This is a genomic window from Nocardia sp. NPDC059177, assembly GCF_042755165.1.
Classification (GTDB): Bacteria; Actinomycetota; Actinomycetes; order Mycobacteriales; family Mycobacteriaceae; genus Nocardia.
The window spans coordinates 1-57,388 of sequence record NZ_JBHZBX010000011.1; the positions used below are offsets into that span (position 1 = coordinate 1).

At 68.3% G+C, this 57,388-nt stretch carries 53 protein-coding genes and 4 tRNA genes (1 of these 57 cut by a window edge); 41 read left to right on the top strand and 16 right to left on the bottom strand.

The genetic code is table 11. The features are described from left to right. The 5 genes from ACFXK0_RS15740 to ACFXK0_RS15760 all read left to right on the top strand — a co-directional run. A partial coding sequence (locus ACFXK0_RS15740; RefSeq protein WP_379410972.1) for a hypothetical protein occupies positions 1-312 on the top strand: 312 nt, incomplete at its 5' end. Between the two features lie 31 nt (positions 313-343). Then, on the top strand, positions 344-838 hold the full coding sequence (locus tag ACFXK0_RS15745) for a hypothetical protein (protein WP_379410973.1): 495 nt from the start codon (positions 344-346) through the stop codon (positions 836-838). A 629-nt stretch (positions 839-1,467) separates the two neighbouring features. After that, a complete protein-coding gene (locus ACFXK0_RS15750) occupies positions 1,468-2,187 on the top strand; it encodes a hypothetical protein (protein ID WP_379410974.1) in 720 nt (239 codons plus the stop codon). A 298-nt stretch (positions 2,188-2,485) separates the two neighbouring features. Further along, on the top strand, positions 2,486-3,148 hold the full coding sequence (locus ACFXK0_RS15755) for a hypothetical protein (RefSeq protein ID WP_379410976.1): 663 nt from the start codon (positions 2,486-2,488) through the stop codon (positions 3,146-3,148). 142 nt (positions 3,149-3,290) lie between these two features. Next, positions 3,291-3,578 carry a hypothetical protein gene (locus tag ACFXK0_RS15760; RefSeq protein ID WP_379410977.1) on the top strand — a complete coding sequence of 96 codons (288 nt, stop codon included), beginning with the start codon at positions 3,291-3,293 and terminating at the stop codon, positions 3,576-3,578. 28 nt (positions 3,579-3,606) lie between these two features. Here the strand turns inward: ACFXK0_RS15760 and ACFXK0_RS15765 are convergent, their stop codons facing one another. Continuing rightward, the gene (locus tag ACFXK0_RS15765; protein ID WP_379410978.1) at positions 3,607-4,080 is read right to left on the bottom strand and encodes a hypothetical protein; all 474 of its coding nucleotides are present in this window, start codon (positions 4,078-4,080) and stop codon (positions 3,607-3,609) included. 117 nt (positions 4,081-4,197) lie between these two features. Between ACFXK0_RS15765 and ACFXK0_RS15770 the strand changes: the two genes are divergently transcribed. The 3 genes from ACFXK0_RS15770 (at position 4,198) to ACFXK0_RS15780 (ending at position 6,680) form a co-directional block, all read left to right on the top strand. Then, complete coding sequence (locus tag ACFXK0_RS15770) at positions 4,198-4,425, top strand: hypothetical protein (protein WP_379410979.1); 228 nt, start codon at positions 4,198-4,200, stop codon at positions 4,423-4,425. Positions 4,426-4,645: 220 nt separating this feature from the next. Beyond that, positions 4,646-4,870, top strand: coding sequence for a hypothetical protein (locus tag ACFXK0_RS15775; RefSeq protein ID WP_379410980.1), 225 nt, complete (start codon positions 4,646-4,648; stop codon positions 4,868-4,870). 1,006 nt (positions 4,871-5,876) lie between these two features. Continuing rightward, positions 5,877-6,680: a colicin immunity domain-containing protein gene (locus ACFXK0_RS15780; RefSeq protein ID WP_379410981.1), complete on the top strand. Its 804-nt coding sequence runs from the start codon at positions 5,877-5,879 to the stop codon at positions 6,678-6,680. Positions 6,681-6,685: 5 nt separating this feature from the next. On the opposite strand, the gene ACFXK0_RS15785 is transcribed toward ACFXK0_RS15780, so the two are convergent. Both ACFXK0_RS15785 and ACFXK0_RS15790 read right to left on the bottom strand, forming a co-directional pair. Next, positions 6,686-7,936, bottom strand: coding sequence for an HRDC domain-containing protein (locus ACFXK0_RS15785; protein WP_379410982.1), 1,251 nt, complete (start codon positions 7,934-7,936; stop codon positions 6,686-6,688). A gap of 22 nt (positions 7,937-7,958) precedes the next feature. After that, a complete protein-coding gene (locus ACFXK0_RS15790) occupies positions 7,959-8,510 on the bottom strand; it encodes a DUF3000 domain-containing protein (RefSeq protein WP_379411180.1) in 552 nt (183 codons plus the stop codon). 295 nt (positions 8,511-8,805) lie between these two features. Between ACFXK0_RS15790 and hemE the strand changes: the two genes are divergently transcribed. The 6 genes from hemE to hemQ all read left to right on the top strand — a co-directional run bounded on the left by hemE (position 8,806) and on the right by hemQ (position 14,316). Then, positions 8,806-9,861, top strand: a complete 1,056-nt coding sequence (gene hemE, locus ACFXK0_RS15795; RefSeq protein WP_379410984.1) for a uroporphyrinogen decarboxylase — start codon at positions 8,806-8,808, stop codon at positions 9,859-9,861. Between the two features lie 288 nt (positions 9,862-10,149). Continuing rightward, the gene (locus ACFXK0_RS15800; RefSeq protein WP_379410986.1) at positions 10,150-11,508 is read left to right on the top strand and encodes a protoporphyrinogen oxidase; all 1,359 of its coding nucleotides are present in this window, start codon (positions 10,150-10,152) and stop codon (positions 11,506-11,508) included. A gap of 169 nt (positions 11,509-11,677) precedes the next feature. Next, on the top strand, positions 11,678-12,142 hold the full coding sequence (locus ACFXK0_RS15805) for an RrF2 family transcriptional regulator (protein WP_379410987.1): 465 nt from the start codon (positions 11,678-11,680) through the stop codon (positions 12,140-12,142). Positions 12,143-12,145: 3 nt separating this feature from the next. Next, complete coding sequence (locus tag ACFXK0_RS15810; RefSeq protein WP_379410988.1) at positions 12,146-13,384, top strand: globin domain-containing protein; 1,239 nt, start codon at positions 12,146-12,148, stop codon at positions 13,382-13,384. A 52-nt stretch (positions 13,385-13,436) separates the two neighbouring features. Beyond that, positions 13,437-13,592 carry a hypothetical protein gene (locus ACFXK0_RS15815; protein ID WP_379410990.1) on the top strand — a complete coding sequence of 52 codons (156 nt, stop codon included), beginning with the start codon at positions 13,437-13,439 and terminating at the stop codon, positions 13,590-13,592. A gap of 28 nt (positions 13,593-13,620) precedes the next feature. Further along, on the top strand, positions 13,621-14,316 hold the full coding sequence (gene hemQ, locus ACFXK0_RS15820) for a hydrogen peroxide-dependent heme synthase (protein ID WP_379410991.1): 696 nt from the start codon (positions 13,621-13,623) through the stop codon (positions 14,314-14,316). Between the two features lie 71 nt (positions 14,317-14,387). On the opposite strand, the gene msrB is transcribed toward hemQ, so the two are convergent. From msrB to ACFXK0_RS15840, 4 genes are all read right to left on the bottom strand, one after another. Then, positions 14,388-14,816, bottom strand: coding sequence for a peptide-methionine (R)-S-oxide reductase MsrB (msrB, locus tag ACFXK0_RS15825; protein ID WP_379410993.1), 429 nt, complete (start codon positions 14,814-14,816; stop codon positions 14,388-14,390). A 61-nt stretch (positions 14,817-14,877) separates the two neighbouring features. After that, positions 14,878-16,206 (bottom strand): glycosyltransferase family 87 protein, encoded by a 1,329-nt coding sequence (locus tag ACFXK0_RS15830; protein ID WP_379410994.1) that lies wholly within the window; start codon positions 16,204-16,206, stop codon positions 14,878-14,880. Positions 16,207-16,289: 83 nt separating this feature from the next. Next, positions 16,290-17,846 carry an alpha/beta hydrolase gene (locus ACFXK0_RS15835; RefSeq protein ID WP_379410995.1) on the bottom strand — a complete coding sequence of 519 codons (1,557 nt, stop codon included), beginning with the start codon at positions 17,844-17,846 and terminating at the stop codon, positions 16,290-16,292. A 32-nt stretch (positions 17,847-17,878) separates the two neighbouring features. Then, entirely contained in the window at positions 17,879-18,640 is a 762-nt protein-coding gene (locus ACFXK0_RS15840) for a pyrimidine reductase family protein (protein WP_379410996.1), read from the bottom strand. A gap of 35 nt (positions 18,641-18,675) precedes the next feature. Between ACFXK0_RS15840 and zapE the strand changes: the two genes are divergently transcribed. Both zapE and ACFXK0_RS15850 read left to right on the top strand, forming a co-directional pair. After that, a complete protein-coding gene (zapE, locus tag ACFXK0_RS15845) occupies positions 18,676-19,695 on the top strand; it encodes a cell division protein ZapE (protein WP_379410998.1) in 1,020 nt (339 codons plus the stop codon). Between the two features lie 30 nt (positions 19,696-19,725). Beyond that, entirely contained in the window at positions 19,726-20,532 is an 807-nt protein-coding gene (locus tag ACFXK0_RS15850; RefSeq protein WP_379410999.1) for a tyrosine-protein phosphatase, read from the top strand. 10 nt (positions 20,533-20,542) lie between these two features. Here the strand turns inward: ACFXK0_RS15850 and ACFXK0_RS15855 are convergent, their stop codons facing one another. Further along, positions 20,543-21,082: a GNAT family N-acetyltransferase gene (locus tag ACFXK0_RS15855; RefSeq protein ID WP_379411000.1), complete on the bottom strand. Its 540-nt coding sequence runs from the start codon at positions 21,080-21,082 to the stop codon at positions 20,543-20,545. A 37-nt stretch (positions 21,083-21,119) separates the two neighbouring features. On the opposite strand from ACFXK0_RS15855, the gene ACFXK0_RS15860 reads away from it, so the two are divergent. Together ACFXK0_RS15860 and ACFXK0_RS15865 are read left to right on the top strand one after the other, a co-directional pair. After that, complete coding sequence (locus tag ACFXK0_RS15860) at positions 21,120-22,628, top strand: flavin-containing monooxygenase (RefSeq protein ID WP_379411002.1); 1,509 nt, start codon at positions 21,120-21,122, stop codon at positions 22,626-22,628. Between the two features lie 64 nt (positions 22,629-22,692). Then, positions 22,693-23,640: a LysR family transcriptional regulator gene (locus tag ACFXK0_RS15865; RefSeq protein ID WP_379411003.1), complete on the top strand. Its 948-nt coding sequence runs from the start codon at positions 22,693-22,695 to the stop codon at positions 23,638-23,640. 379 nt (positions 23,641-24,019) lie between these two features. Here ACFXK0_RS15865 and ACFXK0_RS15870 read toward each other — a convergent pair whose 3' ends face one another. After that, positions 24,020-27,193 carry a hypothetical protein gene (locus ACFXK0_RS15870; RefSeq protein ID WP_379411004.1) on the bottom strand — a complete coding sequence of 1,058 codons (3,174 nt, stop codon included), beginning with the start codon at positions 27,191-27,193 and terminating at the stop codon, positions 24,020-24,022. Between the two features lie 373 nt (positions 27,194-27,566). On the opposite strand from ACFXK0_RS15870, the gene ACFXK0_RS15875 reads away from it, so the two are divergent. Next, complete coding sequence (locus ACFXK0_RS15875) at positions 27,567-28,520, top strand: hypothetical protein (protein ID WP_379411005.1); 954 nt, start codon at positions 27,567-27,569, stop codon at positions 28,518-28,520. On the opposite strand, the gene ACFXK0_RS15880 is transcribed toward ACFXK0_RS15875, so the two are convergent. The 3 genes from ACFXK0_RS15880 to ACFXK0_RS15890 all read right to left on the bottom strand — a co-directional run bounded on the left by ACFXK0_RS15880 (position 28,486) and on the right by ACFXK0_RS15890 (position 31,118). Then, entirely contained in the window at positions 28,486-29,673 is a 1,188-nt protein-coding gene (locus ACFXK0_RS15880; protein ID WP_379411006.1) for a hypothetical protein, read from the bottom strand. The two genes, ACFXK0_RS15875 and ACFXK0_RS15880, sit on opposite strands and share 35 nt — an antisense overlap. 60 nt (positions 29,674-29,733) lie before the next feature. Next, positions 29,734-30,807 (bottom strand): phospho-N-acetylmuramoyl-pentapeptide-transferase, encoded by a 1,074-nt coding sequence (mraY, locus tag ACFXK0_RS15885; RefSeq protein ID WP_379411008.1) that lies wholly within the window; start codon positions 30,805-30,807, stop codon positions 29,734-29,736. Between the two features lie 128 nt (positions 30,808-30,935). Next, a complete protein-coding gene (locus tag ACFXK0_RS15890) occupies positions 30,936-31,118 on the bottom strand; it encodes a hypothetical protein (RefSeq protein ID WP_379411009.1) in 183 nt (60 codons plus the stop codon). 7 nt (positions 31,119-31,125) lie between these two features. On the opposite strand from ACFXK0_RS15890, the gene ACFXK0_RS15895 reads away from it, so the two are divergent. Beyond that, positions 31,126-31,719 (top strand): GntR family transcriptional regulator, encoded by a 594-nt coding sequence (locus ACFXK0_RS15895; RefSeq protein WP_379411010.1) that lies wholly within the window; start codon positions 31,126-31,128, stop codon positions 31,717-31,719. A 34-nt stretch (positions 31,720-31,753) separates the two neighbouring features. Here the strand turns inward: ACFXK0_RS15895 and ACFXK0_RS15900 are convergent, their stop codons facing one another. The 4 genes from ACFXK0_RS15900 to ACFXK0_RS15915 all read right to left on the bottom strand — a co-directional run bounded on the left by ACFXK0_RS15900 (position 31,754) and on the right by ACFXK0_RS15915 (position 32,457). Beyond that, a complete protein-coding gene (locus ACFXK0_RS15900) occupies positions 31,754-32,050 on the bottom strand; it encodes a hypothetical protein (RefSeq protein WP_379411012.1) in 297 nt (98 codons plus the stop codon). A 147-nt stretch (positions 32,051-32,197) separates the two neighbouring features. Then, positions 32,198-32,272 (bottom strand) — tRNA-Val (locus tag ACFXK0_RS15905). Position 32,273: 1 nt separating this feature from the next. Next, positions 32,274-32,344, bottom strand: a tRNA-Cys gene (locus tag ACFXK0_RS15910). Between the two features lie 40 nt (positions 32,345-32,384). Continuing rightward, positions 32,385-32,457: transfer RNA gene (locus ACFXK0_RS15915), tRNA-Gly, on the bottom strand. Positions 32,458-32,854: 397 nt separating this feature from the next. Between ACFXK0_RS15915 and ACFXK0_RS15920 the strand changes: the two genes are divergently transcribed. The 21 genes from ACFXK0_RS15920 to pdxS form a co-directional block, all read left to right on the top strand. Then, positions 32,855-32,926: transfer RNA gene (locus ACFXK0_RS15920), tRNA-Val, on the top strand. Between the two features lie 314 nt (positions 32,927-33,240). Beyond that, the gene (locus ACFXK0_RS15925) at positions 33,241-34,419 is read left to right on the top strand and encodes a ThiF family adenylyltransferase (protein WP_379411014.1); all 1,179 of its coding nucleotides are present in this window, start codon (positions 33,241-33,243) and stop codon (positions 34,417-34,419) included. Further along, positions 34,416-35,048 (top strand): GNAT family N-acetyltransferase, encoded by a 633-nt coding sequence (locus ACFXK0_RS15930; protein ID WP_379411015.1) that lies wholly within the window; start codon positions 34,416-34,418, stop codon positions 35,046-35,048. Before ACFXK0_RS15925 ends, ACFXK0_RS15930 begins: the two co-directional genes overlap by 4 nt. Positions 35,049-35,221: 173 nt before the next feature. Next, on the top strand, positions 35,222-36,193 hold the full coding sequence (locus ACFXK0_RS15935) for a helix-turn-helix domain-containing protein (protein ID WP_379411017.1): 972 nt from the start codon (positions 35,222-35,224) through the stop codon (positions 36,191-36,193). A 119-nt stretch (positions 36,194-36,312) separates the two neighbouring features. Further along, on the top strand, positions 36,313-36,528 hold the full coding sequence (locus ACFXK0_RS15940) for a helix-turn-helix transcriptional regulator (RefSeq protein ID WP_379411018.1): 216 nt from the start codon (positions 36,313-36,315) through the stop codon (positions 36,526-36,528). 175 nt (positions 36,529-36,703) lie between these two features. Beyond that, positions 36,704-38,182, top strand: coding sequence for a glyceraldehyde-3-phosphate dehydrogenase (locus tag ACFXK0_RS15945; RefSeq protein WP_379411020.1), 1,479 nt, complete (start codon positions 36,704-36,706; stop codon positions 38,180-38,182). A 119-nt stretch (positions 38,183-38,301) separates the two neighbouring features. Continuing rightward, positions 38,302-39,702, top strand: a complete 1,401-nt coding sequence (locus ACFXK0_RS15950; protein ID WP_379411022.1) for a hypothetical protein — start codon at positions 38,302-38,304, stop codon at positions 39,700-39,702. Positions 39,703-39,913: 211 nt separating this feature from the next. After that, positions 39,914-41,146 carry an AAA family ATPase gene (locus ACFXK0_RS15955; protein ID WP_379411023.1) on the top strand — a complete coding sequence of 411 codons (1,233 nt, stop codon included), beginning with the start codon at positions 39,914-39,916 and terminating at the stop codon, positions 41,144-41,146. Next, positions 41,143-42,360: a VWA-like domain-containing protein gene (locus tag ACFXK0_RS15960; RefSeq protein WP_379411025.1), complete on the top strand. Its 1,218-nt coding sequence runs from the start codon at positions 41,143-41,145 to the stop codon at positions 42,358-42,360. Before ACFXK0_RS15955 ends, ACFXK0_RS15960 begins: the two co-directional genes overlap by 4 nt. Before the next feature lie 193 nt (positions 42,361-42,553). Beyond that, entirely contained in the window at positions 42,554-44,776 is a 2,223-nt protein-coding gene (locus ACFXK0_RS15965) for a SulP family inorganic anion transporter (protein ID WP_379411026.1), read from the top strand. A gap of 232 nt (positions 44,777-45,008) precedes the next feature. Beyond that, on the top strand, positions 45,009-47,237 hold the full coding sequence (locus ACFXK0_RS15970) for a solute carrier family 23 protein (protein WP_379411027.1): 2,229 nt from the start codon (positions 45,009-45,011) through the stop codon (positions 47,235-47,237). Positions 47,238-47,282: 45 nt separating this feature from the next. After that, positions 47,283-47,777: a TIGR02611 family protein gene (locus ACFXK0_RS15975; RefSeq protein WP_379411028.1), complete on the top strand. Its 495-nt coding sequence runs from the start codon at positions 47,283-47,285 to the stop codon at positions 47,775-47,777. Next, on the top strand, positions 47,774-48,421 hold the full coding sequence (locus ACFXK0_RS15980) for a (2Fe-2S)-binding protein (RefSeq protein WP_379411029.1): 648 nt from the start codon (positions 47,774-47,776) through the stop codon (positions 48,419-48,421). The genes ACFXK0_RS15975 and ACFXK0_RS15980 overlap by 4 nt, the downstream gene beginning before the upstream one ends. A gap of 135 nt (positions 48,422-48,556) precedes the next feature. After that, positions 48,557-50,623: a threonine--tRNA ligase gene (gene thrS / locus ACFXK0_RS15985; protein ID WP_379411030.1), complete on the top strand. Its 2,067-nt coding sequence runs from the start codon at positions 48,557-48,559 to the stop codon at positions 50,621-50,623. After that, positions 50,620-51,177 (top strand): HIT family protein, encoded by a 558-nt coding sequence (locus ACFXK0_RS15990; RefSeq protein WP_379411031.1) that lies wholly within the window; start codon positions 50,620-50,622, stop codon positions 51,175-51,177. The genes thrS and ACFXK0_RS15990 overlap by 4 nt, the downstream gene beginning before the upstream one ends. A 5-nt stretch (positions 51,178-51,182) precedes the next feature. Continuing rightward, a complete protein-coding gene (gene pgsA / locus ACFXK0_RS15995) occupies positions 51,183-51,860 on the top strand; it encodes a phosphatidylinositol phosphate synthase (protein WP_379411182.1) in 678 nt (225 codons plus the stop codon). Beyond that, positions 51,857-52,780 (top strand): phosphatidylinositol mannoside acyltransferase, encoded by a 924-nt coding sequence (locus ACFXK0_RS16000; protein ID WP_379411032.1) that lies wholly within the window; start codon positions 51,857-51,859, stop codon positions 52,778-52,780. Before pgsA ends, ACFXK0_RS16000 begins: the two co-directional genes overlap by 4 nt. Next, positions 52,777-53,901: a glycosyltransferase family 4 protein gene (locus ACFXK0_RS16005; RefSeq protein WP_379411033.1), complete on the top strand. Its 1,125-nt coding sequence runs from the start codon at positions 52,777-52,779 to the stop codon at positions 53,899-53,901. Before ACFXK0_RS16000 ends, ACFXK0_RS16005 begins: the two co-directional genes overlap by 4 nt. Next, positions 53,901-54,947 carry an NUDIX domain-containing protein gene (locus ACFXK0_RS16010; protein ID WP_379411183.1) on the top strand — a complete coding sequence of 349 codons (1,047 nt, stop codon included), beginning with the start codon at positions 53,901-53,903 and terminating at the stop codon, positions 54,945-54,947. The genes ACFXK0_RS16005 and ACFXK0_RS16010 overlap by 1 nt, the downstream gene beginning before the upstream one ends. Positions 54,948-55,335: 388 nt before the next feature. Then, positions 55,336-56,514 carry a Cmx/CmrA family chloramphenicol efflux MFS transporter gene (locus ACFXK0_RS16015; protein WP_379411034.1) on the top strand — a complete coding sequence of 393 codons (1,179 nt, stop codon included), beginning with the start codon at positions 55,336-55,338 and terminating at the stop codon, positions 56,512-56,514. Between the two features lie 168 nt (positions 56,515-56,682). Then, positions 56,683-57,388: the 5' portion of a pyridoxal 5'-phosphate synthase lyase subunit PdxS gene (pdxS, locus tag ACFXK0_RS16020; protein ID WP_379411035.1), read on the top strand. It continues 197 nt past the right edge of the window; only the first 706 of its 903 coding nucleotides appear in the window; its start codon is at positions 56,683-56,685; its stop codon lies beyond the right edge, outside the window.

Sequence of the window (57,388 nt, forward strand, 5' to 3'; positions counted from 1 at the left end):
GGACACTCACTTCTGCGCCTTCCTCACACTGGCCGGCGCGCTGACCGGATACAAGAAGCTCGCGAAGGCCCGATCAACCACATGAGACATGGTCTTAGGATTGACGTTGAAAACCCCGACCCGGGAGGTAGGCCTGGTCAGATGCACCTGCAAGAGCAGATAAATGGCGTAAAATCTTCCGATGCGCCAAAATATCAATATAACTTCGACACCGGAAAATTTGAAGGAATGCCAAAAAGTCTGCAAAAAGAGCTTGCTAGGACCGACTACATGAAGGGGGCTGCAAAAGGTCTCAGATTCCTTTCTGAATGATGTGCTTGTCCCTCTGATCTATGGAGTGTAAATGGAATTAAACGAATCTCTTCTCCGTCTGCTACCAGCGGGGGTCGATCTGCAAGCGAACGACGATGACCTCGTTGAGCCCTTCAAGTCGGCGGCACTTTCTGGCTGGATTCAGCACTCTACTGGTGCATGGTTTATACAGTCCTTCATGGACAGCTATCGTGGCAGAATCGACGCCTTCTCGGACCTGACAAGTGCGGAGGCGGCGATTAACGGGCGTGCAATTCCTGATCAAGATCTTGAAGTATCCAATCCGTGCCGCGCGGAGGCAATCGCCCGACGGGGTATCGCCTTCGGGTGTGCTGCCATATCTCGGCTACGGGACTATTCGAATGCGCCGATGGCGGTTTCGTATGTGTCGGTAGGTCCTGCACTTTACGACGAACGTGTCATTACCGGCGCTGTTACCGTGACCACATGTCACCCGAATGAGTCGCCGTATATTTCTGACATAAATGGCTTCGGAGGGACTGGGATCATTATCATTCGGTCATGATGGATAATGCTCGATTAGTGCACTATCCTGCCTGCCGGCGACCTTCCAATTTCCATGCTTATTGGGCACGGAAATTGATCGGAATATTTAAGCAAAACCTTGAATAGTCAAAGTAAGGTCCAATGGTGATATAGTTCGGTTCGACCCAAATTCGAACGAATTTGGCACCGCTTCGAAGCGATGGAGTTCCCCCGTGCCTATTTCATCCCCACTGCAAGCGGTCCAGATGCCCACAAGTTACCGACGAATATAAATTACTTCAATGCGCAGTAAACAGCACAATGAGATGCTGCGGTGTCGCATCTGCGGACTATTACAGGAGGAAGCCCCCTTGGGGCAATGGCGGAAGAACGCCAACTTTTGATATCTGCGACTGCTGCGGCGTTGAGTTCGGGCTCGAAGACTCGTTGCCGTTCGGAGTAGCCGAATACCGCCAAAATTGGATCAGCAGAGGCTCGCCGTGGTTCGACCCGAAGATGAAACCTGCAGACTGGAACCTCGCCGAACAGTTGAGTCTCATTCCCGAAAGATTGCGATAGCTCGCGACCGAACGCTCATTGATAGATCCACTACTTCAAAGCCCCCTCATTTTCCGGACTCCGGGTGGTCGTAGAATGAACAGATATCCGATGTTTCGGCTGATCGATGACGAAGACGAGCGCACATTGGTATTGTCGGATGATATATCCGGATTCTTCTGTGACGAAGCGGATTGGCCGTCGGTGGTGACGTTTCGGCATGCTCGCGAGATCGACTTGGGCAAGGATGTTCGCGAATTCTCGGTGTTGGAGGTACTTGATCGAAATGGTCGGAGAATCGGCGAGTATCCTACGGGAAGAGTGGTTCCCAAGCTCGCTACGTTCGTGCTGAACCCGGATTCTACGTCGGATGTGAGTTTGGAGATCTACACGAGCCAAGATTCATCGTTGACGCAAGAGTTCTGGGCCAGATGGTCGTTGGGTTTCCCCGGGAAACTCGGTGAGTGGATCGGTCTCAGCGATGAGGAACTGACCGGCTTGCTGAATGTTGTCGGCAATTCCTGGGCTGCCAGGGGCTTAGAAATGCGCTACTACGGTTCGAGTGGGAAAATCTGTTTGAACGGACATTATATCGAAAGCGAGACGGCGTTCTACTGCGCGTTCGGTGAATCCGCGAACGGGCCTGGTGGATATTTTGGGTGGAATATCGCAGCGATTCGTGACTGTGTCCGTTCTAGCATGAATTCGAATCCACTCCACAGTATGGAATGGTTGAATTTTTCGCATTCTGTCGAGTATCTAGATACAGAGTTTATTTCGCGTTTGCGGGATGTTATGGTCGAATGTGATATCGATCGCATCGGTTGGTGATCACTATAATTTTCGATTCAATGGTAACGCTCAGAATTTCGCCATGCCGTAGTGGAACGCCGAATACTTCGGTGCGGTACGCGGGGGTTCACTGGATAGACATGAGGATCGAATAATGTCCCTACTGGATATGAATCTATCCGCGACCTCACACAAGCTGAACGGCTGTGGTTGGCATGCTGCCAAGTCGAGTTCACGCATGATCGAATGCTGTACGGAGTAGGAATGGGCAACCACGGTGAGTGACCACAGGGCGGGGCGCCACTCGTCCTCGAAGAACCGGCCGAAGCCGCCGTTCGTGACCGTGACGATCTACTCCACCCACCCTGAAGGTCACACCTTCGACGGTGTCGCCGAAATCCTGCGCACAATCGGCTGCCCAACCGGCCTCCGCACGACGACGCCGTTCGGCGATGCGGAACTGTTCCAGCTCCCTCGCTTCGGCCCCGCGCGCTGCGAGCACACCCGCCGCTGGTCGACCCACGACCGTTTCCCGGTCGCGGTCGTGCTGTCCGCTGCGGAGCTCGGCTACCCGATCGATCATCTCGGCAAGTCGGCGATCACTGCGGCAGTACGCCGAACGAAGTTCACCCGCGAACTCCTGCAAAGACTTTCGGCTGTCCCGGGAGTCCTCTACGGAACCGTCGACATCGAGCAACCGGTCCCGACCCCGACCGCCCTACCGTCGTTGCGACTCCCGCTCGACCTCTATCTGTCGAACACCCTTCTGCTCCCCGACACAGTCCGGCACCTGGATCAGCTGTACGCCGGCGCGGAAGGCAGTTCCATCACCTGGTCCCACGGCCGCTTCTACACAACACTTCCCGACCCACGCGGCATGAGGAGACGCCGACCCGACAACGAGAACCTGTCAGCGGCGGTGACAGCCACCGTAGCCAGAGCGATCACCTCCCTGCCGCCGTCGAAGAACCCGGTCGACGCCGCGGCCGCCGACAGATAGTCTCGGCCGGGATGCGGACGTCATCATCCGCGAGAATTCGTGCAGCAGGAGTCAGGTGATACAGATCGATTCTGATGATAGACCCAGCGCAAGGCGTAAAAGGCGACAGTTCACTCCCGAGCAGTTGGCCAGGTTTGCGAAGGTGAGCAACGATTCCCGGGAGCTTCTGGAACGGTTTGCCGACCGCCTCGAGCCTGAAATTCTGGCTGACTACCGAACTTTCAGCGATGTCGGTGAATGGACTTTGCTGGTCGATAATCTGTGTGCCAGTCTTGTGAAGCGTCAAATTTTGGTCAGCGTGGCCGAGCGCGGTGCCTTAGCTGAGTTGCTGGCACTGTTCGGGGACCCCAAAGACAATGTGGATATGTTTTATATAGATGATTATGAGCGAGTGTTGGCGGAGTTGAATGTGTCCCCCGAATCTATGTAGTTGGCGAACACCTCTGAATCGGTCCTATCTAGTCGAATTCAGGGTTCAGCCAGACCGATTCGAGAAGGCCTTCCACGATCTCCAGTACGACCCCTCGTGCGATAGATACACATTGTCCACCGCTGGCCCCGCGATGCACCTTGATCCAACCGGTGTCAGCATCGTAATCCACCGTCCATTTCCCATCAATGACATCTTTCGGCTCTCCTGGCGACATTACCTCCGAGGCGAGGAAGAGGCGGCCGCTGCTTGCCACCGGAGGAGGGATCTGCGCCATTCTCCAGCCCGGTTGAGGCAAGTATCCCCAGGGATACAGCACTTCCCCGGTATCCACAGAAGTCGCCAACTGTAGCTCATTTACCATCAGGCTTTCCATCCCGGAACCGCCGATTCTCATCGAAATGTCAGAGGAATCGGCGACATTGAAATCAATGGCGTACTCGTGGCCAACGTAACGAAGTTCTCCATGTAGCATTTCTCCGGCTTTGATCCGAAAATGCATACTACAAGCCCTTTCTCCACTGTTTCATTGATTATACGGGTTGAAGTCAAGTACGGTCTCGCTGGCTGACCGTACCGCAAGTGGTGGAACGAGTATCGAAATTCATGGAGGAGAACGATGGCCGAGCTAGAATTTCCCGGCATCCAGAATCGCAACCAATTTGTTGAATTTGCGAGTGATCTTCATCGTAAGGCAAGCGCGGATCCATACGCGTTTGAGAACAACACAATCCCCAGATTCCTGGAGTCCCTTGCTGCATTTGTAGAAGAACGCCAGGGCATTCCAGAAGGAACTGACTGGAACTTTATTTCTCTGGTGTTATATGCGGGCCTCAACTATGAATAGATAAGATCGAAAGAATTGTATCGCCATAGCGGGAGACGATATGACAAACCCTTCACATGATGGTGAATATGTACGCATTGATGGCAGTCTTCCGATGCATTTCGGGTTCAAATTCAGGCCATGGCGTTACAACCTGTCTCTGTCGGAATTGGAGCTGCGCAGCTTCGACAGATCCTCGGATCCAGCCTTCATATCTGTCAGGTTCTTCAGTGTATTTTCGATGAAGATGAAGACCATTTTTGAAACCATGACGATCGACCTGGCTGACAGTTCTCAGTCTGTAGAGATACTCCAGCTTTCGGGGATAGATGAGTCGAGATGGGATCGGATCAAGTGTCTGGCGTTGAAATCTGGCGAGGTGGACAGTTTGGTTGCATGTACCAGTTATTCGATTCGAGCCTATCCCAACGGTTTTCCGTCGACCACTTCATCTCGTGCGATGTAGACCGTCCCTTGAGCCATTTTCATACTGCCGCTGCGGACTGGTGCTCACTGTCCTCGAGGGCACCGATCGCCTTGACTAGTCGAATGTTCTTGTCGGGACACATGCACAGTAAAGAGCACAATGAGATGCTGCGGTGCCGCATCTGCGGATACCGCCAAAATTGGATCAGTAGAGGCTCGCCGTGGTTCAACCCGAAGATGAAACCTGCAGACTGGAACGTCGCCGAACAATTGAATCAGATTCCCGAAGGCTTTCGATAGATCGCTCCTCCCGTGCTAGGATCCACAATAATATTCAACAAGCTGTACGCAATGCCTACGGCTACGGAAGGGAGCCAAACTACAAATTTTCTAGTGATGCAGCTCGAGTCCGACCGTATGCAAATCTCGAGGCCGACCTTAAAGCAAACTTCGGCGCTATAGATGACACCGATACAAACACGGATGTATCGTTCATGCACTTTATTCCAGGTGATTTGAGTCTTGCCATCCGCCTGTCGATGGTAAGCAGGCTCGCTCTGATAATTCGAATACCAACTGATTCGCCAGGCCTACGAGGAAAGATCTTGACAAAGGGTAGCAGTCCAGCCGAGAAGGAGATATTTAGACTTCTGGAGTCGTACGGATTCAGGGTACTTGATAAAGAAGATCTGAAGCAGTCCTACGACTTGGTTCCGAAATCTCATCACGTATCAGCTTACCGAGCCCTGTTCGACTTCGAAAATGAAATACCCTACGACATAAATCTATAGTGATGCAAGTCCACTCCATGCAGCATATCTGTCTCCAAGCATCAACAGTGCTAAAATTTGCTCAGGAATGGACGGCGGCGATAGGCCCAATGTCCTGATTTACGCATGGCTTCGGGCGGCGATCGACGACCTCATCGAATTCGATGGTCGATAGGTGCGGAGTGGGGGAGGTGTTGTGTGGCGGTGAGGTTTTGGCAGCTACTCGCGCAGGTGGTGGCTACTGATTCGCTTTTCGGGATTCGTGGCGGAGTCGGTGTGGATCTGGTGGATCGGGTGATGGGGAAGTCGGCGTTCTATCAGGAAGTCGGTCCGAAGAAGTCGTGGATGCGGCGTGACTACGGGTTGGTCGAGTTGAACTTCAATCCGGATCCGGCGCGGACCTGGACATGCTTCGGTGTGCATGTGCGAGTACACCGGCTGCAGTGGGGGGTCGGGATTCCGGAGCCGATCGTGGATCGCGTTTCCAGTGTCCCCCGCGAGGTTCGATTCACCGATCTGACTGTCGGGCTCGGTGAAGCCGACCGGTTGACCGTGCGGCCAGATCGCGACTTCGCTGACTCGATGACTTTCCGCTCGAGTTCTGGTGCGGAAGTTGTTGTCACTACCGATGACTCGCAGAGCAGGCGGGTGCCGGACTTGGTGTGGAGTATTGATCTGGCGACCAGGACTGTCTTGTCGAGTGGGGAGCGTCAGCCTTCTCCCAGCGGTCCGCGACCGGGATCGGTCGACGGTGGCGGTGGGAGCGTCTACGCCAGACGTACCTGGGCGCGGCGGGAGGATGTTCCGCGGGACTCGGGTGTGGGTGAACAGATTTCGTTGATGGACCAATTCGCGGCGGCGGAGATCGATGGCGCGGTATTCGCTCGTGGATGGTTGGCTGGGCGGCGCAGGCAACTCCGCAGTGGGGAGCGAGTCCGGGCGCCTATCGAATTTCTTCTGAATCAGGTTTTCTATGAGCTCGACGAGTACGCGATCGATCGAACGGATCTAGACGAGGGTGACGTCACCGAGGAACAATTGCGCGACCATGTGCGGGAGATAGCGAATCGCCTGCGATAGGCGCCCTATTCGGAAGTGGGGGTCAAGGCGGTGGTGAGGGCGGGGACGGCGAGGGTGCGTTGCCAGGGGCGGGCGCCGCCGGTGTGGAGGAAGGACTCGATGCGGGTGGCGAGGGCTTCGGGGGTGCCGACGTTCTTGTAGTCGGGGAGGGCGTCCCAGCAGAGGCGGCGGACCAGGTCGGGGGAGAGGAGGTTTTCGATGGGGATGGCGTGTTCGGTGGAGAGGTCGCCCATGGCGGCGCGGGCGGTGGCGAGGCGGGCCGCGGCGGCGGGGTCGCGGCGTTCCCAGCGGTTGGCCGGCGGGGGGCCGTCGAAGGGGAGGGTGAGTGGGGGGAGTTCCTTGTCGGGGAGGGTGCGGGCGCGTTCGACGGCGGCCAGCCAGTCGCGGGAGTAGCGGCGCTGGCGGGGGCCGCCGAAGACAGGGAGGTTGCGCAGCTGGGCGATGGTGCGGGGTTCGGCGGTCGCGGCGGCGACGATGGCGGAGTCGGGCAGGATGCGGGCGGGGGCCACGTCGCGGGCGCGGGCGAGACCGTCGCGGGTGGTCCACAGTTCGCGGACGACGGCGAGCTGGCGGGTGCGCCGCAGGGTGTGGATGCCGGAGGTGCGCCGCCACCGGTCGGTTTTGGGGGTGGGCGGGTCGAGTGTGCGGACGTGCTCGAATTCTTCGGCGGCCCAATCGAGCTTGCCCTGGTCGGCGAGGTCGGCGGCGACGGTGTCGCGCAGTTCCAGGAGCAGTTCCACGTCGAGGGCGGCGTAGTTGAGCCACTCGTCGGGCAGCGGGCGGGTCGACCAGTCGGCGGCGCCGTGGCCCTTGCGTAGCGACCGGCCGAGCAGGTTCTCGACCATCGCGGCCAGGCCGACGCGTTCGTAGCCGGCGAGACGGCCGCCCAGTTCGGTGTCGAACAGCCGGGCCGGACGCAGGCCGAGTTCGGCGAGGCCGGGCAGATCCTGGTCGGCGGAGTGCAGGACCCACTCGAGGTCGTTGATCGCCTCGGCGAGCGGGGTCAGGTGCTCGGTGACGGGGATCGGGTCGATGAGGAACGAGCCTGCGCCCGCGCGGCGCAGCTGGATCAGGTATGCGCGCGCGGAGTAGCGGAAACCGGACGCGCGTTCGGCGTCGACGGCGAGCGGGCCGGTGCCCGCGGCGAGGGTTTTGGCCGCCGCGGCGACCTCGTCGGCGGTCGCCAGCACGGGTGGAACCCCCTCGGCGGGGGCGAGCAGGGGCTCTGCTGCGGTTGGTTCCTCGGCGACCGGCATAAACGTGAACTCTACGTGGCGATCACGGAAGATCGGTGCGGGTATAGGACTCCGGTCGCAAATGGGTGATGCCGGCGGGTGGGAGCCCGGCCGCGAACGCGAGCACCTCGCAGAACGCCTCCACGTGACGGCGCATCTCGGTGTTCATGGCCGTCCAGGACGCGCGCAGCTCCAGCTGGTGGGCTCGTGGCGGGCCCGCGATATCGCCGTACCGGACCGAACTGGTCGCGGTGACGGTGCCGCCGAGCGCGGTGAACGGCTCGCCCCGCGACTCCAGGGAGTCGACCAGCCAGCTCCACGCGACCTCGGGGAGCAGCGGGTCGGCGGCGAGGGCGGCGTCGATGTCGGCCTGGATGTAGGCGACCAGGCGGAACACGCCGTTCCAGGCCTCGTCGCCGTCGGGGTCGTGTAGGAGGATCAGCCTGCCGAACGCGTCGCCCTCGGAGTCGGTGGGCACCGCGCCGCTCTCCGGGTGGGTGACCTCCGCTCCGAGCGCATAGGAGAACGGCGCCAACCGTTGCGGAGGACGGATCGGCGCCAGCTCGATTCGGGGGTGCACGGTTGCGGTGCCCATCGCATCGACCGCCGCCCGGAAAGAAGCAGGCTCGCGGGGCGTTCCCCCGGTCGGTGCGGCGCCGTCGCGGATGTCGAGCGGTGTCACGAGGAGCAACCGTAGACGGTGGGCGGCCGGTGCGTGCGGAGGCGCGCCGCCTTGCGCGTTGCGTGCGGTGCGCGTTGCGAAGGGCGCATCTTCCGGGCTCTGACGGTGCATGATGCGCGACGGATGCCGGGTCATGGGCGAGATGCGCGGTTCGTCCGTTTTCGACGCTCGGCAGGGCGCGGGGGCCGGTCGCCTAGGATGAGCGGTGATGAGCACTTACACCCGTCGCCGGTTGACCGATGCCCCGTTCCTGGCCGCCGCCACCGGCGCGACGCCCAGCAGGCGCCCGGTCTGGTTCATGCGTCAGGCCGGTCGATCGCTGCCCGAGTACCGGGAGCTGCGCAAGGGCATCGGCATGCTGGAATCGTGCTTCGACCCGGAACTGGTGTGTGAGATCACCATGCAGCCGATCCGCAGGCACGGTGTCGACGCGGCAATCCTGTTCTCCGACATCGTCGTTCCGCTCAAGGCAGCGGGTATCGACCTCGACATCGTGCCGGGCGTCGGGCCGGTCATCGCCGCCCCGGTGCGCACCGCGGCCGACGTGCGGGCGCTGCCACGGCTGCGGCCCGAAGAGGTCGGCGCGGTCTCCGAAGGCGTACGCCTGCTGACCGCCGCGCTCGGCGACACCCCCCTCATCGGCTTCGCCGGTGCGCCCTTCACCCTCGCGTCCTACCTGGTCGAAGGGGGTCCGAGCAAGCAGCACGAGCGCACCAAGGCGATGATGCACGCCGACCCGCAGACCTGGCACGCGCTGCTCGGCGCGCTCACCGACATCACCATCGCCTTCCTGCAGGCCCAGCTCGCCGCAGGCGTGGACGCCGTCCAGCTGTTCGACTCGTGGGCGGGCGCGCTCTCCCTCGCGGACTACCGCGAATTCGTGCTGCCGCACTCGGAGCGGGTCTTCGCCGAGGTCGCCGACGCCGGGGTGCCGCGCGTCCACTTCGGGGTCGGGACGGGCGAACTGCTCGGCGCCATGGGCGAAGCCGGCGCCGACGTGGTGGGCGTGGACTGGCGGGTGCCGCTGACCGAGGCCGTGCGGCGGGTCGGTGCCGGAAAGGGCTTGCAGGGCAACCTGGATCCGGCGATCCTGTTCGCCGGATTCGACGCGGTCGAGCAGGAGACCCGGCGGATCGCGCGCGAAGCGGACGAGGCGATCACCCTCGGCGCGAGCGGGCACATCTTCAACCTCGGCCACGGCGTGCTGCCGGATACCGATCCGGGCGTACTGACGGCACTGGTCGAGCTGGTGCACTCGCTGTAATCGCGTGGCCGCGGCTATCGGGCCGCCCGCTGTGCGACCCGCGGTCGTGCGGACTGGCATTTTCGTGCAATGCGCTGTCGGAAACGCGATTTTCTGACTGGCAGCGGCTCGATTGCACGAATACGCCAGGACGACGCGCTGTGCCGGGCCGCGTGCCACGCGCCGTTCCGGGTCGGTGCGGCGATCTGCGGCGCGAAGTACTCGTTCGCAGGGCGTATCCGCCCGGCGCCGAGGTGTGCAACCGGGTGGGCGTGCGCGGCGGTGGCGGGACGCGGCTACGGTCGAGGGATGCGGATCGCGGTCATCGGTGGCGGAATCAGTGGGCTCGTCGCGGCGTATCGGTTGCGGCAGCGGCTGGGGGAGGGCGCCGATATCGTCGTGGTCGAGCAAGGGCCTCGGCTCGGTGGCGTGCTGCACACCGGTGAATTGGCCGGGGAACCTTTGGATCTCGGGGCCGAGGCCTTCGTCGGGCGCAGGCCCGAGGTGATCGAGCTGATGGGCGAACTCGGGCTCGACGATCAGCTGGTGCGGCCCGCGGGGAAACGGCCGCTGGTGTGGGCGCAGGGGGTGGCGCATCCGCTGCCGGGACGCACACTGATGGGGATACCGTCCGACGCGGAATCACTGCGCGGGCTGGTCGACGAGGAGACCCTCGAACGGGTCGCCGCCGAGACGCAACGGCCGCTGGCGTGGCCACCCGGTGACGACGTCTCCGTGCACAGCCTGGTGGCCGATCGGTTCGGCGCGCAGGTGGTCGAACGCAGCGTCGACCCGCTGCTGGGCGGCGTCTACGCCGGGATCAGCGCCTCGATCGGCGTCCGGGCCGCCCTGCCGGCGCTGGCCGACGCCCTCGACGGTGGTGCGCCCAGCCTCACCGACGCCGTGCGTCAGGCCATGCCCGCCCCGAGTACCGCGCCGGTCTTCGGCGGACTGCGCGACGGATACGGCACACTGATCGCGGCATTGACCGAGGCGTCGGCAGCGCGCGTCGTCACGACCCTGGCCGCCACCCGGATCGCCGCCGCGCCGCGCGGATGGGTGGTCGATCCGCTCGGGCTCGTCGACGCCGTCGTCCTGGCGACCCCGGCGCCCGTCACCGCCCGTCTCCTGCACTACGTGGCCCCGGAGGCCGCCGCGGCAGCCGGGGAGATCGAGCTGTCGTCCTCGGCGCTGGTCGCGCTGGCGCTGCCCCGCGACACCGTGCTGCCCGACAACTCCGGCATCCTCGTCGCCTCCGGAGAACCCTTGCGCGCCAAGGCGTTCACCCTCTCCAGCCGCAAGTGGCCGCACCTGGCCGAACGGGACGTCGCGCTGGTCCGTGCCTCCTTCGGCCGTTTCGGTGACGATTCCCTGCTGTCCTGGTCCGACGACGACCTCGTCGCCGCCGCCGTCGCCGATCTGTCCACCGTCACCGGCATCCCGATCACCCCCGTCGCCTCGGCCGTCCAACGCTGGCCCGGCGGCCTCCCGCAATACGCCCCCGGCCACACCACCCGCATCGCCACCCTCGAATCCGCCATCGCCCCCCTCGACGGTCTCGCCGTCGCCGGCGCTTACCTCCACGGCGTCGGCGTCCCCGCCTGCGTCGCCACCGGTACCGCCGCCGCCGACCGCATCGCGAAGTCACTGACCTCCCGGGTCGAATGACCGGGGCCGGTGGCCACGGCCTTCGCACCCGGGCGGAACCGGCGGACCTCGGCGAATCCTGCTGATTGCGGAGAGTTCGCGGTGACGGAAAATACGCACGGGCGGACGTAATAGATCGCACGGCCGCCGGACGGGGGAAACCGGCTGTCGCGCCGATACGCTCGGAGGCATGCAGCTCTCGCCCTCGACCGATATCGCGTTGCGGGCCGTCATGCGGCTCGCCGCCGGTGACGACACGAGCGGACGGGTGACGACCGGGATCATCGCCCGGCAGGTCGGCGCGTCGCCGCGGCACACCTCCAAAGCCATCACCCGCTTGGTGGCGATGGGGCTGGTCGAGGCCCAGCGCGGCCGGATGGGCGGACTCACGCTCACCGCCGCCGGCCGTGAGATCGGCGTCGGGACGCTGGTGCGCGAACTCGAGGGTGACCGCGAGATCGTCGACTGCACCGGCGAGCATCCGTGCCCGCTGATCGCGGCCTGCCGGTTGCGGCGGCTGCTGGCCGAGGCGAAGGCGGCGTTCTACGCCGAACTCGACCGCTACGTCGTCGCCGACCTGGTCGCCGGTCCCGCCGGGCGTTTGCTGCAGCTGCTCGCGCGTCCTGGCGCGAGCACCGGCAATACCCAGGAGTGAACTATGACCACATCCGTCCACCGCGGCGCCCCCGAACTCAGCCCGGTCCACGCCGACACCGTCCGCGCGACCCTGCCCCTGATCGGGGCGAACATCGACCGGATCACCGGCGCCTTCTACACCCGGCTGTTCGAGCACCACCCGGCGCTGCGGCGCGACCTGTTCAACCGCGGCAACCAGGCCCAAGGCAGCCAGCAGCGCGCCCTGGCGGCCTCCATCGCCACCTTCGCCGGCTACCTGGTCGACCCCGACCTGCCCCACCCCACCGCCCTGCTCGCCCGGATCGGCCACAAGCACGCCTCGCTCGGCATCACCGCCGACCAGTACCAGGTGGTGCACGACAACCTGTTCGCCGCGATCGTCGAGGTGCTCGGCGCCGAGGTGGTCACCGAACCGGTCGCCGCCGCCTGGGACGCCGTGTACTGGATGATGGCCGACGCGCTCATCGACCTGGAGAAACAGCTCTACGTCGCGGCGGGTGTCGAACCGGGCGCGGTGTTCCGTCAGGTCACGGTGACCGGGCGGACCGACGACGCGGCGGGCACCGCCGTCTTCACCGTCGCGGCCACCGATGCCGGCCGCCCGCTGCCGGAATTCCTGCCCGGACAATACATTTCGGTCGGCGTGCGGCTCGCCGACGGCGCCCGCCAGCTGCGGCAGTACAGCCTGGTCAACGCCCCCGGCGACGGGCTGCTGGAATTCGCCGTCAAGCGGGTTCCGGCGGCGCCGGGCTGCCCGGCCGGTGAGGTGTCGAACCACCTGCACGACACCGTCTTCGCCGGTGCCGAACTGGAGATCACTCTGCCCTTCGGCGATCTCACCGTCGACCTCGACACCGACACCCCGCTGGTGCTGATCTCCGCAGGCATCGGCAGCACCCCGATGGTCGGCGTGCTCGAACACCTCGCCGCCCGCACCCCGGACCGTCCGGTCCAGGTACTGCACGCCGACGCCGTCCCCGGCGCGCATCCGCTGCGCGACCGGATGCGCGTGCTGACCGGCCGCCTGCCGAACGCGAGCCTGGACCTCTGGTACGCCGAGCCCACCCCGGGCGCGCACACCGGCCGACTCGACCTCACCGAGATCGCCCTGGCCCCCGGCGCCGAGGTCTACCTCTGCGGCGCGACCGGCTTCCTCGACACCGCCCGCGCCCAGCTCACGGCCGCGGGCATCCCCGCGGCACGCATCCACGTCGAACAGTTCACGCCCACCGACTGGCAGGCGCTGACCTGCCCGGCCTGAACCCCGGCGTGTCACCGGTCACGGCGGTAGCGATCCGGCATGATCGCCCGCTGTGACCACCAGCGACACACCACCCCAGCGCATCCTCCTCCTCGACCCCGACCTCGGTCCGGTCGAATACCAGGCCGATCGGGTCAGCACCGTCGTCTCGATCTTCGGCCCCGACGAGAACCGGCCGTGGCGAACGGACCGGGCCACCCCACGCTGACCGGCACGACAGTGGCACGATAGGAACCATGGCGCGACTCGATTATCAGGCTCTCAACTCCACCATCCGCTACCTGATGTTCTCGGTGTTCCAGGTCCAGCCGGGCGTACTCGGCGACGACCGCACCGCGGCGATCAAGGAAGCACAGGAGTTCTTCGACGGACTCGCCGACAAGGGCGTGGTGCTGCGCGGCATCTACGACGTGGCAGGCATGCGCGCCGACGCGGACTTCATGCTGTGGACCCACGCCGAGCGCATCGAGGACCTGCAGGCCGTCTACGCCGACTTCCGGCGCACCACCGAGCTCGGCCGGGCCAGCGCGCCGGTGTGGAGCAACGCGGCCATCCACCGGCCCGCCGAGTTCAACAAGAGCCACATCCCGGCCTTCCTCGCCGGCGAGGACCCGGGCAACTACATCTGCGTGTACCCGTTCGTGCGCTCCTACGAGTGGTACCTGCTGCCCGACGAGGAGCGTCGCAAGATGCTCGCCGACCACGGCAAGGAAGCGCGCGGCTACCCGGACGTGCGGGCCAACACGGTGAGCTCGATGGCATTGGGCGACTACGAGTGGATCCTCGCCTTCGAGGCCCCGGAACTGCACCGCATCGTCGACCTCATGCGCGACCTGCGCGCCACCGAGGCACGCCTGCACGTCCGCGAGGAGGTGCCGTTCTTCACCGGCCCCCGCGTCGAGGTCGAACAGCTGGTCGCCTCGCTGCCGTAATTCTGGAGCGCTGGCGCGAACCGCCGCTGCGCGGCGATCCCTCCTCGAGGTCGGGATGTGCGGGGAGGGCGTCAGGCGTCCGGCTCGGCTGGGTGCAGGCGCAGGGCGATGGAGTTGATGCAGTAGCGCTGGTCGGTGGGGGTGGGGTAGCCCTCGCCCTCGAAGACGTGGCCGAGGTGGCTGTGACAGTTCGCGCACAGCACCTCGACCCGGCGCATGCCGAGGGTGTCGTCGGGGCGCAGGATCACCGCGTCGGAGTCGGCGGGGTCGAAGAAGGACGGCCAGCCGCAGTGCGAGTCGAACTTCTCGGTGCTGCGGAACAATTCGGCGTCACAGGCCCGGCAGGTGTACACGCCCTCGGTCTTGGTGTCGGTGTACTCGCCGATGAAGGGGCGCTCGGTGGCCGCCTCGCGCAGGACGGCGTACTCCTGCGGATCCAGTTTCGCCCGCCACTGCTGCGGCGTCAGCTGGATGCGCGGCGTGGGCAACGATGAGCTCATCACTCCACGCTAACGGTTTCGGCCGGTGCGCGCCGCCGTCGACGGCGGCACCGGCCGGAAATCACTTGAGCGCGGGTTCGCGCTCGTCGATCGGTTCCTCCGGCGCGACCGGGTCCTCGTGCTGCGGTGCGGCCGCGCGCGCGGTGACCGGCGCCGTGGTCGCCTGCGGCTCGGGCGCGGTCGACAGCCAGGCCGGGTCGATGCCGAACTGCAGCCTGCCCTCGCGCCGGGCCGCCAGGTAGCGGTCGCCGAGCACACAGCACACCACGACCAGCAGCAGCGCCCAGCCGAAGGTGACCCGCAGGTATTCCAGGTTGCGCCCGATGCTCTGCCAGCGGTCCGACAGCCACTTGTCGTAGGTCATGAACCCGAAGATCGCCAGCCAGGCCGGCCAGTTGCGCAGCACGGAATTGCGCAGCACCACCGACATCAGGAACGGGAACAGCATCATCGAGTAGTACATCTGGCCCAGCGAGAGCAGCAGGAACGACGCGGTCAGCAGCACACCGGAGAACGTGGTGACGAAGAACAGTTCGTCGTGACGGTAGTAGCGCCACAGTAGCCACAGCGAGATCGCGACGATCACCGCCATCAGCCCCTGGACCACCAGCACCAGCCAGTACGGCAGACCGTAGTAGGCCGCGTTGCCGCCGATGGAACTGTTGAAGTAGTCGCGGGTCTCCATCAGGTACGGGAGCACCTCGGTGAAGAACTTCTCCGGATCCGCCGACAACGGCCAGGCGATCGCGGTGAGGGTCAACGGCACCCCGAGCGCGGTGATGAAGACCTTCCACTGGCCGCGCACGGCCGCGAGGAGCAGCAGCGGCGCGAGCGTCGGTTTCACCGCGATACTCAAGCCGAGCGCGACACCCGCCCAGAGATCACGACGTTTCAGCAGCAGATGCAGGAACACCAGCTCGGCCAGCAGCAGGCAGCCGTTGACATTGGTGAAGACCAGCGTGTTGACCACGGTCTCGGAGGCGAACATCGCCAGCAGCAGCGCGGGCGCGGCGATCGAACCGAGGCCGAACTTGAACAGGCGCAGCAGCAGGTACCAGGCCAGCAGGATCGCGACGGCGTTGAGCCCGATGAACAGCCAGCGCGACAGCTCGTACTCGATCACCGCCACCGGCGCGATCAGCAGCGTCCCGCTCGGATAGTAGAGATAGTGCGGGTCGACCGAGGACAGGTCGGCGGTGTAGAGCGGCCTGCCGTTCAGGAACTCGAACGAGGCGTTGTAGACCGGCCGGTAGTCGTCGGTGATGAACCCGTTGATCGCCTTGATGAAGACACGGTTCAGCACCGTCATGACCGCGAACGGCCAGAGTGCGAACTTGATCACCTCGGCGGAGGTGCGAGCGGTACGGGGCTCGAGCTGTCGGAACAACACTGGGGCACGGTACACCGAATCGGGTTGCGATGGTGTCGCCGGACCCGCCCGACGCGCCGCAACGCCAGGGTCACCGCAGGTGATCAGGCCGGGCAGGCACCGCCGTCGGCGGGCAGTTCCGCCTCGGCGAGATAGGCGTTGGCGGCCTGCTGCGCGCACCCGGAATGCGCGAGGACCGGATGACCCCAGCCCTGCCAGGTCATGGTGGCGTGGGTGGCTCCCGCGACGCCGAGCGCTCCGGTCACCGAGGCGGCCGCCCCGCCGACGACCGGGTCGGCGGCACCGGCGAACACCAGCACCGGCAGCTTCAAATCGTCGGGCAGCGGCGGCGCCGGAGACACCGGCCAGGCCGAGCAGACCATCAGGCCCACGGCCGCGGTCGGACCGAATACCGGATATTTGCTCGCCCAGGTCTCGACGAGCTCGCGGGCCTTGTCCGGGGTCGGGGACTGCTGGCTGTCGGTGCACCGGTTGACGAATTCGCCGTCGGAGTTGATCGCCGCGGATTCGCGCACGACCAGCGCGGCGAGCGGACCGCGATCGCCGCGGTCGGCGGCGGCCAGGATGTCGGCCAGGGCGGTGACCCGGTCGGCCTGGTCACCGCGCGGGCTGGACAGGAACCCGGTCAGCGCGGTGGACAGGTCGGCGGCGGAGATGTCACCCAGTTCGCCGGCGTTCGCCTTGGTCATCAGCGCGGTGACGCTCGCGCGCGGATCGGGCCCGAGTGCGCAGTCGGCGGCCTTGCAGCGCTGCGCGAACGCGGTGAGCGCGGCTTCGGCGCCGGTGACCCGCGCCTCCGTCATCGTGGTGGCGTCGGCGCCGACCGGTTCGGGGGCGTCGAGGATGAGCCGGGCCAGGTGATCGCCGTAGCGGCGCGCGTAACTCAGCGCGACCTTGCCGCCGTTGCCGGTGCCGAGCAGGTTGATCTTGTCCACCTGCCACTGCTTGCGCAGCTGCTCGATGTCGTCGGCGGCGTGCGGTGCGTCGAAGGTGCCCTCGTAGGGCTGCAGGAAGTCACGGCAGGCGATGGTGGCGTCCTGGCTGTAGCCGGCCACCGCGCCGACCCGGTCCTCGCTGCCCACCCCGAACTGGCCGAGATCGGTCAGCACCGCGCGCAGCTGGGCGGGCAGGCAGTCGATGGGCTGGGAGGCGCCGATACCGCGCCGGTCCACCGCGACGATCGGCTGGGCGGCCAGCAGCGCGCGGTTGGGGCCGAGCGCGAGCCCGGCCAGCGTCGAGGCCGAGGAGCGGTCCGAGCCGGAGGTCAGCACCAGCGGCGGGGCGTCGGCGGGCGTCTGCGGCAGCCGGGCACGCAGGGCGCCCGCGCGGAAGGTGCCGATGACCGTGCCCGCGTTGTCGATCGGGGTGGAGAACTCGGCGCAGTCCAGCACCAGGCCCACGGGCGCTGGACCGAAGTCGAGCGAACCCAGGGTCGCGGCGGTGCAGTCGCGCCAGGCCAGGTCGGTCTCGGGGACCTCGGCCCTGGCCGGTTCCGGCACCGCGGGCTCCTCGGTCTGCGCGCCGCCACCGGCACCGGGACGTTCGACGGCGACGACGGGCCGATCCGACGGCCCTGCCCCGCATCCCGCGAGCATGATCGACAGTGTCGCGGCCGTCGCCGCGGCCCGAGTCCAGCGCATGGGCTACACACTGCCAGGTTCGGCGCCAGGTTTCATCGACGGGCCCATCGGGCCAGCACAGTGCCGTCCTCGGCGAGGATCAGTTGCTTGCGCGTCATCGGCTGATCGAATCCGGTCGCCGACAGCGAGATTCGCCCGCCCGCGCCGCCGACCAGCACCGGAGACGTGCTCAGGCACAGTTCGTCGACCAGCCCGGCCTCGGCCAGCTGCCCGAACAGATGCGGCCCGCCCTCGCACAGCACCCGTTGCAGGCCACGGTCGGCGAGCACCCGCACCAGCGCCTGCGAGGTGATCGCGGCCTCGCCCGCCACCACCACCTCGGCGCCGGCCTGCCGCAGCGCCTCGACCTGCTCGGTGGCGGCGTGGGCAGTGGTGATGATCAGCGGGGGGGTCTGGGCATCGGTGAACAGCTTGGCCGCCGGGTCGAGCCGGGCGCTCGCGGTGACGACCGCGATCGGTGGTGGGGCACCGTCGGCGCTGCCACCGATCCCGTGCTGGAAATGGGTCCGGCGCCGGTCGGGGTCGGAGTGGGCGCCACCGTAGTTCTCCGCGCGCACGGTGCCCGCGCCGACCACGATCACCTCCGCCAGCTCACGCAACACATGGAACACCCGATGATCGGCCTCGGTGCCCAGCCCCTTCGACACTCCGTCGACCGCGAACGCCCCGTCGATGCTGCTCACGAAGTTGGCCCGCACCCACGGACCGGCCAGCTGGCGTGGATAGGCATAGCTCCTGGCCAGGGCGTCGTCATCGAGGTCTGCGAGCTGGGTCACATTGTGGATACGCTGCATAGGGACCGATGCAACCACGTCCGTACGATTTGTCCATGCAAGAACGCCTCGTCGATCGCCATCCGGAGGTCCCGGCCGACCAGCTCGTCGCCCAGATGGTGCCTCCGCCCATGTTCGACGAGGTCAGCTTCGCCTCCTATATTCCCGACCCCAAGGAGCCGAGCCAGGCGGCCGCGGTCCGCAAGGCCGAGGAATTCGCCGGTCAGGTCGCCAAGATCCACAAGGCCTCCTCGAAGAAGAGCCTGTTCGGCAAGAAGAAGGCCGTCTCCGGCGCCGGCCTGTACCTCGACGGCGGCTTCGGTGTCGGCAAGACCCACCTGCTCGCCTCGATCTTCCACAGCGCGCCAGCGCCCAAGTCGTTCGGCACCTTCGGCGAGCTGACCAACCTGGTCGGCGCGCTGGGCTTCGTCAACGCCGTCCAACGGCTCTCGGCCAACAGCCTGCTGTGCATCGACGAATTCGAGCTCGACGATCCGGGCGACACCACCATGGTCTCGCGCCTGCTCACCGAACTCTCCGCCGCGGGTGTGTCGATCGCCGCCACCTCCAACACCCTGCCCAGCCAGCTCGGTGAAGGCCGTTTCGCCGCACAGGATTTCCTGCGCGAGATCAAGAAACTCGGTTCCATCTTCGAGCCGGTGCGCGTCGACGGCCCCGACTACCGGCACCGTGACCTGCCGCCCGCGCCCGAGCCGACCTCGCCCGAGGTGCTCAGCGAACGTGCCGCCGCCACCCCGGGCTCCACCCTCGACGACTACGACTCGCTGCTGAAGCACCTGAGCACGCTGCATCCGTCCAAGTACGGCGCGCTGATCAACGGCGTGTCCTCGGTGTTCGTCTCCGGCGTGCACCCGGTGACCGACCAGGCGGTCGCGCTGCGCATCGTCGTGCTGGCCGACCGCCTCTACGACGCGAGCATCCCGGTGACGGTCTCCGGCGCCAAGCTCGACGAGATCTTCTCCCAGGAGATGCTCGACGGCGGCTACCGCAAGAAGTACCTGCGCGCGATCTCGCGGCTGCTGGCGCTGTCGCGCTTCGAGGCCGCCGCCGCGTAGCCCGCGCGGGGCGGGTGTAGCTTCTCGGTCATGCTGACTGTGACCTGTGGGCGTGCCGTGCGCGCGAGCTTGACCGTCGCGACCGCGGTGGCCGTGCTGCTGGGCCCCGTGGCCGGTCAGGCAGTCGCCGCGCCTGCGCCGGCGAACGAGACCACCGCGGTCGAGCGGTCACTGGGTCTGTCGGGCGTGCCGAACGCCAGGGACGCCGGCGGCTACCGGACCACCGACGGTCACTGGGTCCGCACCGGGCTCGTCTTCCGCTCCGGCGCGCTGGACAAGGCCACCCCCGAGGACCTGGCCCGGCTCAGCGCCCTCGGCGTCACCGTCGTCGACGATCTGCGCACCGCCTACGAACGGTCGCTGGCCGCCGACAAGGTGCCCGCGGGCGCGACAGTGCACGCGCACGACGTGATCGGGCAGGCACCGCCGCTGATCCTGGCCGGCGCGCTGTTCGGTGGGGAGGGTATGTACCGCGCGTTCATCACCGCGCCCGGCGCGAACCAGGCCTTCGCGGCCGTGCTGCGGGCCGTCGTCGCCGCCGACGGCGGGGTGCTCTACCACTGCAGCGCGGGCAAGGACCGCACCGGCTGGACCTCCGCGGTGCTGCTGACCCTGCTCGGTGTCGACCGCGCCACCGTCACCGCCGACTACCTGCTGTCCAACACCTACCGCAACGCCGCCCCCGGCGATCCGCTCAACGGCGTGCAGGCCGAATGGCTGGACGCGGCCTTCGACCAGGTGAACCAGTCCTACGGCAGCTTCGACGCCTACGTGCGCCAGGGCATCGGCCTGTCCGACGAGGAGATCAGCGCGCTGCGTACCGCGATGCTGCGCTGAACAGCTGCGGTCAGAACACCTGCTCGAACACGAAGTCGTCGTGCAGCTGGTTGCCGACGGTGAACGTCTTCGTACCCACCCGCGCGAAACCGTGCTTGGTGTAGAACTTCTGCGCGCGTTCGTTGGCCTGGTTGACCCCCAGCCACACTGCCACGGCCCCGGCCTCCCGGGCGGTCGTCACGGTCGCGGCCATCAGCGCGGCGGCGACCCCGCTGCCGTGATGGCCGGGCAGCACATACATCTTGCTCAGTTCCACCACCGCGCCCGCGGTGACCACCGCGTCCACCTCCGGGTCCGCCGGACGGCCGGCGACGAGCATGGCGTAACCGACGATCTCGGCGCCCTCGACCGCCTTGAGGACCGTGCGGTCCGGGTCCGACAGGTACTCGCCGAACCGTTCCCCGGAGAGCATCTGCTCGAGGAAGATCGCGATGTCGCCCTGCGTCGCCTCCGGCGGGCAGGCCAGCGGAAAGGTCGCCGCGGCGACATCGCTGAGCGCCTCGGCGTCCCAGAGCCCGGCCCGATCGACGACGACGGAACTGTTGGTCATCAATCCAGTACAGCACGGGTCGAGTAATCTCTCGGCCATGACGAGCGGTAGCCGCATCGGGATCGTCGGTGCGGGAGTGGCGGGTTTGGCCTGCGCGAAGGTTTTGAGCCAGGCGGGTTTCCCGGTCGAGGTATTCGACCGGGCCCCTGATGTCGGCGGTGTGTGGAGTGCCACCCGTCGCTATCCGGGGTTGCGCGCGCACAACAGCAAGTACACCAACCACTTCAGCGACCTCCCCATGCCGGAGGACTATCCGCGGTGGCCCGACGGGCAGCAGATGCAGGCCTACCTGGCCGGCTACGCGCAGCACTTCGGGCTCACCGGCACGCTGCGGCTGAACACCGAGGTGGTCGCCGCCGACCCGGTCGACAGCGGCTGGCTGCTCGAGATCCGCGACGAGATGGGCGTGCACCGCACCTCCTGCGATCACCTCGTCGTCGCCAACGGTGTGTACAGCGACCCGGTCATGCCGTCGCTGCCCGGTGAGGCGGCCTTCCGCAAGGCGGGTGGACGGCTGTGCCATGTCTCGCAGTTCCACGATGTGGAGCAGGCGCGCGACCGGTCCGTGGTCGTCATCGGGTACGGCAAGTCGGCCTGGGACGTCGCCGAGGCCGTCAGCCAGGTCGCCGACGAGACCAGCGTGGTCGCGCGCAGGCTCACCTGGAAGATGCCGCGCACCTTCGGCGCCGGGATCGACTACGAACGACTACTGCTGACCCGCGCGGGCGAGGCACACTTCCGCTCCCGGGTCCCGCACCGCGCCGAACGCCTGCTCGACTGGCTCGCGCTGCGCGAGACCCACATGGACCTGCTGCAGGAACGGGTGACCCGCAAACTGCGGCTGCGCGAGCTCGGCCTGCTGCCTGCCGGGTCGATCGCCGATATCGCCACCAGCAGCGCGAGCCTGGCCACCGACGGCTTCATCGACCAGGTCGAGGCGGGCCGGATCACGGTCAGCCGCGATGCCGAGGTCACCGAGCTGATCGGCAGCAAGCACGGACCCGCGGTCCGGCTGTCCGACGGGACCGTGAAGCTGGCCGAGGTCGTCGTGTGCGCGACCGGATACCGGCAGGAGGTGCCGTTCCTGACCCCGTTCGTGCGGCGCGCCCTCACCGACGACGCCGGCGATTTCCGGCTCTTCCGCCACATCCTGCCCGTCGACGTGCCCAACCTGACCTTCGCCGGCTACAACAGCTCGAACCTGAGCGCGCTCGGCGCCGAGGTCGGCGCGCACTGGATCGCCGGCCTGCTCACCGGCAAGTTCGTGCCGCCGATGCCGGAGCTGATGAACTCCGAGATCGACGAGCAACTGGCCTGGTCCAACGAGCGCACCGAAGGACACCACGCGCACGGTGCGTCGGTCGGGCCGTTCTCGCTGGCCGCGCTCGACGAGATGCTCGAGGATCTGGGCACCTCGCTGTCCTGGGCGACCAGGGTGGGCCAGTGGCTGCGCCCGGTGCGGCCTGCCTCCTACCGGGGGGTGCTGCGTGGTCCGGTCGTCGCCGTGCCCGCGGCGCCCGCGGCGGCAGCCGTCGCCGAGGGATAGCGACACGCCGGACCGTCGTCGCCCGACGCCGCGCGGCGATACCGGCAATGGTGATAATCCTCGCGTGGATGCGCTGGATCTGAACTTGTTGCTCGCCTTGGACGCGCTGCTCGACACCAACAGCGTGACCGAGGCCGCCCGGCGTCTGGAAACCTCCACCTCGGCGATGAGCCGCACCCTGACCCGGCTGCGGACGGTGCTCGACGATCCGCTGCTGGTGCGCTCGGGCCGGTCGCTGGTGCCGACGCCGCGCGCGCTGGAGTTGCGCCACGACGTCGCCCATCTGGTCGAGCAGGCACGCGCGCTGCTCACCGCGCGCGAGAGCGGTGGATCCGGCCGGAGCCGGGATTTCGTTGTCCGCGTGGGGGATTCGGTGTCGGCGCGGCTGTCCGGGCCGCTGCTGGCCGCGGTGCGCGCCGAACTGCCCGGGGCGAGTGTGCGGTTCCTCGCCGCCGATCCCGGCGACGGCTCGGTGGCGCTGCGCGACGGCCGGGTCGACATCGAAGTCGGCATGCTCGGCCGTACCGACCCGGAAACGGTGGTCACCCGCCTGTTCGCCGACCGCTGGATCGGCGTGGCCGCCGCACACCACCGATTCGCCGCCGACCGCCCCACCGTGGCCGCCTACGCCTCGGCGCCCCACCTCGAGGTCTCACCCACCGGCCGCACGCACAGCCCGATCGACGACCGCCTGGCCCTGCACGGGCGCACCCGGCGCGTGGTCGCCACCGTCCCCGACCTGTCGACCGCGCTGTTCACCGTCTCGACCACCGAATTGGTCTGCCCCGCACCGGAACTGCTCTCCGCCCCCGCCCGCACCGCCCTCGGCCTGGCGATGTTCGACATCCCCCTCCCGCTCCCCGCCCCCGTCGTCGCGATGGCCTGGCACCCGCGCAACACCGCCGACGCGGGCCACCGAGCACTCCGCGACCTCGTCGCCGCCGTCCTCGACGATTCCCGCCACCCCGCCACCGCCCACACCGCCGTGCGGCCCGAAGCAGCCAGCGCCTAGCGGGTCTCGGCCTGCGCCCAGTCGGCGTTGGTTGCGCCTTGCCGGAGTTGGCCAGCGCTCGTCGGCCATGGCCTGCCCATTGCCAGCCTAGGCCTGCGCGTCGTCGGTATCGGCGGGGGCCTGCGTATTGCCGAGTTTGGTTTGCGCCGAGTTCCTGGTGATCGTGGCGGTCACCGGCGTGATCGAAGGCGACATCGCCCCAGGTGGCCAGCGGCGATGGTGTGCGCTTTGTCGACGTTGGTCTGCGTGTCGTGGGCGTTGGCCTGCGTATCGCGGGGTTGGCCTGCGTTTTGCCGGCGTCGGCCTGCGCGTGATCGGCGTTTGGCCTATGCCTGGCCGGTTTTGGCCTGCGCCCGGTCGGCCTTGGTCGGTCCGCCGCCTAGCCGACCTCGGGCGTCGGTGGGCCGAACACGTCGCGCCGGCCCGGCGGCAGACCTGACGACCGCTTCAATTCGTCGAGCATGGCTTGCAGTTTGTCGACGTGGGCTCGCTCGATGTCGAAGGCCCGGAACGTGCCTGTCACGGTGATGCCCGCGGCGTCGGTCGCTGTCGGCGGTGCCGGATCGGTCGGCCCCGGGGCTTCCCGGTCTCGGGGGAGGCCGATGGTCGGCGGGTCGTATTCCGCGGCGGTGGTGGACTCGGCCGGGTCGCCGAGCGGAGCGTAGGAATCTGGAGGTGTCCGGCTGTCGAACCTGTCGGCCGTCGTCTCGGCGGGATTCGCCGCGGCGCCGGTTGTCGCGGAGATCGCCGGAGTTTCGGGGGCAGGGCTGAATCCCGGATCGGCCGACCCGGTGAATCCTGTGGGCGGGGAATAGCCGGTCGACGGGGCGCGGTTCTTGGGCGGAGCCAGGCGAGCGGGCACGGTGGAGTCGACGGGTGTGGGCCGGGCGGGATCGAAGGCGCCCGCCGTGTCGCCGTAGGCCGCGCTGGGCGCCGTCATCCCGGAGCGAGCGTTGGCCCCACTCGGTTCGTCGGTGCTCGACGGGCTGTGGAACGGATCCTTGGGCTGCTCCTCGGTGGCCGATGGGCCGTGGAGCGGGAACCCGGGCACCGAAGCCGCGTCGCCGGGCGCGGACTGCGCGCTCGTTTCGTAGGACACGGCGGAGAACGGCGTCGGCGAACCATGGATCAGTGCGCCGGGAGTCGTTGCCGCGTCGGGGCCCGCAGCGCCGGATTCAGGGCCCGCTACACCGGATGCCGTCACGTCGTTCAGGTCCGCTGCGTGCGCGGCCTGGGAACCGGTCGGACCCGACATCCGAGGTGCGCCGTGATCCGAGAAATGCGTAGTCGAACTGAGCGCAGGCAATCGGTCCAAGGGCCCGGCAGCCGACGAGGCGTTCGGCTCGGGGACCGTGGTGGCGGTCGCCGTATCGAACGGGCTCGAGAGCCGGGGTCCGCTCCCCGCGGCGGGTCCGCTCGACAGCGGCGCCGGCGAACTCGGGGCCGAGGCGCCCGGTGACGTCGTGTGGGGTGCGCCGGAGTCGGTGGGTGCGGTGGCGAACGGTGCTGTGGTGCTGGGGGCTGACGCACCCGGTGTCGCTGACTCGTCGGTACTCGACTGGAACGGTGCGTCCGTGGGCGCTGTCGCAGGGGCCGACAGCCGGGGCACGGTGGTTTCGGTGCGCGACGTCGCTGTGGTCTCGACGGGCGCGACCGATTGGTGTGCGCCGGTGGGCACGGCCGAGAACGGCGCTGTGCTGTTGGGTGCCGAGGAAGTCGTCGGCGCTGCGGAATTCGTCGCCGGCATCGAATGCGGCGGCGTCGCGGCGGCGGGTGCTGCGGTGTCGGTGGGCACGGCCGGGAACGGTGCTGTGCTGTCGGGTGTCGAGGAGGGCGTCGGCGCTGCGGAATTCGTCGCCGAAGTCGAGTGTGGCGGGGTCGAGGCGGCGGGTGGTGGGGTGTCGGTGCTCGCGGCGGTGAAACGGTCGCGTGGCATGAAGTCGTCGAAGAGGGAGTCCAGGCGTCGGGGGGCGTCGGTGGTGAAGCCGTTGCGGGCGTGGCCGTTTCGCGGTGGCTCCGGCGTGGTCGGGTCGTCGCCGAAGGTCCAGTGGAGACCGCCGGGGGTGGACGGCGCGTCAGGGTGGTCGAAACCGTCGACCGGGGATCCGTTGTGGGCTGGATCGGTGTGGTCGCCCGCGGTCAGGCCGGCGAGGCGACGGTGCTGCGGATTGTCGCCGGTGACCTCGGACGCTGCGGCGGCCTGGTCGCGGTGGTCCTCGGGCACCGAGCGGGTGCCGTCGACGGACGGCCGCTCCGCGCCACCGGCGGACAACCTCTCCGGTGGCGCGGGCTGCCCGGCGGATCGGGCCGGGATGCTCTCGGCGGGTCTGCCCACCGGCCGCGCCCGTTCGATTCCGCGGTCGGCCGGGGAACTCGCCGGCGCGGCGACTTCGGTGGATTCCACCGAGAAGCGGCTGAAGCCATCGGTATTCGCCTCGGTGACCCCGCCGATCACCGTCGCGCCGGTGTCGGTGTCCCGGATGACGGGACGATCGTCGGACGTACTCGAACCCTCGGTCGCCGTGCCGGTATCCAGAGTGCGGTTGAGCGCGGAGAACGAGACCGCACGACCCGGAGCGACGGATCCGGCGCCGTTGGATTCCGTGCCTCTGGTGACGCCGTCGTCCGGCAAACGTTGCGGGGCTTGCCCTCCCACGGCTTCGATCACGGTGTCGTCGCTGAGCGTGCCGCGCGCAGTGCCAGTGTCCGGCAAACGTTGCGGGGCTAGCCGTTCCACCGCTTCGACCACGGTGTCGTCGCTCAACGTGCTACGCGCAGTGCCGCGCCCGGGTACCGCGATCTGGTCGGCGTCACGCGGACGCTCGATGGTCGTCCCCACGCCGGCCGCCACCCCACGGGGAGTGCTCGCGGCCTGGTCGTCGCCCGTCGCCCGGCGATCGGAATCCTGTCGTTCGACGGGACCGGCTGTCTCCTCGGGATCGCCGGCTCGATGACCCGCCGAGCGGGCCCCGCCGCCCAGACCGGTGGAAGGCTGTGGGGCCGAGTCGCTCTCGCGCTCCACGATCGCCACCGCCGAACGGTTCTCGACCTGCCCGGCCGGATCGAGTGTCGCCCGCGGCACCGGGGTGACGGTGATCGGCCAGGTCGGATCACCGAGGTGGTCGGTGGCGCTGCGCAGCGGGGAGTTGCGGCGCTCCAGCGGCGGCCGGGCGCCGTCGATATTGCGGAAGGGGTGCGGCGTCGCCGGTGTGGCGGCAACCTCGGCGGCCCGCTCGGCGGCTTCGGCGGCCTCCCGCACCTCCCGGCGGCTGCGCGTTCGGCCGGCCGGTCCGGGGGTGGGCTCGGGATCGCCGCCGTCGAGCGCGTCGAGCCGGGAACTCAACCGCGAAATGTCCTGTGACGCATGGAATGCCCACGACTCGAGCCGGCGGATGCGGGTCTGGTCGGGCACATCGTCGTCACTCGGGAAAGGGGGAACCTCCTGCTGGACGCGGGCAGCGACCACATCGAGCTTCTCGCTGACCTCACGCAAGGCCGCGGCGATACTCGCCAGCATCGAGCCGATGGTTTCGTCGTGCTCAGCGTGATTCATGCACACCCTACTTCCCGTGGTAGGCGAGCGGGCCCGCCTCGGCCGCAGCGATCATATCCACCGGTGCCGTCGCGTGCGTCGCGGCGGCGTCGTTGCACCGTTATCGATGGCACGCCGAAACGTTTCCGGATCGGGACCAACCGGACGCGCAACAGGCCCGGTCTGTGTATCGAAATGATCAAGATCTCGGGGACGTTCCGCGACGTCGGCACAATGAAATAGCTTGATATACAGGTCAAGTGACGTGTGTGATCTCGATCACCGATCGGCGACGCACCCGAGCGCGGGTCAAGGGGGCTGGCGGGGTGTCGGATGCTGCGGGAACCTGGTGTCCAGGGTGCGGGCGCGAGGCCCCTGGTGAGGGAGTGATGGTGTGAGAACGACGCGGCGCGGCGACAGCCAGGTGGTGTGCGGACGGCGAGCTCTGCTCGATGAGCTCGGCATCTCCGAGGGTGGCAGGCGCGCGACTCCCGAACGCACCGGCTACGGCTGCGGATGTCCGGAATGTGTAGCGGCGCAGTGGAATACCCAGCGGCTCGAGCACTGGATCTGTGGCCGGCTCACGGCTGCAGGCGCCGAGGAAGCCGAAGTGGACACCCGCGTCGATGACATCCCCGTCGACATCTACTGGCGTCGCGGTGACCGCCGCTGTGTCGTCGAGGTGCACAGCGGGCCCCTCGACATCACCGCCGCTCGCGAACACCGGAAACGGCTCCAGGCCGCAGGTATCGACGACGTGCTGTGGGTGTGCCCGCAGGGCTACTGGGTGCCACTGGTCCCCGCCGTCGGCATCGCCGACTTCGCACCGGCGGCCGGCGACTATCGCATCGACCAGGGCATGCTCGCCGCGGGCGAGTCGGGCTTCGCCGCCCCCGTGCGGGCGAGTGGGGAATTGCGTGACTTCCTGCAGGGCTGGGTGACCGGCGAAATCCATTGGGGTCACGCGGATCTGCGGACAGGAGGGTGGGCCGAGGTGGGCACTTGGGAACGGCATACCGCGGCACAGGCCGCGATGATCGAGCGTCAGCGCAACGAGCTGCGCGATCAGCGGGTGGAGCTGGCCGTCTCGCGTCAGGCCGTGCGGGAGAAGCAGAAGCTGGTGACGCGCCTGCACAACCGGATCGACCGGGCCGGGGTGAACGCCGACGCCGAGGCCATCACCCTGGCCGGGGTGCGCAGCGAACTGGTCGCCCAGCAGCGCATCGCGGCCGGTCTGCGCGCGACGATCGGGCGGATGGATCGCACGATCAATCAGTGGCAGTGGCTCACCTGCTGCGCCATGCTGCTCACCCTCACCCTCGTGGTCGGCGCGGCGGTCCTGCGCTGAGCCGCATCGGCAGCCGTTCCCAGCGCCAGTCGTTGCGCAGCACCAGCGCGGCCAGGTCGAGCAGGTCGAGGCCGGTGTCGGCGCACAGCGCGGCGAGCGCGGCGCGGTCGTAGGGCGCCTGCGCCAGCTCCCCGGCCACACGTGCCTGGATCGCGGGGTCGGTGGGCCGGGCGCGCAGCTGGGCCGGGCCGAGCGCGCTGCCGGTCCAGGTGAGCAGGCCCCAGCCGTGCTCGTCGGCGTAGGCGCGGGCGAGCTCGCTCTGGATCCGGGTGTGGTGGAAGGCTATTCGGCCCAGCGGCACCACGTCGACGAGGACGGCGCGGCCGTCGGTGAGCCGGGCGGCGACGGTCGGGTAGTGCGCGTGATCCGCGCCGTCGAGGTGATAGGTGAGCGCGGCCGGCTCCTCCTGGAAGGCGGCGACCGCGGGGGCGGCGTCGAGGGTGCGCAGCAGGCGCGCGGCCAGGGCGGAATCGTAGGCGATGTCGCGACCGGCCTTGGCCAGGTAGAACCGGCCGCGGCCGTCGTCGTCGCTGTCGGCGACGCGCGCCGACTGCGTGGGCAGGGGTGCCGGGGTGCCGGCGGGCCACTCGACGTCGGCGAGCAGGGCCTCCAGGTCGTCGGTGTCGTCGTCGGGGGCGTGCAGTTTGGCCAGGATGCTGGCGGTCTTCTTCTGCCAGCCCAGGATTCGCTGCATCACGTAGCCGGCGACGCGTTTGGCGTCGGTCTGGTCGTGACCGGCCAGGCGCAGCTTCAGATACGACCATTCCATCGCGACCAGATCGGTGTCGGTGGCATAGGTTTCGGCCAGCAGCGCGCGGGTCAGGCGGTGGTCGCCGGCCTCGCGCGGGTAGCGGTGCGCGAAGATCGCCGCCGAGCGATGCCCGGAGCGGCCCGCCTCGCGCAGGATCTGGCCGATCGCCTTGGTGTAGAGCTGACGGACGCGGTCGCGGGCCAGGTCGTAGCGGGCGCCGATGCGGGTGAGCGTTTCCGGGCGTTGCCCGCCGATGCCGAGGCGCAGGGCCACGATCCGCGCGTCGCGGGGCGCGCGTTCGGCATGGTCGGTGAGCAGTTCACCGACCAGCTCGTCGAGCTCTTCCAGCTCGAACGAGACGTCGGCGGCGATATCGTGGCCGACCTCGCTCGCGGTGCTCACAGTGCAACCTCCCTCGCTCGCCTCGGGCCAGCGTAGCGGGGGATACCGACAACTCAGGCGTCAGAGCGAGGTCAGGTACTCGCTGTAGAACAGGCACAGGCCGGTGGCCGAGGCGATTCCGGCCAGCACCCAGAACCGGATGATGACCGCCGTCTCCGGCCAGTTGTTGAGTTCGAAGTGGTGGTGGAACGGCGCCATCCGGAACAACCGGGTGTGGGTGGTCCGGAAGACGACGATCTGCAGCACCACCGACATGGCCTCGGCGACGAACAACCCGCCGAGCACGACCGCGAGCAGCTCGGTGTGGCTGGTGATCGACAGCCCGGCGAGCAGACCGCCCAGGCCGAGCGAACCGGTGTCGCCCATGAAAATCTTGGCCGGCGCGGCGTTCCACCAGAGGAATCCGATACACGCGGCCGCGCCCACGGCACTGATCATGGCCAGGTCCAGCGGGTCGCGCACGGTGTAGCAGGCGCGCCCGGGGCTGATCTCGCACGAGTTGTCGTACTGCCACAGCGTGATCACCACGTACGCGCCGAGGGTCAGGCTCATCGAGCCTGCGGCCAGGCCGTCGAGGCCGTCGGTGATGTTGACCGCGTTCGACCAGGCCACCACCAGCAAGACGATGAACGCGACGAAGAACAGCGCGGTGAAGGAGATGGTGCTGATGTCGCGGACGTAGGAGAGGTTGCGGCTGGCCGGGGTGAGCCCGGTGGCGCCGGGGAAGCGCAGCACGAGCACCGCGAACACCACCGCGGCGCTGATCTGGCCGAGGTACTTGCCCGCCGCGGTCAGTCCGAGATTGCGGTGTTTGCGCAGCTTGATCGAGTCGTCGAGGAACCCGACCACGCCCAGAGCGGAGGCCAGCAGCAGCACCAGGATCCCCGACGCGCTCGGCCCCGGCGCGTCCCACAGCAACCCGATCAGGTGCGATCCCAGATACCCGGACCAAACCCCGGCCCCGATGGCCAGCCCGCCCATCGTCGGCGTCCCGCGCTTGGTGTGATGGCTGGCCGGCCCGTCGATCCGGATCTCCTGCCCGAATCCCCGGCGCGCGAATATCCGGATCAGGACCGGGGTGAGCGTGATGGTGACGACGAGTGCGATCCCCGCCGCCAACAGGATCTGCCGCAATTGCTCGCCCCTCCACGTGGCCGGTCCGCGCCACCTCGACCCGCCCGGCGACGCCGAGTGCCGATCCTAGGGGAGCCCAGCCGGAATCCACCCGGCGAGTGACCTGCATTACATCCGAGACGGCGTGGTCACCGCCGGACAGTCGGCGCGACGGCCGCGCGCAGCGTGCCCGCGGGTGGCTTGCGCAGCGCGCGGTCGAGTTCGGCGAGCGGGATCGGCGCACCGACGACGTCCTGCCAGGGATGGCGATCGAGGGTGCGGCGCAGGAAGTCCACCGCGCGGTGCAGGTGCCGCGGCTCGTAGTTGTGCACGCCGGTGATGGTCAGCCAGCGTCGCTTGCGCGAACTGCTGCTCGCCGGCCGGGTGGAGCGCCGTGGTCGCACCACGATCGTGGCCCGGCCCAAGATCAGGCAGCCGCTCGCCATGGGCTCCTATACCGAGGCGGCCAAGGCGCAGGGTTTGTCCGCCGGCCGCATTCTGGTCGGCTGGACCGACCTGGTCGCCGACGAAGCCCTGTCCGCGACCTTGGCCGTCGAGGTCGGCGCACCGATCGTCCAGCTGGAGCGAGTGCTGACCACCGACGGTGTCGACGTCGGCCTGGAGACCACCAAGCTCCCGGCCGATCGCTATCCGGGGCTGGCCGGGTCCTTCGACTACCGCGATTCGCTGTACGCCGAAATCCGCAGCCGCGGAATCGTGTTCACCCGCACCGTCGACACGATCGAGACCGCGCTGCCCGACGCCCGCGAGTCGGCATTGCTGACCGTGGACGCCCGCACACCGATGTTCCTGCTGAACCGGGTCTCCTACGACCAGGACGGAATTCCGATCGAGCAGCGCCGTTCGCTGTACCGCGGCGACCGGATGACCTTCACCGCGATCATGCACGCCGATCAGCAGGCGGCGATGTGAGCCCGGGGGAAGACCAAGCTCTATGCCAGTGAGGCTATCGGGCAGGTCTGGTGATCACGCTGTTGACCCCCGTGGGAAGCACCTTTCGGCTCAGCTGCCCGGACTCGTCAACCGCGAGCATGACCCGTTCCTCGTAGTTGAGCCAGGCGACAAGGGCCCACATCGGCAGCCAGAGCCCGCAGGAGACAATGGAGAGGATCAGGTGGAGGATGTGGTTGGGCTTGTTGCCAAGTATGACTACCGCGTTGACCTCACCCCTGTACTCCAGCCTCGCACCGGCCCCGACCTCGTTTGCAATGGCTGTGTCAAGCTTGTTGCGATAGTCGTCCACCTGGGGGCTATCGCGTGACCCCGCCCGGCCGTTTCAACGCCAATGGGCGAGGCCCTACGCGGAGCTGACGATCGCCTTCAGGGCGGCAGCGTTGGAGCGTTTTGGCATGAAACCAAGAAAGGCCCCCTCGAAAGGGGGCCTGACTTGTGGTGCGCGATACTGGGATTGAACCAGTGACCTCTTCCGTGTCAGGGAAGCGCTCTCCCGCTGAGCTAATCGCGCGAGGTGGAGACGGGAATCGAACCCGTGTGCACGGCTTTGCAGGCCGTTGCCTCACCACTCGGCCACTCCACCGCGCAAAGGAGGATTGGCATAATGCCTTACCTACCTCTCGAGCGGATGACGGGATTCGAACCCGCGACCCTCACCTTGGCAAGGTGATGCGCTACCAGCTGCGCTACATCCGCATTCACACTTCCGGAGGCTGTCGGCCTGGCGGCTTCGCTGTCCTCCGTGGTGCGAGGAGAACATTAGCCGACGTTCGGCGCAGACTACAAATCGCCTGGTAGACGTGCCTGATTGTGAATTACAAGCATGTCGTTCAGGCAGGCTTGGGGGAGTGTTCATGCCCCGCGTGCACGGGGAAAGATTCCACACCACCACATGGTGCAACGTAGATATGCGCATCTATCAATGTCATGGCTTCGCCTGCGGGCTGCTCTCGCGCGCGTGCGTACGTGTGCGAAGAACGGGCAAGGATCCCGAACCTCCCGTTCACAAGGCGATTTGGTGTCACCGGGGTACCCCGTGCTAATGTTCCATCTCGTTCGAGAGGCCCACCGAAGCCCCTCGAAACGAGAGCACGGTCCCATAGCTCAGCGGGAGAGCGTCCGCCTCACACGCGGAAGGTCGCTGGTTCGAAACCAGCTGGGACCACGCACAATGGCTGGTCAGACATGGTTTTCATGTCGGGCCGGCCATTTTTGTTTGTCTGGATGCGCCTGCCCCTCGTGAATCTGAATCGATGCTTGCGGGAATATTGCGGGATCGCCATGTGGTGATGGAACGCACCGCGCCGTCGCACCGAAAAGGTTGGTCATAGCCCCAGTACGGCCGCCGTGTTGCCGCGCCATGCCGGTGGACCGGAGATCAGTTAGCTGGAAGTGTGCTGTGTGTACTGTTTGCGCGTCCTGGTCGACAGAGACGAGCGGTGGCCGTTCGTCTCATGAGGGTCGGAGGTTTGCGCACACATGGTTCGGCACAGCTCGGTTCCGCGTCCGGTGGTACTCACGCCCGGCGTCGCGACATCGCATTTCCGTCCCGTGCTGCTCGACGCATCGAGCCCGGAAGGACTGCGTGACCTGGCGGCGCTGGCAGCGTCGGGTGCGGTCGGTGCCGTGCACGACACGATCGAGGATCAGCTCGACGAACTGATCCGCTGCGAGGACCCCGCGGTCGCGCATTCGGCGGGCTCGCTGGCAGCGGCCCGGCACCGGATCTGCGGCGATACTCCGCTGTGGCAGTGGGGGACGTGGGTGTTCTATCCGTGGAACGGCCGGCTGGTGCATGTGCTGGCGCGCGAGGGATTCCAGCGGGTGCGGACCGACCGCAATCGCAACAAGATCGACCGGTCGCAGCAGCGCGACCTGCGCCGACGGCGGATCGGTGTGGTCGGGCTGTCGGTGGGCAACAGCGCGGCGGTGACGTTGGCGATGGAAGGGGTCGGCGGATCGTTCCGGTTGGCCGACTTCGACACCGTCGGGTTGTCGAATCTGAACCGGCTGCGGGCCGGGGTGGGTGAGCTCGGGGTTGCCAAGGCTGTGCTGGCGGCGCGGCAGATGTTCGAGATCGACCCCTATCTCGACATCGAAGTGTTCCCGGACGGGTTGACCGAGGAGTCGATCGGGCCGTTCTTCGATGGTGTGGGCGGCGACCGGCCGCTGGATCTGCTGGTGGAGGAATGCGACACCGTCTGGGCGAAAGTCGCCGCCCGGGAGTACGCGCGGCGCCGAGGCGTCCCGGTACTGATGGACGCCAACGATCGTGGCCTGCTGGATGTGGAGCGGTTCGATCACGAACCCCATCGCCCGCTGTTCCACGGCCGCACCGGCGGGTCGACCTCGTCGGATGTCGCGCGGATGAACCGGGGCGAACTGCTGACGTTCCTGCTGGCAGTGGTCGACGAACCGCGGCTGAGCCCGGCGATGCGCGACGCTGTCGGCGAGATCGGCCGGAGCCTGTCGAGCTGGCCGCAACTCGCCTCCGGGGTGATGCTCGGCGGCGCCTTGGTAGCGGACACAGCTCGCCGCATACTGCTCGGCGCGCCGATACCGTCGGGCCGGACCTATATCGACCTCGACGAACTCATACCCGCGGTAAGTCCATTGACGGCACCGGAATTCGCGCGGGTGATGGAGGCAGTCCGATGACGATCGACCTGCGCACTGTGGAACTGGCCGGCGCCCGGCTGCGCTTGCGCGATCTGCGCGCCGGTGACCTGGGCACCTATCAGCGGATCTTCACCGACCCGCGGCTGACCCGGTACATGGGCACCGACAGCATGGGCGTCGCGGCGGCCGCGGCGGCGTTCGACGCCGCCCTGTGCGCGCGCGGCGAGAGCCCGCGACGCAAATACACACTGGCGATCACGGCACCGGACGCGGACACCATGGTCGGCACCATCAGCCTGCTGGTCGAGGATTTCGGCAGCAACGCGATGATCGGCGGCCTGGTGGTGGTGCCGGAGGGGGCACTGCGTGCGGGTGGCATCGAGGCGGGACGGCTGCTGGCGGCATTCGCCTTCGGGCCGCTCGGGATTCACCGGGTCTGGGCGGGGCACCGGCACGACCATCCGGTGATGGACACCGTGATGGCAGGTGTCGGCTTGACGCCGGAGGCGCGGCTACGGCAGCTGTACCGGACCCAGGGGCAGTGGCGCGATGTGTGCACCTATGCGGCGGTACGGCCGGAATGGGCCGCGACCGCGACGCCCGCCGAACGCCGGATCCTGGCGTTACAGCCTTCCGCGGCAAGGGAACACGCCACCGTGGGCCGGTGAAGCCGGTATCGAACCCCGTCGAATCGGGCTCGGGGCGCGCCACGGCGCGATAGCATCGCCGACTACAGGCCCAGGCAAATCACTTTTGCCCGAATTGCCACCACCCCAAACGCGTAACGGTCGGCGACGGGAGGGATTCCACCGCCGACGATGATCCGAAGTGGAGATCGTCCATGGCAGTGCTGATCGACTCCGACTACTTCGCGCCGACAGACCGGCGGGAGGCGGTCACCGCGATCCTGCAGGAGGCCGACCTCGGGGCGAACCTGCAGATGTGGGACGCACCGGCCGAGGTGGTCAGCCGGCACCAGTCCTGGATGCTGGGTCCGATCGCGCTCACCCGCTCGGAGGTATCCGGTCATCAGGTCTGGCGAACCAGGCGGCACGAGCGATCCACGCCCAGTGACACTCTCACGGTCACGGTGCAGAACGGACAGGTCCGTAAGCACGAACAGTTCGGTGCGCAGACGCTGATCGAACCGGGCGCCTGCGAAGTGATCGACCTGGCCACCACCTTCGCCTCCGGCTGGCACGGGCTGGGTGGAACATTGTGTCTGCAGCTGTCCAGGGAACGTCTCGGCGTTTCCCCGGAACTGATCGTCGCGGCACACGGACGCCTGGCGGCGTCGCCGCTGTACCCGATGGTCACGGCGCAGATCCAGCATCTGGTCAGGATCGCCGACCAGCTCGAAACCGATCCCGCCGCCGCCGCGCTCGGCGAGTCGTGCATGGAAATGGTTCGGGCGCTCTTGATCTCGGCGGCGGGCCGCGGGCCGGGTGACGGCGGTGCCATCCCGGACCAGCTCATGATCGAGCAGATCCTCGGCTATGTGCGGACCCACCTGTCCGAGCCGACCTTGAAGATCCCCGGCATCGCCGCCGCCAACAACATCTCCGTGCGGCACCTGTACAAAGTGTGCGCGCAGTCGGGTATCAGCCTCGAGCAGTGGATCATCGAGCAACGTCTGTTCCGGGCCCGCGACATGCTGATCGACCGGGGCTACGCGCACCGGTCCATCGCGGCGGTGGCCGGTGCGGTGGGCTTCCGCGACGCCGCCCACTTCGCCCGGCGATTCCGCGAAGCGTTCGGCATGACACCGCGTGACTGGCGCCGCAGCACCGCCGACACGAACAACCCGAAGTAGCGGGCGCCCGCCTGCAAGCACAGGTGTGCGTGCACAGCCGGTTGCCGTGCAGCCACAGCCTCCTTCGCCGGCCGATTCGCCGATATCTTTCGACTGTGGCTCGAGAGAGAGGGGAGACCATGTCCACGACGATCGGCAAAGCGATTCGGGCAGCGCGGATGGCCTCCGGATTCACCCAGGCGGAGTTGGCCGACTGGATCGGAATCACGGACGGAAACCAGATCAGCCGTTGGGAACGCGATGTGGTGACACCCAGCGCGGGCAATGTCGGTGAGTTGTCGCGAGTTCTGGGAGTGCGTCTCGACAGGTCGGTCGGGAACGCGGTGTCGTGTTGAAACGCAGTGTCGTGTTGATCTGAACGCCGCTGGGTCGGCTCGATCCGGATCGAGCCGACCTCGCCATGTGTGATCTGGGTCATGCACACCTCACGACCGGGTATCCGCCTTCGGTGAATTTCCGGGCCTCAATACCATGGAAGGGCCGTATTGATCGAGGAACCTGAGGAGTTCTGTGACTACCGAACAACTGGACCGCTGGAACGCTCAGGAAGCCGCCGCCGAGGCGATGATCCCGATCATCGGCACCCTGTACCGGAGCAAGGGTGTGACGATCCTGCTGCACAGCCGGTCGCTGGTGAACAAGTCGGTGATCAGCATTCTGCGCACGCACCGCTTCGCCCGTCAGATCGAGGGCGAGGAGCTCTCGGTCGACGAGACCCTGCCGTTCCTGCAGGTGATCAGCGAGCTGGACCTCGGTCCGTGCAAGATCGACCTCGGTCTGCTGGTCAACGCCTACCGTGGCACGGCCGACGGCCGCTCGATCGCGGAGTTCACCGCCGCGGCGCTGGCCGAGGTGATCGACGGCAGGAAGGCGCAGTCACAGGGCCCGCGTGACGTGGTGCTCTACGGGTTCGGCCGGATCGGGCGCCTGGTCACCCGGCTGCTCATCGAGAAGGCCGGCTCGGGCAACGGGCTGACCCTGCGCGCGGTGGTGGTGCGCAAGGGCGGCGAGGACGATCTGACCAAGCGCGCCTCGCTGCTGCGCCGCGACTCGGTGCACGGTCACTTCAACGGCACCATCAAGGTCGACCTCGACAACGACACGATCACCGCCAACGGCAACGTCATCAAGTTCATCTACAGCGACGACCCGACCAGCATCGACTACACCGCCTACGGCATCGACAACGCCATCCTGATCGACAACACCGGCCGGTGGCGTGATCGCGACGGGCTGGCCCAGCACCTGCGCCCCGGCATCGCGAAGGTCGTGCTCACCGCGCCCGGCAAGGGTGACGTGCCCAATATCGTGCACGGCGTCAACCACCGCAGCCTCGACCTGTCCCAGCAGATCTTCTCGTGTGCCTCCTGCACCACGAACGCGATCGTGCCGCCGCTCAAGGCCATGGACGACGAGTACGGCATCCTGCGCGGGCACGTGGAAACGGTGCACTCGTTCACCAACGACCAGAACCTGCTCGACAACTACCACAAGGCCGACCGTCGCGGCCGCTCCGCGCCGTTCAACCTGGTGCTCACCGAGACCGGCGCGGCCTCGGCGGTGGCGAAGGCGATGCCGGACTTCAAGGCCAAGATCACCGGCAACTCGATCCGGGTGCCCACCCCGGACGTGTCGGTCGCCATCTTGAACCTGCACCTGGAGCGGGAGACGACCAAGGAGGACGTGCTCGCCTACCTGCGTCAGGTCTCCCTGGCCGGACCGCTCAGCCGCAACCTCGACTACACCGCGGCCACCGATGTCGTCTCGAGCGACTTCATCGGGTCGCGCGCGGCCTCGATCATCGACGCCAACGCCACCATCGTCGAGGGCGACACCGCGATTCTGTACGTCTGGTACGACAACGAATTCGGTTACTCCTGCCAGGTGGTGCGGACGGTGCAGTACATCTCGGGCATCGAGTACCCGACCTATCCGCAGGTCGGCGCGCAGGCCGAGGTGCGCGAGCTGGCCGGGGCCGACGCGGGCTGATATCCGGTCGGGCGGGTGCCGGGCGAGCGGTCCGGCACCCACCGGCTTGTCGAGCGGTTCGGTGTTGTGCATACTGGGCACATGACTACGAGTCGAAAGGGCGTACGGCGCCCGGGCCTTTGAGCCCCCTGCCGGTCCTGGAACCGGCTTCCCTCCCGCGTGATCGCGGGGAATTACCAGCACGTCTCGCCTTCTGGCTGCGGGTGCGCGAATTCGCGGTACCGACCAGCATGATCGATACGGCCACCGCTCGGCGGCAGGTCGGTGACTGGGCCGGGGCCTGCGCGGCCGCCCATGTCGACGTCGATCTCGATCTGCGGGCGACGGCGCGCCGCTATGGCGGCGAACTCGCGGCACGGGTGCGGGCGGATCTGCGTCAGCTGGCGCCGGATCTGCTGCGCTGGCATCTGCCCCGGGTCGCCCCGGACGGCTTGCTCCGGCCGGGACTGACCATGGCGCTGGCGCGCTACGAGTACGAAAACCACGACGGCGGAACGGATTCCGTCCAGCTGGTGGTACGTACCGCGCCCGCCTGGGCGGACTACGGGCAGCGGATCAGTCTCGCGCTGTGGGACGGAACCAGCGGCGGCCTGCATCCGCGTCCCCGGCCCGATCGGCGTTTCCGGCTCGACCTGCACCGTCATCTGTGGGACGCGCGCCGGACCGGTGAACTGCGAACACGTTCCAGCGCAGGAGAATTCGAGTCTGATACCGGCCTGCTGGCTGCGGTTCCGCAGGGCTGTGCCGTCGACAGATGGGCGGCCGAGGCGGCGATTCTGTTGCGTGCCGAGCAATCGACGACGGGGTTGTTCGTCGTGCGCGCCGGGACGCGACGGCAGCTGGTCCTGGAACTGGGTGCTGCCCGCGGTGCGTCGGGTCCCGGGCATGCCTCGCTGCGAGTAGCCGAAAAATATTCGCGCGCAACGGTATCCGCCCTGCCGGTGCTGCCCGACGCGGCGACCTGGGCGCTCCCCGATCTGGCCTTGCTGCGCGCGGGAGCGATCACGGCCGATCGGCTGCACCCCTTGGTCGCGGCGGCCCTTGACCCCGGCGGTGCGCGGGCGGACAGGACCACGCCCGAGGCCGGGCAGCGGATCGTGGACTGCCGGGGCGAACGGCATCGGATCGGTGTCGTCGACGGGGTGCTCGTCGCCCTGGATCACGATCCCGGCGAGATCCGGCGCGAAGAACTCCTGGTCGCCCTCACCGGCAGGCCGCTGCCCTGCCTGCGGGTCATCGACGAGGCGCACCGGCGGCCGGATTGGCTCGCCGAGGTGCGGCAACGCCTCGACCACGGCGACACCGACGGTGCGCTGGACCTGGTCGAGAGCGTGCTCGGCCAGGATGCCTCGCTGCGCGCCGGTCCGCTGCTGAACACGCTGGAAGCCGCTGTGCGGCAACGGATCACCTTCGGGCTATACCGGGCGGGCTTGCCCGCACCCGGTCGCGGCCGAGTGCGTCCTGTCCGGCCCGCCCGCGGTGAGCGCCGCGCCCATCCACGGCACGCGACCTTGCACTGACGCGACCTCGTGCTGACGCGACCTCGTGCTGACGCGACCTCGTGCTGACGCGACCTCGTGCTGACGCGACCTCGTACTGACGCGACCTCGTGCTGACGCAACCGGGCGCTGACACAACTGGGCGCTGACGCAACCGGGCGCTGACGCCCCGTGCGCTGACGCGACCGCGCACCCACTCATCCACTTCCTCACTCCCCGAAGGTGATTCCTCATGTCTGCACACACCATGACCCCCGCCACCGACTCCCAGCTCGACATCGCCGACGACCTGCTGACCCTGCTCGGCCGGGTCACCACCGAACCCCGCCCCGACACCCGCCTGGAGGCGCTGACCCTGGCGGTGGCCGCCGACCTGCCGGTGCTGCTGTGGGGCGAACCGGGTATCGGCAAGACTGCCGCGCTCACCCAGCTCGCCGACTCCCTCGACCTGCCGCTGACCACGGTGATCGCGAGCGTGCACGAGCCGTCGGACTTCGCCGGCCTGCCGATCATCGGCGACGACCCGGCGGTCGACGGCGTGCCGATGGCCCCGCCGGACTGGGCCGTCGAACTCGCGCGCACCGGCCGCGGCCTGCTGTTCCTCGACGAACTGTCGACCGCGCCGCCCGCGGTGCAGGCCGCGCTGCTGCGCGTGGTCCTGGAACGGCGGGTGGGCGCGCTGCAACTGCCGCCCGGTGTCCGTATCGTCGCCGCCGCCAACCCGCGTTCTTCGGCCGCTGACGGCTGGGAACTGAGCCCGCCGCTGGCCAACCGGTTCGTGCACCTGCAGTGGATCCACGATCACGAGGTGGTGGTGCGCGGACTCGGCGGGGTGTGGCCGCGCGCCACCCTGCCGCGGCTCGATCCCGGAAAGCTGCCGGAGGCAGTGGCTTTCGCGCGGCGCGCGGTGTGTGAGCTGCTGGCGGCCCGGCCCAAACTCGTGCATCAGATGCCCACCAGCGAGACCCGCAGGGGCGGTGCGTGGCCGTCCCCGCGCAGCTGGGAGATGACGCTGCGGCTGATCGCCTTCGCCACGGCGGCGGGTGTGGCGCGCGAGGTGCTGTCGCTGCTGGTGCGTGGCACGGTCGGCGACGGTGCCGGCTTCGAACTGCTGACCAGCATCGACCGGATGGATCTGCCCGACCCGGAGGTGCTGCTGGCCGACCCGGCCGCCGCCGAGCTGCCCACCCGCGGTGACCTGCGCCAGGCCGCCCTCGACGCGGTGGTGGCGGCGGTGCGGCGCCGACCGGAGCGGGAGCGCTGGGACGCGGCCTGGTCGCTGCTGGTCAAGGCGGTCGAGACCGGTGCCCCCGACCTGGTGGTGGTCCCCGCGACGACCCTGGCGACCCTGCGCCGCGACGACTGGGACGTGCCCGCCTCGATCGAAGCGCTGGCCGGCCTGGTCGGGGTGTCCCAGAGCGCCGAGCGGGCTGCGACCCGGGTCGCCGAGAAGGTGGGCCGATGACCGGCGAGCTCGATCTCGACAAGCTGTACGCGGCCCGCCTGCACGCGGTCAATGCCCGGCCCTACTTGGCGACCGCGCTGTACGCGCTGCATCTGGTCGAATCACCGCGGGTGCCGACGATGGGCGTCGACAAGTACTGGCGGTGCTACGTCTCCCCGGCCTACGTCGACCGGAAACCGGTGGAGGAACTCGCCTCGGTGCTGGTGCACGAGGTCTCCCACCTGCTGCGCGAGCACCACGCGCGCGGCGACCGCTATGCCCGCGAGCACGAGCTGACCGGGCCCGCGGAACGGCTCAGGATGAACATCGCCGCCGACGCCGAGATCAACGACGACGCCTTCGGTCACGGACTGGTCCACCTCACCGACGCGGTCCTGCCCGCCACCCTCGGCCTGCCCACCGGCCTGCTCATGGAGGACTATCTCGGGCAGTTCCGGCTCGGGCGCCACACCGAGGCGATGGCGTGGCTCGACTGCGGCAGCGGCGCCGACGGGTCGGACCGGCCCTGGGAACTGGGGCCCGACGGCGCCGACGGACTCAGCGAACAGGAACGCGACGCGGTCCGGTTCCGGGTGGCCCAGGGCATTGTCGGCCGGCCGGGCAACGCGCCGCAGCAGTGGCGGCGCTGGGCCGATCAGGCCCTGCATCCGCCGCAGCCGTGGCGGGTGCTGCTGGGTGCCGCGCTGCGCGGGGCCGTCTCGGCGCCCGGCGTCGGTCAGGACTACAGCTATCGGCGCCCGGCGCGCCGTTCGGTGAGTGTGCCCGGGGTGGTGCTGCCGAGCCTGCGCCGCACTCCGCCGAAGGTCAGCGTGGTCATCGACACTTCGGGGTCGGTCAGCGATCTGGAACTGGGCAGCGCGTTGCTGGAAGTCGCCGCTGTGGTCGCCGCGGTGGGCGGGCGCGAGTTGGTCTCGGTGTTCTGCTGCGATGCCGCGGTCGGCCTGGTCCATCCGCTGTGCCGGGCCGAGGGCATGGCGCTGATGGGCGGCGGCGGCACCGATCTGCGGGTCGGCTTCGCCAGGGCCCTGCGCACCTCGCCGCGCCCGGATGTGGTGGTGGTGCTGACCGACGGTCAGACACCGTGGCCTGCGGTCCAGCCGGCGTGCCGGACCATCGTCGGGCTGTTCCGCCGGGTCGGCGACTGGGACGAATCGAATCCGGATTACGTTCCGGACCGGCCGCCCGCGTGGGCTCGGGTGGTCGACATCGGCTGAGGCCGTGACGCATTCATGCACTGTGGTGCACGTCACATTTCTATCGCGATTCGATCCCCGCCTTTCCGTACGCTTGGGTAAGTCTTTACTATTGGCCCGACCCTGTGTCTCGGGTCGGTTCTCGCAGCTCAGCATCTATTGCCAGTGCATGTTCGACCGATGAACCGGGTGCCTTCCGCCCCGGCGAAGGAGAATGATGACCGACAATGATCCGGGCCCATCCGCGGTGATCAGCGCTTCACCGCCTTCGTCTCTCAGATCTGTTCTGCAGCACGATCTTCCGGCTTCGCTGGTGGTGTTCCTCGTTGCCCTGCCGTTGTCACTGGGGGTGGCGCTGGCCTCCGGTGCGCCGGTGGTGGCCGGCCTGATCGCGGCGGCGGTCGGGGGTGTGGTCGCCGGTCTGCTCGGCGGCTCGGTCATCCAGGTGAGCGGGCCGACGGCCAGTCTCGCGGTGGTCGTCGCCGGCGCCGTCGCGCAATACGGCTGGGCCGCAATGTGTTTCATCACCGTCGGAGCGGGGGTGCTACAGATCCTGTTCGGGCTCAGCCGGATCGCGCGCGCCGCGCTCGGCATCGCCCCGGTGGTCGTGCACGCCATGCTGGCCGGCATCGGCGTGATCATCGCCCTGCAGCAGGTCCATGTGCTGCTGGGCGGGACGACGGTCGGTTCGCCGCTGGCGAGTGTGCTGGCACTGCCCGAGCAGGTGATGTCGGTGCACGGCGGTGGACTGTTCGTCGGGCTGCTGGTGATCGCGGTGCTGATCGGCTGGCAGTACCTGCCGCGGCGGGTGCGGGTGGTGCCCGGTCCGCTGGTGGCGGTGGTCGTGGCGACGGTGGTGTCGCTGGTGCTGCCGCTCGGGGTGGAACGGGTCCGGCTGGACGGTTCGCTCATCGACGGCATCGGATTGCCCGCGTTGCCGCACGGGAGCTGGGCGCCGATCGCGCTCACCATGCTCGCCGTCGCGCTGATCGCCAGTGTGGAGACGCTGTTGTCGGCGGTCGCGGTGGACAAGATGCGCCCCGAACGGCGCACCGATTTCGACCGCGAGCTGCTCGGGCAGGGTGCGGCCAACATGACATCGGGCCTGCTCGGCGGGTTGCCGGTGGCGGCGGTCATCGTGCGCAGCATCACCAATGCCAACGCGGGCGCGCGCAGCAGGGCGGCGACGGTGCTGCACGGTTGCTGGGTGCTGGTGTTCGCGCTCGCGCTGGTGGGGCTGGTGCGTCAGATCCCGACGGCGGCGCTGGCCGGTCTGCTCGTGCTGATCGGGGTGCAGCTGGTGAAACTGGCTCACATCAAGCGCGCGCGGCGCACCGGCGACCTCTACGTGTACGTCATCACGGTGCTGGCTGTGGTGTCGCTGAACCTGTTGCAGGGCATGTTGATCGGGCTGATCGCGTCGTTCGCCCTGTTGCTGTGGCGGGTGGTGAAGTGCAGCATCGCCGCGACCGAGCGCGCCGACGGCAGCTGGCTGGTGCGGGTCGAGGGCCCATGCACCTTCCTGGCCGTGCCCAAGCTCACCGCCGAACTGGCCAAGGTGCCCACCGGTGCCGAGGTGACCGTGGAGCTGAGTGTGGATTTCCTCGATCACGCTGCCTGCGAACTGCTTTCGGACTGGACCGCCGAACGCGCGGCGGCCGGCGGCGTGGTCGACGTGGTCGAGCTGGGCACCGCGCGGATGGCCTGCGCGCACGACGGGCCGCCCGAACGGGGGCAGGCGCGCAAGGCGGTCGACGAAACGATCCGGCCGTGGCGCCGCAGCAACGGCGTGGACCCCATCGCGGCCGGCATCGCGGCCTATCACCGTGGTCACGCGCACCTGATGCGCCCGCACCTGGACCGGTTGCGCGACCGGCCCGACACCGACACGTTCTTCCTCACCTGCGCCGATGCCAGGATCGTGCCCAATGTCATCACCAGCAGCGGTCCCGGCGACCTGTTCACCGTGCGCAATGTCGGCAATCTGGTGCCGGTCGGCGGCAGCGACGTCTCGGTGGAAGCGGCGCTGATCTACGCGCTCGACAAGCTCGACGTGCGGTCGGTGGTGGTCTGCGGGCACAGCGGATGCGGGGCGATGGAAGCGCTGTACGGGCAGGTGCAGGCCGGTCCCGGCCTCGACGACTGGCTCGCCCACGCGCAACCGACACTGACGGCGTTCCAGCAGGGACACCCGGTCGCGGCGGCGGCCCGGCGCGCCGGATTCGGCCCGATCGATCAGCTCGGGATGGTGAACGTGGCCAGGCAGGTGGCGACGCTGGCCGACTATCCGGCGGTCCGCAGTGGCATGCGGGAGCGCGGGGTCGCGGTGTCGGGCCTGTTCTTCGATCTGGCCACCGCGCGGGTGATCGAGGTGACCGCGGACGGGATCGCCGAGTTCGACGACACGCGAAGCGGATTGGCGGCGGAGCCGGTATGAGTGATCGGGTGTGCGTCACACCACAGCGGGCCTGCGGTTATGGCGGCGCCCACTCTTTGTGCGGCACACTGGTTTTGCCATTTCTTTACTTATAGCTTGGATGGCGCGCTCCCGGTCCACCGTCGCACCGGGAGTTCTTCTGCTTCACCGTGCGAATCCGGTTCGAAGCCCGTACTGGACAGTTGATCGTCGACCGACCTCGGCCCGCGCGCCGAGTCGGCGGAGGAGAGTCATGTCTGTAGAGAACGATCTTGCACCGCCTCGTCCCGAGGCCGAAGTATCCGGCGGGTCACCCCGCCCGGCGTGGCGGCAGACGCTGATGCGTCATGATCTGCCCGCCTCCATCGTGGTCTTCCTCGTCGCGCTGCCGCTGTCGCTGGGCATCGCCGTCGCTTCCGGCGCACCTGTCGCCGCCGGCCTCGTCGCGGCCGTGATCGGCGGAATCGTAGCCGGTCTGCTGGGTGGATCCCTCCTGCAGGTCAGTGGCCCCGCCGCGGGCCTGACCGTGGTCGTCGCCGAATCCATCGACAAATTCGGTTGGCGTGGCACCTGTTTCATCGTCGTCGCGGCCGGGGTGTTACAGATCCTGTTCGGGCTCAGCCGGATCGCGCGCGCCGCGCTCGCCGTGGCACCCGTGGTGGTGCACGCGATGCTGGCAGGCATCGGTATCACCATCGCGTTGCAGCAGATCCACGTGCTGCTCGGCGGCTCCTCGCACAGCACCGCACTGCGCAACATTCTCGAACTTCCCGGCCAGCTGACGACCCTGCACGGCGGTGGCGCGCTGGTCGGCGCCACGGTGATCGTGGTCATGCTCGGCTGGAAACGTATGCCGCCCAAGCTGCGTGCCGTGCCGGGACCGCTGGTCGCCGTCGTCGCGGGCACCGTGCTGTCGCTGGTGCTGCCGACCGACATCGAGCGCATCGTGATCGACGGCTCCCTGTTCGATGCGCTGCAACTGCCCGAACTGCCCTCCGGCGGCTGGTCCGCGGTCGCCATGATGGTGCTCACCATCGCCCTCATCGCCAGCGTCGAAAGCCTGCTCTCGGCGGTGGCCGTGGACAAGATGCACACCGGTCCACGCACGAACTTCGACCGCGAACTCATCGGCCAGGGCTCGGCCAATGTGCTGTCGGGCCTGGTGGGCGGCCTGCCGATCACCGGTGTGATCGTGCGCAGCGCCACCAACGTGCAGGCGGGTGCGCGCAGCCGCGCCTCGGCGATCATGCACGGCTGCTGGATCCTGCTGTTCTCGGTGGCGCTGGTGGCGCTGGTCGAGCAGATCCCGACGGCCGCGCTGGCCGGTCTGCTGATCGTCATCGGTATCCAGCTCGTGAAGATGGCCCACATCCAGCTGGCCCGGCGCACCGGTGACCTGCTCGTCTACGTGACGACGATCCTGGCCGTGGTGTTCCTCAACCTGCTCGAGGGCGTGATCATCGGCCTCGCACTGGCTTTCGGGCTGCTGCTGTGGCGGGTGGTCCGGGTCCAGGTGAGTGCGGTGGCGCTGCCGGAGAGCGACCGCTGGCTGGTGAGCATCGACGGCTCGTGCACCTTCCTGGCGCTGCCGAAACTTTCGGGCGAGCTGGCCAAGGTGCCCGCGGGGGCTGAGGTGACGGTGGAGATGACCGTCGACTTCCTCGACCACGCCGCCTTCGAGGCGATCGAGGACTGGCAGCGGCAACAGGAAAGCAGCGGTGGCCGTGTCGATTTCGTCGAGATCGGCAGTGCGCGGATGGCCGGTGCCGCCGCGGCGCCGCCCGCGCGCGGGTTCGGCCGCCAGGTCTGGGACGAACTGCTCGGACCATGGCGCAACAACGAATCCGGTGGCGCCGCGGTGACCGCGGGCGTCTCGGCGTTCCATCGCAGCCACGCCCACGTGATGCGGCCGCACCTGGACGAACTGCGCGACAGTCAGGACCCGGATTCGTTCTTCCTGACCTGCTCGGATTCGCGGATCGTGCCGAACGTGATCACCAGCAGCGGGCCGGGTGACCTGTTCACCGTGCGCAATATCGGCAACCTGGTGCCGCGCAGCGGCGACGACTCGGTCGAGGCGGCGCTGGTGTTCGCCCTCGAGGAACTCGCCGTCCGCTCGGTGGTCGTGTGCGGGCACTCGTCCTGTGGCGCGATGAAGGCCGTCTATCAGGGCGCCGACACCGCGGGTGGCCTGAATTCCTGGCTGGGGCACGCCGAGCCGAGCCTCGAGCGTTTCCGCGCGGGCCACCCGGTCGCGCGCGCCGCGGGGGCGGCCGGGTACGGCGAGGTCGACCAGCTGAGCATGGTGAACGTGGCCGTGCAGCTCGAGACCCTGCACCGGCATCCGGCGGTGCGCCGGGCGATCGCCGAGCGTGGGCTGGTGGTGTCGGGCCTGTTCTTCGACATCGCGGGCGCCCGCGTGATCGAGGTGACGGCCGAGACGGTGCGCACCATCGACGACGAGGTCCCGGTCACTGTCTGAGGCGTGGATCGGGCACGGTCGGCGGTCGGCTCGTAGGCTGGAAAAATGATCAGCGAGCCGACCGCCGACGCCGACCGCGCCGACCTCGACTCCGGGGAGCCGGGGGACCGCACCACCGGAGCACCGGAACGGTGGACAGCAACCAGACAGCGCGGGCGCGCCTTCCGCCAACACATCGCCGCGCGCCCTACCCTGAACTTCGGCTATCGCGCCGCGGTCGGACTCTTCGGCGGCCTGGTCCTGCTCGTCGGCATCGTCACGATCCCGTACCCGGGGCCGGGCTGGGCGCTCGTGTTCGCCGGGTTCGGCATCCTGGCCACCGAATTCGTCTGGGCCCATCACACCCTGACCTGGGTGCGCGGCAAGTACCGGATCGTCATGGACTGGTACACCTCGCGGGGGTGGACGATCAAGGTACTGGGCGCGGTGGCCACCTTCGCCCTCGTCCTCGCGACGCTGTGGCTGCTCGGCACATTTTCGATGGTGGCAGGGTGGATCGGAGTCGATTGGCCATGGTTGCACAGTCCCCTGATGTCGTGAGCGCGGTCCCCGGACGGCTGCTCACCGATCCCGAATGGGTCGCGGCCCGGATCGGTGCGATGAGCCGGTCCTGGGGGACCCCGGTCCCGCGGGTCGGCGGCACCCTGTGGTGGTGCATGGCGGCCTCCGCGCTCGTCGACCAGATCGCCGGCGCCTACGCGGCGGGCGGGCCCGCCCCGATCGCCGCGCTCGACGAGATCGAATGCGAGGTCAGGCCCGATGGTGGCGTCGAGTACGTCCGGTTCCGCTCGGCGACCCTTGTCGGCGAACCCGGACAGACCCCACCCGCCGACCTCGCCTCGGCGACCGCCGCCGTCGGCACCGCGCTGCGCGAGACGCTGTCGGCGGTGATCCTGCAGGTCGCGGCGGTATCCGGGGCCGGGGTGCCCGCGCTGTGGGCGATCGTCACCGACGCCGTCGGTAACCGCGCCCTCGACGCGGGTGCACCGGCGGCGGGCAGCAGGCTCGCGGCCGACGTCGGCGCCCGGCTGCTCGCGCCCCGGTTCGTCACCGTCGGTGAGCGCACCTTCGTCAAGCGGGTCTCGTGCTGTCTGGTCTACGAGGTGCCCGGCTGCCAGATGTGCACCAGCTGCCCCAAGCGCCCGGCCGCCGAACGCGCCACGCTGCTGGCCCAGCTGCGGTGACGAGACGGACAACACGCGGTCAGAGGTCCATCGGCGCGGCATGTCGGCGCTCCCGATAGCATGGTCGGGTCGCAGGACCGACCCTGCGAAACGCGCCGGAACGAACCGGCACCCGATGCCAAGGAGAGCACCCCCGTGACCACCTCTGCACCCCTCAGCCCTGTCGCCCTCGTCCGGGTGCCGGCCGGGACTACCGCGGGCGCGGCGGTGCGCGAGGCCGGATTGCCGACCAAGGGCCCGAACACGATCGTCGTCGTGCGCGACGCCGAGGGCGCGCTCAAGGACCTGTCCTGGATCCCGGACACCGAGGTCGAGGTCGAGGCCGTCGGCGCCGACACCGAGGACGGCCGCAGCGTGATCCGGCACTCGGCCGCGCACGTGCTCGCCCAGGCGGTGCAGCAGGAGTTCCCCGAGGCCAAGCTGGGCATCGGCCCGCCGATCAAGGACGGCTTCTACTACGACTTCCGCGTCGACCGGCCGTTCACCCCAGAGGATCTGGCCAAGCTGGAATCGCGGATGAAGAAGATCGTCAAAGGCGCGCAACGCTTTTCGCGCCGGGTGATCGAGGTCGAGGACGCCCGCGTCGAGCTGGCGAAAGAGCCGTTCAAGCTGGAACTGATCAGCGACAAGTCCGGCATCGACGACCCGGAGATCATGGAGGTCGGCGGCCACGAGCTGACCATCTACGACAACCTGGACCCGCGCACCGGCGAGAAGATCTGGGGCGACCTGTGCCGCGGCCCGCACATCCCCACCACCAAGTTCATCCCCGCCTTCAAACTCACCCGCTCCTCGGCCGCCTACTGGCGCGGTGACCAGGACCGCGAGGACCTGCAGCGCATCTACGGCACCGCCTGGGAATCGACCGAGGCGATGGAGGAGTATCTGCACCTGCTGGCCGAGGCCGAGCGCCGCGACCACCGCAAACTGGGCCTCGAGCTGGACCTGTTCAGCTTCCCCGACGAGCTCGGTTCCGGCCTGCCGGTGTTCCACCCCAAGGGCGGCATCATCCGCAAGGAGATGGAGGAGTACTCGCGTCAGCGCCACATCGACGCGGGCTACGAGTTCGTCAACACCCCGCACATCACCAAGGGCCACCTGTTCGAGGTCTCCGGCCACCTCGACTGGTACCGCGACGGCATGTTCCCGGCCATGCACCTCGACGCCGAACTCAACGACGACGGCACCGTGCGCAAGCCCGGCCAGGACTACTACGTCAAGCCGATGAACTGCCCGATGCACAACCTGATCTTCCGGTCGCGCGGGCGTTCCTACCGTGAGCTGCCGCTGCGGATGTTCGAGTTCGGCTCGGTCTACCGCTACGAGAAGTCCGGCGTGGTGCACGGCCTGACCCGGGTGCGCGGCATGACCCAGGACGACGCGCACATCTACTGCACCAAGGAGCAGATGCACGCGGAGCTCACCAGCACGCTGACCTTCGTGCTCTCGCTGCTGCGCGACTACGGCCTCGACGACTTCTACCTCGAGCTGTCCACCAAGGACCCGAAGAAGTTCGTCGGCTCCGACGAGCTGTGGGAGGAAGCCACCGAGACCCTGCGCAAGGTGGCCACCGACTCCGGCCTGGATCTGGTGCCCGACCCGGGCGGTGCCGCGTTCTACGGCCCGAAGATCTCCGTGCAGGCCAAGGACGCGCTGGGCCGCACCTGGCAGATGTCGACCATCCAGCTCGACTTCAACCTGCCCGAACGCTTCGACCTGGAATACACCGCCTCCGACGGCACCAAACAGCAGCCGGTGATGATCCACCGCGCGCTGTTCGGCTCCATCGAACGCTTCTTCGGCGTGCTCACCGAGCACTACGCGGGCGCGTTCCCGGCCTGGCTGGCGCCGGTGCAGGTGGTCGGCATCCCGGTCGCGGAGAACTTCGCCGCGCACCTGGACGAGGTGATCGAGCAGCTGCGGGCCGCGGGCGTGCGCGCCCAGGTCGACCGCAGCGACGACCGGATGCAGAAGAAGATCTTCAACCAGACCGCGCAGAAGGTGCCGTTCATGCTGCTGGCCGGCGCGCGCGATGTGGAGGCGGGCGCGGTGAGCTTCCGGTTCCGCGACGGCACCCAGGTCAACGGGGTGCCGGTCGCCGACGCGATCGCCACCGTCACGCACTGGATCGGTAACCGGGTGAACGCCTCGCCCACCGCCGAGGGGTTCGAGGTCATCGGGGCGGCGAAGGTGTCGTCATGAGTGAGAGCATCGCCCCCGAGGCGGCGGGTTCGATCGCCGACGCCGGGGCGGGACAGCCCGACCGGTTGCAGCGTCTGTGGACCCCGTACCGGATGTCCTACATCACCGGTGAGGTCAAGCCCAAGGACGCCACCGGCCATCCGTTCACCGACATTCCCAAGATGTCGGACGAGGACGGGCTGATCATCGCGCGCGGCGAACTCGTCTACGCGGTGCTCAACTTGTACCCGTACAACCCAGGGCACATGATGGTGGTGCCGTACCGCCGGGTTGCCGACCTGGAGGACCTCACGCCTGCCGAGAGCGCGGAACTGATGACCTTCACCCAGCAGGCCATTCGCGTGATGAAACGGGTCTCCCGGCCCGCCGGATTCAACGTGGGCCTCAACCTCGGCGGGGTGGCCGGTGGTTCGCTCGCCGACCACCTGCACCAGCACATCGTGCCGCGCTGGGGCGGGGATGCGAACTTCATCACCGTGGTCGGCGGGGTGAAGGTAATGCCACAGTTGTTGCGCGAAACGCGGCAGCTGCTGGCGGAGGCGTGGGAGGACTGACAACCGTGCTCAGCTTCTTCGGCCGCCAGACGTTTGCGAAAGCGACTGCGCCGCTGGGCAAAGCGCTCGTCGGTACGGGGCTGACCCCGGACGCGATGACACTGATCGGTACCACCGCGACGATCGCCGCCGCGGTGACCCTGTTCCCCTCCGGGCATCTGTTCTGGGGGACGATGGTCATCTGGCTGTTCGTCATGTTCGACATGCTCGACGGCGCCATGGCGCGCGCCCGTGGCGGCGGCACGAAGTACGGCGCGGTGCTCGACGCCACCTGCGACCGGGTGGCCGACGGCGCGATCTTCGCCGGGCTGGCCTGGTGGGCGGTCTATCACGAGCACAGCGAGCAGCTGCTGGTGGCGACGCTGATCGTGCTGGTCACCTCGCAGGTGATCTCCTACGCCAAGGCGCGCGCCGAGGCCAGCGGGCTCTCGGCCGACGGCGGGCTCATCGAACGGCCCGACCGGCTGGTCATCGTGCTGGTCGGCGCCGGGCTCACCGGCATCGGTGGGCACTGGGGGATCGAGTGGCTGACCTGGGCCGTGTACGTGGCGATGTGGGTGCTGGCGGTGCTGAGTGTGGTCACGGTGTTCCAGCGGGTGCTGGCCGTGCGCAATTCGCCCGGCGCGCGCGTGGTCATCCCACCGGCCCCGCAGCAGGACACGAGCGGGGGAGCGGCGTCGTGACGGTGGGCGAACGAGTGAGCGACTGGGGGTACGCCGCGGGCTGGCGGCTGGTGCGATCGGCGCCGGAACCCCTGGTGCGCAAGGTGTTCGATCTGGGCGCCGACCGCGCGGTCAAGGGTGGCGGCCCGATCCAGCTGCGCCGCAATCTCGCGCGTGTGCTCGGGGTGACTCCCGACGAGGTGCCCGACGAGCTGATGCGCGCGAGCATGCGTTCCTATGCCAGGTACTGGCGCGAGGCGTTCCGGCTGCCGAGCATGGACCACACCGCCATCGACTATCACGTCGGCGGGCTGGAACATCTCGACGCGGCCCTCGACGAGGGCCGTGGCGTCATCCTGGTGCTGCCGCATTCGGGCAACTGGGATATGGCCGGGGTGTGGCTGGTGCAGCACTACGCCACCTTCACCACGGTGGCCGAACGGTTGAAGCCGGAATCGCTGTTCGAACGGTTCGTCGCCTACCGGGAGAGCCTCGGCTTCGAGGTCTTCCCGCTGACCGGTGGCGAGCAGCCGCCGTTCGAGCAGTTGGCCGAGCGGTTGCGCCGCAACGGCATCGTGTGCCTGATGGGTGAGCGCGACCTGACCGGCAAGGGCGTGCCCGTCGACTTCTTCGGCGAGCGCACCTGGCTGCCTGCCGGCGCGGCCAAGCTGGCCATCGAGACCGGTGCGTCGCTGCAACCGGTGCACGCGTGGTTCACCACCGAGGCCGACGGCACCGAAGGCTGGGGCCTGAAAACCAGTGCGCCACTCGATGTTTCGGGCGGTGTCGCGGCGGCGACGCAGTTGCTGGCCGACCGGTTCGCGGCGAACATCGCCGAGCATCCGGCCGACTGGCACATGCTGCAACCGCTGTGGGAAGCAGACCTTTCCCCGGAGCGGCTGGCGCGCATCGCCGCGAACGAGAGCGGTGGCCTCCGGTGAAGATCGGCATGGTCTGCCCGTACTCGTTCGATGTTCCCGGCGGTGTGCAGGCCCATGTGGTCGAGCTGGCCAGGGTCTTCCTGGAACGTGGCCACAAGGTGAGCGTGCTCGCGCCCGCCTCCGACGACACCCCGCTGCCCGACTTCGTGGTGTCGGCCGGGCGCGCGGTCGCGATTCCCTACAACGGGTCGGTCGCGCGGCTGTCGTTCGGCCCGATGGCCTACACCCGGATCCGGCGCTGGATCGAGGGCAACGACTTCGACGTGCTGCACATCCACGAACCCAACGCCCCGAGTCTGTCGATGCTGGCGCTCAAGATCGCCGAGGGGCCGATCGTGGCGACCTTCCACACCTCGACCACGAAATCGCTGGTGCTGAGTACTTTTCAAGGCGTGCTGCGGCCGTACCACGAGAAGATCAGCGGGCGCATCGCGGTCTCCGAGCTGGCCCGGCGCTGGCAGGTCGAGGCGCTGGGATCGGACGCGGTGGAGATCCCCAACGGTGTCGACGTGTCCGCCTTCGCGCGCGGTCCGCTGCTCGACGGCTATCCGCGCCCCGGCGCGACGGTGCTGTTCCTCGGCCGCTACGACGAGCCGCGCAAGGGCATGGACGTACTGCTCGGCGCGCTGCCCACACTGATCGAGCGGCATCCGGACGTGGAGATCCTCATCGTCGGGCGCGGCGACGAGGAACGATTGCGCCGCGAGGCCGGCGAGCACGCCGGGCACCTGCGTTTCCTCGGGCAGGTCACCGATGCGGAGAAGGCCGCCGCCATGCGCAGCGCCGATGTCTACGTCGCGCCGAACCTGGGCGGCGAGAGCTTCGGCATCATCCTGATCGAGGCGATGGCCGCGGGCACCCCGGTGGTGGCCAGCGAACTGGACGCGTTCCGGCGCGTACTGCGCGACGGCACCGCGGGACTGCTCACCCCGGTCGGTGACGCGGCCGCGCTGGCCACCGCCATCGACACCGTGCTCACCGACGACGACACCCGCGCCCAGCTGGTGCGCACCGCGGGCCAGGTGGTCGCCGGGTACGACTGGCCGGTGGTGGCCGAGCAGATCCTGCGCGTGTACGAGACCGTCACCGTGGGCGACACCCGAGTGCGGGCCGCCGGATGATCACCTTCTCCGCCACCACCGTCCTGGTCCTCGCGCTGGTGGCACTGCTGGTCCTGGCCCTCGGCGTCTGGGCGTACTCGACGGCCAACCGGCTCGACCGGCTGCACGTGCGCTCGGATCAGTCCTGGCAGGCGCTCGACGCCGCGCTGGCCCGGCGGGCCGTGGTGGCCCGCGCCGTGGCCATGGCGGTGGCCGGACCGGTCAGCACCGATCCGCAACGCACCGATCGCGCCGCGCAACTGGCCGGCCTGGCCGACCGGGCCGAACGCGCCGAGCGCGGCGACCGGGAAACCGTCGAGAACCAGCTCTCGGCGGCCCTGTCGCTGGTCGACATCGAGCAGTTGCGTCCCCAGCTGGTGGCCGAACTGGCCGACGCCGAAGCGAGGGTGCTGATCGCGCGCCGCTTCCACAACGACGCCGTCCGCGACACCCTCGCCCTGCGCACCCGCCGCCCGGTCCGCATCCTGCACCTGGGCGGTACCGCGCCGCTGCCGCACTACTTCGAGATCACCGAGCGCGCCACCCCGGCCGCCGCCACCGGCCTGGAAGTGCACACCACCCGCACTTCGGCCCGGGTGGTGCTGCTCGACGAGCAGGACCGGGTGCTGCTGCTGCGCGGCCACGATCCGATGCTCCCCGACGTCGCCTTCTGGTTCACCGTCGGCGGCGGTGTCGAGCCGGGGGAGAGCCTGCGCGACGCGGCCGTGCGCGAGATCCACGAGGAGACCGGCCAACGCGTCGACCCCGCGAGCCTGCGCGGTCCGCTGTGGCGGCGGGTCGCGGTGTTCCCGTTCAACGGCGAACTCATCCGCTCCGAGGAACTGTTCTTCACGCTGCGCGCCCCACGTTTCGAATGGCGCCCCGCCGCGCTCAATGCCCTGGAACGCCGCACCATCACCGACCACCGCTGGTGCGCCCCGGCCGACATCCGCGCACTCGACGACAGCGGCGAAGCGGTCTACCCCTACCACCTCGACGAACTGCTCGCCGAGGCGATCACCGCCGCCGCCGACGACACCGCCCACGTCGTCCGCTCCATCCGCTGACCACCACCGGTCGAGACTCGGCCCGCGGTGGCTGATCGGGCGGCAGTCCGCGGTACTGACGTGCGGCTCGTGTGCTGAGTGGGCGGCTCGGGGGCTGAGCGGGCCGGCGGTAGGTGGCGCTGGTCTGCCGCGGTACGCCGCCGGCCGGCCATCGACCGTCCGGATTCGACCCCCGGTCGGCGAGGGCGGCGAAATCCGGTGGCGTGCCGGCGCGAGCGGACATAAGGTGAGCGCGTGAATTCTCCGGAGGCATCCAGAAGGTAGCCGTCCGGCCCGCGGGCCGGACGGCGTCGTGTGCGCGCGTACCCACGGTCGGGTGACCGGGGGCGACGCGGCGATCGCGATGCCGGATGATCCTCGATTCCTTCGTCCGGAGAGTGGAACAATCATGCCCATCGGGGTTTTCGTGCTGGCTGTCGCGGTATTCGCGCAGGGCACATCGGAATTCATGATGTCGGGGTTGCTGGCGGGTACCGCCGCCGACTTCGGCGTCTCACTCGGCGCCGTCGCGGCGCTGACCGCGGTGTACGCGGTCGGCATGGTGCTCGGCGCGCCCGCCATGGCCGTCACCGCCGGGCGCTGGCCGCTACGGCGTTCGGCGACAACGTTTCTCACCGTGTTCTGTCTCGCGCACGTGGTCGGTGCGCTCACCGAGGACTTCGCGGTGCTGGTCGCGACCCGGGTCCTCGCCGCGATCGCCAATGCCGGATTCCTGGCGATCGTGCTCGCCGCGCTGCCGCGGTTGGTCGGGCCCGCGCTGATCGGGCGGGCGACCTCGGTCGTCGTGTCGGGCGTGACGGTGGCCTGTATCGCCGGGGTGCCCGCGGGGACGGTACTGGGTCAGCTGTGGGGGTGGCGTTCGGCGTTCTGGGCGGTGGCGCTGGTGAGCGCGGTGGTGCTCGTGCCGGTCGCGGCGCTGCTGCCGCGTACCGCCGACGCCGTGGCGAGCACGTCGCTGCGAGCCGAACGGACGGTGTTCGGCCTGCGCCCGGTGCGGGTGGCGGTGGTCGCCGCGATCCTGGTCAATGCCGCGACCTTCGCCGGGTTCACCTATCTGGGCACCATCACCGCCGCGAGCGCCGGGATCGACAGCGGCTGGGTGCCCGCGGTGCTGGCGCTGTTCGGGCTCGGGTCCTTCGCCGGGGTGACCCTCACCGGGCGGTTCAGCGATCGCTACGGCGCGCTGATCGTGACCGCGGGAACGACCGGACTGGTCGGTGTCTGGGTGCTCGCCGCGGTGGCGGCGCACACGATCGCCGGTCTCGCGGTCATGACGTTCGTCACCGGGGCGGCGGCATTCGGTGTCGGATCGGCGCTGATCGCGACCATCGTGCGGACCGCCGCGCCCAGCGCGCCCCGGCTGGCCGGTGCGCTGGCCACCACCGCGCTGAACATCGGCGCGGTGCTCGGACCGGTCGTGGCCGGGGTGGTCGTCGACCACACGGGTGACCCGGTCGCGGCACTGTGGTGCGGCGCGGTGGCCGCCGCCGCGGCCGCGCTGATCGTGCTCGCCGACCGGTTCCGGCGCAGCCCGGCACCGGCCGCGGAAACGGCGGACGCGTGCTGACCGGCAGGCCGGTCGAGCAGGCCAGCGGAGAGCAGCGGCGGTATCGTCGCTGGTCGTGGCAAGGCCAGTGGGCCGCAACTGGCTATGAACGCCGATTTCCGGCGGTTCTAGAATCGACGGTGTCCATACCGAGCGACCCGATACCCGCACCCGATACAGGAGACACCCGTGACAACGCCTGAGACCACCAACACCGTCGGCACCGCCCGCGTCAAGCGCGGCATGGCCGAGATGCTCAAGGGCGGCGTGATCATGGATGTGGTCACCCCGGAGCAGGCCAAGATCGCCGAGGACGCCGGTGCGGTCGCCGTGATGGCGCTCGAGCGGGTGCCCGCCGACATCCGCGCCCAGGGTGGCGTGTCGCGGATGAGCGACCCGGACATGATCGACGGCATCATCTCCGCCGTCTCCATCCCCGTGATGGCCAAGGCCCGCATCGGCCACTTCGTGGAGGCGCAGATCCTGCAGAGTCTCGGCGTCGACTACATCGACGAGTCCGAGGTGCTCACCCCCGCCGACTACGCCAACCACATCGACAAGTGGAACTTCACCGTCCCGTTCGTCTGTGGCGCCACCAACCTGGGTGAGGCCCTGCGCCGCATCACCGAGGGCGCGGCGATGATCCGCTCCAAGGGTGAGGCGGGCACCGGCGACGTCTCCAACGCCACCACCCACATGCGCACCATCCGCGGCGAGATCCGCCGGCTGACCTCGCTGTCGGAGGATGAGCTGTTCGTGGCCGCCAAGGAACTGCAGGCGCCCTACGAGCTGGTCCGCGAGGTCGCCCAGACCGGCAAGCTGCCGGTCGTCATGTTCACCGCCGGTGGTATCGCCACCCCCGCCGACGCCGCGATGATGATGCAGCTCGGCGCCG

Bases quoted from the DNA above. Each gene is read 5' to 3' on its own strand.
- ACFXK0_RS15860 (WP_379411002.1), top strand. From the start codon at position 21,120: ATGACGAGCGGTAGCCGCATCGGGATCGTCGGTGCGGGAGTGGCGGGT.
- ACFXK0_RS15840 (WP_379410996.1), bottom strand. From the start codon at position 18,640: ATGCAGCGTATCCACAATGTGACCCAGCTCGCAGACCTCGATGACGAC.
- ACFXK0_RS15850 (WP_379410999.1), top strand. From the start codon at position 19,726: ATGCTGACTGTGACCTGTGGGCGTGCCGTGCGCGCGAGCTTGACCGTC.
- ACFXK0_RS15745 (WP_379410973.1), top strand. From the start codon at position 344: ATGGAATTAAACGAATCTCTTCTCCGTCTGCTACCAGCGGGGGTCGAT.
- hemE (WP_379410984.1), top strand. From the start codon at position 8,806: ATGAGCACTTACACCCGTCGCCGGTTGACCGATGCCCCGTTCCTGGCC.
- ACFXK0_RS15750 (WP_379410974.1), top strand. From the start codon at position 1,468: ATGTTTCGGCTGATCGATGACGAAGACGAGCGCACATTGGTATTGTCG.
- ACFXK0_RS15765 (WP_379410978.1), bottom strand. From the start codon at position 4,080: ATGCATTTTCGGATCAAAGCCGGAGAAATGCTACATGGAGAACTTCGT.
- ACFXK0_RS15965 (WP_379411026.1), top strand. From the start codon at position 42,554: ATGATGACCGACAATGATCCGGGCCCATCCGCGGTGATCAGCGCTTCA.
- zapE (WP_379410998.1), top strand. From the start codon at position 18,676: ATGCAAGAACGCCTCGTCGATCGCCATCCGGAGGTCCCGGCCGACCAG.
- ACFXK0_RS15785 (WP_379410982.1), bottom strand. From the start codon at position 7,936: ATGCCGGTCGCCGAGGAACCAACCGCAGCAGAGCCCCTGCTCGCCCCC.
- hemQ (WP_379410991.1), top strand. From the start codon at position 13,621: ATGGCGCGACTCGATTATCAGGCTCTCAACTCCACCATCCGCTACCTG.
- ACFXK0_RS15955 (WP_379411023.1), top strand. From the start codon at position 39,914: ATGTCTGCACACACCATGACCCCCGCCACCGACTCCCAGCTCGACATC.
- ACFXK0_RS15835 (WP_379410995.1), bottom strand. From the start codon at position 17,846: ATGCGCTGGACTCGGGCCGCGGCGACGGCCGCGACACTGTCGATCATG.
- ACFXK0_RS15925 (WP_379411014.1), top strand. From the start codon at position 33,241: ATGGTTCGGCACAGCTCGGTTCCGCGTCCGGTGGTACTCACGCCCGGC.
- ACFXK0_RS15935 (WP_379411017.1), top strand. From the start codon at position 35,222: ATGGCAGTGCTGATCGACTCCGACTACTTCGCGCCGACAGACCGGCGG.
- ACFXK0_RS15800 (WP_379410986.1), top strand. From the start codon at position 10,150: ATGCGGATCGCGGTCATCGGTGGCGGAATCAGTGGGCTCGTCGCGGCG.
- ACFXK0_RS15930 (WP_379411015.1), top strand. From the start codon at position 34,416: ATGACGATCGACCTGCGCACTGTGGAACTGGCCGGCGCCCGGCTGCGC.
- ACFXK0_RS15870 (WP_379411004.1), bottom strand. From the start codon at position 27,193: ATGAATCACGCTGAGCACGACGAAACCATCGGCTCGATGCTGGCGAGT.
- ACFXK0_RS15895 (WP_379411010.1), top strand. From the start codon at position 31,126: ATGGTCAGCCAGCGTCGCTTGCGCGAACTGCTGCTCGCCGGCCGGGTG.
- ACFXK0_RS15770 (WP_379410979.1), top strand. From the start codon at position 4,198: ATGGCCGAGCTAGAATTTCCCGGCATCCAGAATCGCAACCAATTTGTT.
- msrB (WP_379410993.1), bottom strand. From the start codon at position 14,816: ATGAGCTCATCGTTGCCCACGCCGCGCATCCAGCTGACGCCGCAGCAG.
- ACFXK0_RS15855 (WP_379411000.1), bottom strand. From the start codon at position 21,082: ATGACCAACAGTTCCGTCGTCGTCGATCGGGCCGGGCTCTGGGACGCC.
- ACFXK0_RS15990 (WP_379411031.1), top strand. From the start codon at position 50,620: ATGAGTGAGAGCATCGCCCCCGAGGCGGCGGGTTCGATCGCCGACGCC.
- ACFXK0_RS15940 (WP_379411018.1), top strand. From the start codon at position 36,313: ATGTCCACGACGATCGGCAAAGCGATTCGGGCAGCGCGGATGGCCTCC.
- ACFXK0_RS15810 (WP_379410988.1), top strand. From the start codon at position 12,146: ATGACCACATCCGTCCACCGCGGCGCCCCCGAACTCAGCCCGGTCCAC.
- ACFXK0_RS15970 (WP_379411027.1), top strand. From the start codon at position 45,009: ATGTCTGTAGAGAACGATCTTGCACCGCCTCGTCCCGAGGCCGAAGTA.
- ACFXK0_RS15775 (WP_379410980.1), top strand. From the start codon at position 4,646: ATGAAGATGAAGACCATTTTTGAAACCATGACGATCGACCTGGCTGAC.
- ACFXK0_RS16015 (WP_379411034.1), top strand. From the start codon at position 55,336: ATGCCCATCGGGGTTTTCGTGCTGGCTGTCGCGGTATTCGCGCAGGGC.
- ACFXK0_RS15790 (WP_379411180.1), bottom strand. From the start codon at position 8,510: ATGGGCACCGCAACCGTGCACCCCCGAATCGAGCTGGCGCCGATCCGT.
- ACFXK0_RS15960 (WP_379411025.1), top strand. From the start codon at position 41,143: ATGACCGGCGAGCTCGATCTCGACAAGCTGTACGCGGCCCGCCTGCAC.
- ACFXK0_RS15975 (WP_379411028.1), top strand. From the start codon at position 47,283: ATGATCAGCGAGCCGACCGCCGACGCCGACCGCGCCGACCTCGACTCC.
- ACFXK0_RS15805 (WP_379410987.1), top strand. From the start codon at position 11,678: ATGCAGCTCTCGCCCTCGACCGATATCGCGTTGCGGGCCGTCATGCGG.